This is a genomic window from Mycobacterium sp. IDR2000157661 (genome assembly GCF_022317005.1).
In the GTDB taxonomy this organism is placed as follows: domain Bacteria; phylum Actinomycetota; class Actinomycetes; order Mycobacteriales; family Mycobacteriaceae; genus Mycobacterium.
On the sequence record NZ_CP081006.1, the window covers coordinates 1772423 to 1827826 of the forward strand.

The window sequence follows — 55404 nt, forward strand, 5'->3', positions numbered from 1 at the left end:
CGGTCAGCCGCACCGAGCGGTACCGCCCGCTCGTCGAGGACGTCATCGACGCGATCGCCGTGCTCGACGAGTCCCCGGAGTTCGACCGCACGGCATTGAATCGCTTTGTGGCACTGACGATTCCGCTGGTAGCCGCCGCCGTCACGGTGATGGCGCTGCTGGCGTGGACGCGGGCCGGGCACAGTTGGTGGTGGGCGGTGGTGCTCGGTGTGCTGGGGCTGGGACTGCTCGGCGCCAGCGCGCTGGCCACCAATCGCTACCAGGACCTCGACATGGCGGAGAGCGTGCTGGTGGCGTCGGTCCCCGTGCTGGCCGGGGCCGTCGCGCTGGCGGTCCCGTTGCCCCGCGGCGTCGACTCGTTGGGGGCGCCGCAGATCGCGGGCGCCGCGGCGGTGGTGTTGCTGCTGACGTTGGCCACGCGGGGCGGCCCGCGGCGCAGGGCCGAGGTCGCGTCGTTCGTCGCGGTGGCGGCGATCGGCGCGGCGGCGGCGGCGATCGCGTACGGGTACGGCTGGCAATACTGGGTGCCAGCGGGGGCCATCGCGTTCGGCCTGATCGTCGTCACCAACGCGGCCAAGCTGACCGTCGCGGTCGCGCGCATCGCGCTGCCGCCGATTCCGGCACCGGGTGAGACGGTGGCCAACGATGAACTGCTCGACCCCGTCGCCACCCCGGGCGCCGACGAAGAGTCGCCGACCTGGCAGGCGATCATCGCATCCGTCCCGGAGTCCGCGGCGCGGTTGCATGAACGCAGCCAGTTGGCCAAGCGACTGCTCATCGGCTTCCTCGCCGCCGGCGCGCTGATCCTGGCCGCAGGCGCGATCGCCGTGGTAATGCAGGGCCACTTCTTCGTGCACACGATGATCGTCGCCGGGCTGGTCACTTCGATCTGCGGCTTCCGGTCGCGGCTCTACGCCGAACGTTGGTGCGCATGGGCGCTGTTGGCCGCCGCCGTGGCGATCCCGACCGGTGTGATGGTCAAGCTGTGCCTGTGGGATCCGGACCGCGCGTGGTTGGTGATCGCCGGCTATGTGGCCGCGGGCATCGTCGCGGTGATCATCGTCGGCGCCACCTCGCGCGTGCGGCGGGTGTCACCGGTGACCAAGCGGATTCTGGAGCTGCTCGACGGCGCGGCGATCGCCGCGGTCATCCCGCTGTTGCTGTGGATCGCCGGCGTCTACGACCTGCTGCGCAACCTGCGGTTCTAACTGAAGGGCGTGACCGGACGGTCCCGCGGCACCCCGTTGACGGTGACGTCGACCCGCTCGTCGAAGAAGCAGATGCGATCGCGCACCGGTTCGCCGTCATGCAGCGGTTCGTGGTACGTCCACGCCACGTCGCGCGGCCCGTCGGGAACCGAGAAGTACGACGCCCGCCCCTTGTACGCGCAGAAGCTGACAGTGTCGCTGTGCTGCAGTCGAACTTTGACGTCCTCGCGGGGAAGATAGAACCGCACCGGCAGCATCGTCTCGAACAACAGCATGGGCCGCGACGACTCGGCCAGCAGGGTGTCGTCGACTTCGATGCGGACGTGGCGGCTGCTGGCCAGGACGTCGATCCGCTTGAACGGATCCCGCGGGTGGCTGAGGATCGGCTCGTCCTCTTCGCGCCACTCGAAGCTGTCGAAGTCGAGGACGACGTAGTCGGCGAGGTCGGGGTCCTCGGGCCGAAACGCCGCCGCGGCCGCTGTGTATTCGCCTGCGATGACGTCGAATTCGGTGCCCGCCGCCGTGTGGGCGCCGAACGGCACCGTAGGGTCCAGCACGGCGCGGTCGGCGCCGGGACGGTCGACGTCGTCGTCACCGGACTCCGCGCCCGCGGGCACCAGGTGGTTCTGCATCGCCGCGATCGGTAACGCGTAGGCCGGCACGATGCGCCGCGGTTCCCAGACCAGCAGCGCCTCCTCGGTCTGGACGACCGCGTCTCCGGACAGGCACACGCGGATGCGTTTGGCGGTGGGTTCGAAGCGCAGCGCGTCGACGCTGCCGCTGAATAGGTCCCTCATTCGGACGGCCATCGCTGCTGGTCCTTACTTGCGAGGCGGGCGCAACACGTTCATCGCCAACCGCATTATCGGGGCAGGAACGCGATCTTTGGCCGAGAGCGCGGCATCGGCGGCGCGCCCCCGCAGCGGGGTGCCGCGGCCGAACGTTCGGTTGATCGGACCACCGGTCGGCTCGAGATCGAAGTGCAGCGGCGGCTTGCCGTCGGCCGCACCCAGTGCATTCGATATCACCACGCGCTGAATCTCGCTGGTGCCTTCGAAGATGGTGTAGAGCTTGGCGTCGCGATACCACTTCTCCACAGGATGGTCGGTGATGTAACCCCAGCCGCCCATCGTCTGGATCGCCCGCTCGGTTGCGCGTACGGCGATCTCACTGGCGGCCAGCTTCGACATCGATCCCTCGCCGCGTTCGAAAGGAACCCCGGTGGCGGCCATCCACGACGCCCGCCAGGTGAGCAGGCGCGCCCCGTCGAGCCCGGTGGCCAGGTCTGCGAGCGGAAACGCGATGCCCTGATTGTCGATGATCGGCGCGCCGAAGGCCTCGCGGCGGTTGGCGTACTCCGTGGCGTACTCCAGCGCGGCCCTCGCTATACCCAGGGCCTGCGCGGCGACCATCGGCCGGGTCTGCTCGAAGGTGCCCATGGTCGCCGAACCGGAGTGCTTGCCGCCCTCGATCGCCTCTCGGGCCTTGCCGAGCTTGTACTCGAGCTTCTCCTGGCCGCCCAGCAGGTTCGCACCCGGGATACGGACGTCGTTGAACTTCAGTTCGGCGGTGTGCGACGCGCGGCAGCCGAGCTTGTCGAGCTTGCGCACCATCTCGAGGCCGGGTGTGCCGCCGGGCACGATGAACAGCGCCTGACCCTTATGGCCGAGTTCCTGGTCGACGACGGCGTTGACCACATGCACGTTGGCGATGCCGCCGTTGCCGATCCACATCTTGTGCCCGTTGATGATCCAGTCGTCGCCGTCACGGCGGGCGGTGGTGCGCAGGTTGCGCACGTCGCTGCCGCCCTCGGGCTCGGAGATGGCGAGCGCGGCGAGCTTGAGATCGCCCGGTGTGCCGAAGCATTCGGGCGCCCATTCGAGCATCTGCTCCGGTGAGGCTGCCTGGCCGATCGCCGACAGCGCCAGGGCCGGCATCACGATCGCCAGACCGATGCCCGCGCAGCCCCAGAACAGCTCTTCCATGAACATCGGCAGCGACAGGCCGGTCGGGTCGCCGATGAGGTCGCGGTAGAACAGCGGACTGTAGAAACCCCGGACTGCCGCTTCCTCGAGGACCGGCCACGGGAACTCCTGCCGCTGGTCGTACTCGAGCGCCACGGGCCGGATGCACTGCTCGGCGAACTCGTGCGTGCGCTGGGCGAGGTCGTGTTGGGCTGCGGTGGGCGTGATGTCGAAGGACACGGTTATGCATTAGCCGCCAACGGGCGTATCGAAACACTTGTTCGCTGAATTGGACGAGCCCCCGGACGCCGGAGCATCCGGGGACTCGCCGCAACCGGGGCTACTTCACGTCGACGTAGACCGTCTTGTTGGTGACCCGGGTGGTGAGGTTGTCGCCGACGCCGAGGCTGTCGGTCTGGGTGTAGGTCTGACCGGAGCGGACCGCGACGACGGTCGCCTCGTTCAGCGGGGCGTTTCCGATTCGGTTGACGATCACGGTGTAGCCCTGCGACTGAAGCTCGCTGATCGTCTGCTGGGCGTTGCCCGGCCCGGACGGTGCGGCCTGAACCGGTGCGGCCAGCCCGACGACAGCGGCGGCCAAGGCACTAGCGGCGACAGTAGCGATCCCGAACTTCTTCATGATGCAGCCTTCTTCTTTCTTGCGTTTCCGGTTGTGAACCGTGGCGTTTGTCGCGGTTCGTAGCTGCAGCTGATCTTGTAAACCCGGGTGGCCGAGGCTTTAATTCCGGTGGCAGAAATTGATCGTCGGTTGGCAGTGATCGCGCTGTCGACGACACTGAGCGTCGATGAAACTCGCCGGCTTGCGGCAGCGCGACGGGGTTACGTGTGGCCCGACCGTCGCGGTGGTCGCCGGTGCACTTCTGGACCCGCGATGGCGCGCGGCGCTGAGCGACCCCCTGTCCGGACCGTCGTGGTTCGCTGCCGAGCAGGCCCGGGTGCACGCCGAAGTGAACCGGATCTGGCCGCGCCGGCTGGGCACGACACCGTGGGCCATGGCGCGAGCGCTCACCGCGCACAGCGAGCTGTTCGGCCGACGGTATCGGTGGCGGCTGTTCCGCGGACGCCGCGACCGGCTGGCGGATGTGGACGCGGTGGTCGCCGAGGCGTGGCCGGTGGCGATGCTGCTCGGCCGGTTCATCCCGCGGCACTGGGTGCTGATCGTCGGCGCCGAGGACGCCGGCTTCGAGTGCTATGAGCCGTCGTCCGGTGAGGTTCGGATCGTCGACGCGGGCAGCGTCCGCAACGCCCGCATCCGCGGGATGGGCTACCCGCGGCCGTTCGGATTCGTGCTACCTGGATCGAACGTATGATCGAACGATGGGCGAGCTGAAGGGGATCGGGTACAACGGTCAGCCGGTGCAGCAAGCCTTCCGCCGCGTCGATCCGCCGATCACCGTGCTCGTCGACCTGGCCGCCGTCTTTCCCCGGGAGCCGCACTGCGCAGGCGGCTACAACCCGGCCGGCCTGCAGATGCACGCGATCGTCGAGGGCCGGCTCAGCTGCTGGGGATTATGCGAGCAGGGCTACTGGTGGGGCCTGGTCACCTACGAGATCGCGTACGGCGCCCGCCGCAGGGCCGTGACGCACTGGATTCCGGCGTGGACGTTGAAGCGCAAGGCGAACTGACCGTCACGGGCCCTGGTCTTCTTCGGGGAGCAGGTACTTCTCGGGGCGGTGGTAGTTGTTGACCCGGTCCTGTCCGGTGTCCATCGCCGGCGGCGGCAGCCACTCGATGCGGCCGTCGGGACGGATGCGGGTGCGCCAGCCGCCCTTTTCGACCAGCCGGTTGTCCGGCCCGCACGCCAGCGTGAGCTCGTCGATGTTGGTTTGGCCGTCGTCGGCCCAGTCCTTGGCCGCGTGATGCACCTGAGCCCGGTAGGCCGACGCGGTGCAACCAGGTCTGGTGCAGCCGCGGTCGCGCGAATAGAGCACCAGGCGCTGTGCCGGCGTGGCCAGCCGCTTGGCGCGTCCGAGATACATCGGCACCTCGCGGTGGTTCTCATAGACCACCAGATAGTGGTGGCTGGTGGCAGCCATGGCGATCAGATCGGCCATCGGCAACAGGGTGCCGCCGCCGGTGACGGCGAAGCCCGCGGCCGACTCCAACTCCTTGAGCGTCGTCGTCACGACAATGGTGCTCGGCAGTCCGTTGTGCTGGCCCAGCTCTCCTGAGGCCAGCAGCGCCCGGCCCATCGCGGTCAACGCGTCGTGGTTGCGCTGGCCGGTGGTGCGGGTATCGCCGGCCTGGTGCGCCTGGCTGGGTTCGCCCTCGACGCAGGGGTTTTCGTCGGCCGGATTGCACATCCCGGGCGCGGCGAGCTTGGCCAGAACCGCATCCAGCGTCGCGCGCGCCTGCGGGTCGAGCAGCCCGTGAACCTTGCTCATCCCATCGCTGCCCTGCGCGCCGACGGTGAAGAACCGACGCCGCGCCCGCTCCTTGTCGTTGGGCATCGGACCGTCCTCATCGAGCAGCAGCATCAACCGGTCGGCGACCTTGGTGAGGTGCTCGGGGCGCAGCCCGGCGCCCACCGTGGCCAGGTCTGCCTCGGCCAAGTCGCGGGCCTGATAGTCGACGTGGCCCGGCAGTTTGGTGAAGAACTTCTCGATGATCGCCACGTGCTCGGCGCCCAACTCCCCGCGGGCCTGTGCGGCCGCGGTGCGCTCCAACACCGGCGCCAACGGCTCACCGGTCAATGCCCGCCGCGGCCCCAGCACCTGCGCCGAGGCGACCCGCCGGTTGGCCTCCTTCGTCGAGATCCGCAACGCGGAGGCCAATGCATCCGGCCACGAAGCGGCGCCCACCTCATGGGGCACCGCATCGGCGGCCAGCTGACCGATCAACACATGATCGACCGCAGGCAACGCACCGAAAAGCCGCTCACGACGGGCCAACACAGCCAACACCTCAGCCGGCGACAGCGAGTCGTAGGACAACTCGGCCACCTTCACCAACGCGGCCTCCAACTCGTCGTAGACGGCGTCGACGGTCCGATTCATGAGCGAACGGCCGCCATCCGTCGTTCGGCCTCGCCGGGAGAGATGCGCAGGCGCCGGGCCACGTCTCTGGCCGACGGACCGCCTTCGGCGAGCAGCCGCCCGACCAGCCTGCGGTCGAGCGCCGCGCGCTGCCGGTCCAGCTTCTGCAGTCCTTCCAGCAGCGCGTAGAGCTCCGTCCGCGACAATTTCTCCAGCCGCAGAGCCGCGACCTTCCTATAGGTGTCTTCCATCGCGGTGAGGACGTCGACCGCGTTATTCGAACGCATGTACGAAAGAGTACCGGCGACCGCCGACACGGGTGAAAGTCATCCACAGGCGCGACGGAACAAATCGGACCGGAGTCCGGTTGACTGGAGCATGCCAGCCATCACCGCCGACACCATGACCCTGCCCCGCATCCCGGCACCCGTCGCGACCGACACCGAGCGGCCCGTTCGGTCCATCACCACCGGTCCCCGCGGTTTCGAGGGCGAGGGCTTTCCGGTGGTGCGTGCCTTCGCCGGGGTGCCCGCCGCCGACCTCGACCCCTTCGTGCACATGGACCAGATGGGTGAGGTCGAATACGAACCAGGGGAGCCCAGAGGCACCGACTGGCACCCGCACCGTGGATTCGAGACCGTCACCTACATGATCGACGGTCGATTCGCGCACCAGGACTCCCACGGTGGCGGCGGCTTGATCACCGACGGCGCCACGCAATGGATGACAGCGGGCTCCGGCATCCTGCACATCGAGACCCCGCCTGCCGAACTGGTCGCCAGCGGTGGGCTGTTCCACGGTGTCCAGTTGTGGGTCAACCTGCCCCGGAAGGACAAGTTCGCCGCGCCGCGCTACCAGGCCATCGAAGGCGACCAGGTGAAGCTGGTGTCGTCCCGCGACGGCGGCGCGCTGCTTCGCGTCATCGCGGGCGACATCGACGGTCAGAGGGGCCCGGGTGCCACACACACGCCGATCACGTTGGCGCATACGACCGTTCAGCCCGGCGCCCGGCTCGACCTGCCGTGGAATCGTGACTTCAACGCGCTGGTCTACGTCCTGTCCGGGCGAGGAACGGTCGGTCAGCGCCCGATCCGGCAGGGCCAGCTGGCCGTGCTCGGGTCCGGCGACCGGATCGCCGTCACCGCCGAGCCGCGGCAGGACAGCCACCGGTCTGCTCTCGAGGTGCTGCTCCTCGGCGGGCGGCCGATCCGTGAGCCGGTGTTCCAGTACGGGCCGTTCGTGATGAACAGCAGGCCGGAGCTGGTCCAGGCGCTCGAGGACTACCAGGCGGGACGGTTCGGCACCATCCCGCCGAACGCGCTCATGCCGCACCGCCCCTGACGCCCTCGGCGGTGGCGGCCTTCGGGTACAGCAGTTCCAGCTCACCCAGGTGAGCGGCGACGGTCACCAGCGGGAGCGCCGCAGGCACCGCCAGGTCGTCATCGGCGGCCTCGCCCCTCAGGGCCAGGACCAGGTCGCTGTTGATCGGCCGCGGTGAGCCGGAGCCCTCGCCGGTGACTTGGTCGCACACGAAATTCGCGTGAGCTTCGAGAACGGCCCGCGTGCGCGGATAGGTGCCGAGCGGTGGCGGCACGACGTCGGCGATCAACTCCGCCGCGGCCCGCAACCGGATCGCCCGGTTGGCGGCGCGCACCACGGGCGCCCGGACGTCGGTCGGTCCACCGCTCTCCGAGAGGAACTGCCGCACCGCGTCGTCGGCCGTGCGCGAGGCCTGTAAAGCGTCGTGGCTCAGCGCGATCACCCGATTGGTCGCTTCCTCGGATGCGCCCCGGGTGACGCGCAGCACGGCCGCCCGCAGGAACGTCGCGCCGACGGCGAATGCGTCGTCGATGGTCTCCGACACCCGCGATGTCGCCCCCCTTGGCCACAACAGGACCGACACCATGACGCCGACCAGCGCGCCGACGGCGACGTCCTCCACGCGTATCAGCCCGACGCTCCACCCGGTCGGCACGATGAGGTTGAAGATGATCAGCACCATCATGGTGAACGCGGCCTGGCCGGCGATGAACGACCCGACCTCCGGTACGAAGGCGGAACCGAACGCGACCAGCGGCAACAGGATCCACATCACGATCGGGTCCACCCCGACCAGTTCGATCAGCACCACCCCGATGAGGAAGCCGAGCATCGTGCCTGCGACCGCACGTACCACCCGCGTGCCGGTGGTGAGCGCGCTACTGCGCAGCACCGACATCGCGCCCAGCACCACCCAGAAACCGTGCTGCAGGGGAAACAGGTGCGTGACCGCGACGGCCGAGGCCAGCCCGAGCCCGGTACGAATGCTGTTGCGCAACACGACGGCACGGGTCGCAACGAAGCCGCGGGTGATGGCCGCCACTGCTGTCGTCTCGGGCATCACCCACTCGGCGGTTCCGGTCTGCGGCAGCTGACGGCCCAGCACGCGGGCCCACACCGGCCGCGCGTCGGCGGCCGCGGCGTTGCGGATGATCCGGCCGGTGACGCCGACGGTCGCCGAGAAGGTGCGCCGGCCCAGTAGCTTGGCGCCGACCGCGACGGCGTCGGCGTCGTCGGGCGAGGCGAGGATCTCGAGGATGTCCTCGCGGTAGCGGCCCTGGGCGATGGCGCGCAACTCGGTCAGCGCGACGGTGAGGTCGGCACTGCGTACGCTGCGCGCCGAGCGGTCCGAGATCCGCAGCACCGCAGCGGAATCGCTCAGCACCCGGATCAGCGGATCGCGCATGTCGCCGAGCAGGCGGCCGGTGTCGTCGGTGATGCGGTCGGCCAACCATCCCAGATCGTCGACCACGCGGACGAGGGCTCGGCTTCCGGCCGTCAGCGCGACGGGCCGGAAGTCGGCGTTGAGAAATGTGGCCCACAGGCGGTTCATCGCACGGGTGGCGTCGCGGGCGGTCGCCGTGCCCGCCAGACAGTCCGCCAGCCGATTACACACGCGGGCAGCGTCATTGCGCAGTTCGTCGTGATGGCGGGGCGGCAGCACGAACAACGCCGCGGGCACGCAGACCGCCAACGCGATCGCCCAGCCCAGGAGCCGATCGGGAATGGATCCGACCGGCGTGCAGACCGGCAACACAAAGGTCAGCAGCGTGGCGCGCTGTCCGGCCGCGACGACCTCGCTCAGCACTCCGCAGAACGTCACCACGACTCCGAGGACCAACATCACCGCGACGCTGAGAACCGGATGCGGCGACACCAGCGTCCCGAGCGCGATGAGCACGAACCCGTTCACGGCCAGCCCGCAGTACGCCAGTGCGCGGGCAGGCCGGTTGCCGGGGAAGTCCACCAGGATGAGCAGCGCCACGGAGCCGAAGATGGTGAACAGCGGCGTCTGGGAGTCGCCCGCGACCGCGAAGCTCACTGCGGCGGCGACGGGAAGCACGACGGCCGCACGTACCGCGCGGCGCAGCGCGTCGAACTCAGGGTCGCGCTGCCGGAGCCGGTCGGCGGCGCGGCGCCACAGCCGGGCCATCTCAGTGCGCCAGCATCTTGACGACGAGCACAAGCGCGCCGATCCCCGCCAGGATGACGATCGCGAGAGTCTGCTGCCACCAGGGCAACTCGGTGCGCCGCACCGCGAGCAGCGTGATTCCGCCCAGCTCGGCGACGAGAATCCACATCGCGACCCAGGTAGCGGTGTAGGTGTTGAGGTCGGCGAATCCGGCCACCGCCAGCACCACGACGGGCACGAAGGCTGCCTGCAGGATCTGACCGGACGACTGCAGGAGCCGCCACAGGTCGCGCCCGCGGGGGGCGGCGCCGTGCACCGAAAGGTGCGCCAGCCAGTCCGCGAGCAGGCTGGCCGTCCAGAGGCCACCGGCGGCGATCGCGACATCCACCATGCGTGCCCATGCGCTGGTGTCCGCCGTCGTGTAGCGCGCCAACACCGCCAGGGTGGCCAGACAGGAGATGGCCCCGTAGAGACGTTCGCGCAGGAGCGCGACGACGTGCTCGACCGGTGGTGCGTCCTCGACCTCGCTGCCCGCGCTACTCACCGTCGGGAACCGAAGCGAACCGACCCGTTTCGAGGGCGTACCTCAGCTGCCCGGCGATCCAGCGCAGGCCGGCGACGTCGAGCGGCAGGGTCGCCTGCTCGTAGCCCACCAGCAGGTACAACCCCCACGCGGCGAACAACTGGGCCTGCCGTCGGTCTTTTAGAATCTCGAACGCGGACTCGTACATGATGTCGAAGCGCTGCTGGTCGACGGCGGTCTGCACGGCGTAGACGTGTGAGTCCACCGAACTCCACACGCGGATCGCCGCCTCGGCCCGGAACGGCAACTCCAGGCCGCTCGCGATCAGCGCGTCGATTCTGCGGTGCGGATCGGGCTCGGCCCGCAGGCCCTCGATCACCCGCACGGTGCGGTCGTGCATCCAGTGCGCGACGAGGTCCTGGGTGTAGGCGGGCCAGTTCGGAAAGTAGTGGTAGAACGACCCGGTCGTGACGCCGAGGCGGTTGCACACCTCGGCGAGTTTCAGGCCGCCGTAGCCGCGGTCGGAAAGGACGTCGAGGCCCGTCTCGAAGTAGGCCTCACGCGATACGACGCTCGCCATGGGACGGCACCTTAGTTCTTTTCAACTACTGTTCTCTACCGGGAAATCCCTAAGGAATCGCCTGATCATTCGCACCGAACGCAGCACGAGTCCGCCCGGCGAACTGGTGTAAAACAACTCCCGTGACGTGTGGCACAATTTGACCGTGCCGCATACGGCGAGTAGAGGTCCGGGTCGTCCCCCCGCAGCGAAGGCTGCCGAGACGCGGGAGCGCATCATAGGAGCGGCCCGCGAGGTCTTCAGCGAACTCGGCTACGACGCCGCCACGTTCCAGGCGATCGCCATCCGGGCCGACCTGACCCGTCCCGCGATCAACCACTACTTCGCCAGCAAGCAGGTGTTGTGGCGAGAGGTCGTCGAGCAGACCAACGCCGCGGTCGTCAGCGCCGGTAAGGCGCGGGCGCAGAGCGAGACCGGTCTGCTCAGCCGGTTGTCGGCCTACTTCACCGCTGCGATGCAGGCCGACTCCGAGGACCGTTCGGGTGCAGCGTTTCTCGTGACCTCGGTGCTCGAGTCGCAACGACACCCAGAGCTCGCCGGCGGCGAGCACGATTCGTTGAAGAACTCCCGCGAGTTCGTCACCTGGGCGGTCAACGACGCCGTCAAGCGCGGCGAGCTGAGCACCGACACCGACGTCACGTCGACGGTCGAGATGCTGGTGGCCGTCATGTGGGGCATGGGGTTCTACGCCGGCTTCGTCGGCACCCACGAAGAGCTGAAGGCCGTCGTGCACAACTTCGAGTTGCTGATGGCCAACAAGCTGTGGCAGTTGCGCGGCTAGCTCGCCTGCGGCGGTGGGTGCGACGCGAACGGCGCCCGGGTATCTGAAGAGCTCTTCTGGGCGTCGAACTAACTTGGATAGGATCGGGTATTCGCCGGGTCAGGAAGGACACCCACCATGACCACAGAAATCGCCGCCCCCGCAGAGGCAACCCCCGACATTCCGAGCGTCGTCCGCCGATTGCGCGACACCTTCGCAACCGGCCGGACCCGCGACCTCGAGTGGCGCAAACGGCAGCTCAAGGCAATGGAGCGGCTGGTACTGGACAACGAGCAAGCCATCGCCGCAGCGCTGGAGCAGGACCTCGGCCGCAAGCCGTTCGAGGCCTGGCTCGCCGACATCGCCAGCGTCGCCGGGGAGGCCAAGGACGCCGCCAAGAACGTCCGCAAGTGGACCAAGCGCAAGTACCGGATGCTGGAGATGTCGCAGCTTCCCGGCCGCGGCTGGGTCGAATACGAGCCGTTCGGCACCGTGCTGATCATCGGCGCGTGGAACTTCCCGTTCGCGTTGACGCTGGGTCCGGCCGTCGGCGCCATCGCCGCGGGCAACACGGTGGTGCTCAAGCCGTCGGAGATCGCGCCCGCGTCGTCGGCGGTGATGGCCGAGCTCGTGCCGAAGTACCTGGACAAGGATGCGATCGCGGTCATCGAGGGAGACGGCTCGGTCAGCCAGGAGCTCATCGCTCAGGGCTTCGACTACCTGCTCTACACGGGCGGTACCGAGATCGGCCGCAAGGTCTACGAGGGCGCAGCGCCGCATCTGACGCCGGTGACCCTCGAGCTCGGCGGCAAGAGCCCGGTGATCGTCTCGGCCGACGCCGATCTCGACGTCGCGGCCAAGCGGATCGCGTGGACCAAGCTGATCAACTCCGGTCAGATCTGCATCGCTCCGGATTACGTCCTGGCCGACGCCCGGATTCGCGACGAGCTCGTCGACAAGATCAAGGCCGCGGTGGAGAAGTTCGAGTCCGGGCATCCCGACGGTAAGCGCATCGTCAACGAGCGCCACTTCGACCGGCTGACCACCGCGCTGGCCGCCACCAAGGGCGACGTGGTCATCGGCGGCGGCTCCGACGCGTCGAAGGTCAGCATCCAACCGACGGTCGTGGTCGATCCGGACCCGGCTGAACCGCTGATGACCGACGAGATCTTCGGCCCGATCCTGCCGGTGATGACCGTTCAATCCCTCGACGACGCAATCACATTCGTCAACTCGCGGCCCAAGCCGCTGGCCGCCTATCTGTTCACCAAGACCAAGAGTGTGCGCGAGCGGGTGATCAAGGAGGTCCAGTCGGGCGGCATGGTGATCAACCACCTGCTGTTCCACTTCGCGACCAACAAGCTGCCGTTCGGCGGCGTCGGGCCCTCGGGGATGGGCGCCTATCACGGCAGGTTCGGATTCGAGACGTTCAGCCACAAGAAGGCCGTGATGACGAAGATGACCCGACCCGACGTCGGCGCCTTCATCTATCCCCCGTATACAGAAAAGGCTTGGAAGCTCGCCAGACGACTTTTCTAGGGAGCAGCGCGAAGCGCCCTGGGGAAGGCACAGCTAGGAAGGAACCCCATGCCAGGAGTGCAGGATCGCGTCATCGTCGTTACCGGGGCCGGAGGCGGACTCGGACGGGAGTACGCGATGACACTCGCCCGTGAAGGCGCCAGCGTCGTCGTCAACGATCTGGGTGGTTCGCGCGACGGCACCGGCGCCGGCCACAACATGGCCGACCAGGTGGTGCAGGAGATCAAGGACGCTGGCGGCCGAGCAGTCGCGAACTATGACAGTGTCGCCGACCCGGAGGGGGCCGCCAACATCATCAAGACCGCCGTCGACGAGTTCGGCAAGGTCGACGGGGTGGTCTCCAATGCGGGCATCCTGCGCGACGGCACCTTCCACAAGATGGAGTTCGCCAACTGGGACGCCGTGCTCAAGGTGCACCTGTACGGCGGTTACAACGTGATCCGCGCGGCGTGGCCGCACTTCCGCGAGAACAACTTCGGCCGCGTCGTGGTCGCCACCTCGACCAGTGGCCTGTTCGGCAACTTCGGCCAGGCCAACTACAGCGCGGCCAAGCTCGGTCTGGTCGGGTTGATCAACACGCTGGCCCAGGAGGGCGCGAAGTACAACATCAAGACCAACGCCGTCGCGCCTATCGCGGCCACCCGCATGACCGAGGACATCCTGCCCAAGGAGGTGCTCGAGAAGCTGACGCCGGAGTACGTGGCGCCGGTGGTGGCCCAGCTGTGCACCGAGGAGGTGCCCGAGACGGCGTCGATCTTCATCGTCGGCGGCGGCAAAGTGCAGCGCACCGCGCTGTTCCAGAACGAGGGCGTGACCTTCTCCGAGGTGCCGACGGTCGACGAGGTGGCCGCCAAGTGGGGTGAGATCACCGATCTGTCGGCGGCCAAGCAGGCGACCTTCAGCCTGGGCTAGTGCAGGCCCCTGTCGCGCTCGGGCTTTCGAGCGCTTGCGCGAAGAACATCGGATGGTGACGCCCAAAGCGCTGGCGTTCGACACGTTCGGCACCGTCGTCGACTGGCGGTCCAGCATCATCCGCGAGCTCGAGGAGTTCGGCAACGCCCATGGCCTGCAACGGGATTGGGCCGCCTTCGCCGACGGCTGGCGCGCCGGGTATCCACCTGCGATGGACCGGGTCCGCCGCGGCGAGCTGCCATGGACGAAGCTCGACGGCCTGCACCGGATGATCCTCGTCGACCTGCTCGATGCAGCAGGCATCAAGGTGAGCGAGGATGCCGTCGACCACCTGAACCGGGCCTGGCACCGGCTCGATCCGTGGCCCGACGCGGTTGCAGGACTCACCCGGCTGAAGGTGCGCTATGTCATCACGACCTTGTCCAACGGCAACGTCTCCCTGCTGACGAATATGGCCAAGCGGGCGGGGCTGCCGTGGGACTGTGTGATCTCGGCCGAGCTGTTCCGCCACTACAAACCCGACCCGCAGGCGTACCTCGGCTGTGCCGGCCTGCTCGACGTGGCGCCCGGCGAGCTGATGCTGATCGCCGCTCACGCCAGTGACCTGCGGGGGGCTAAGCGGGCGGGCCTGATGACGGCGTGGGTCGACCGACCGCTGGAGTACGGAGCGGGCAGGCGTCGCCCGTCCAAGATCGCTGACGGCGAATTCGACGTCATGGCATCGGACTTCGTCGACCTAGCGCGGCAACTCGGCAGCTGAGTCGGCGGCGTAGCGTGGAGTGGTGATCGAATCAGCGACGGCCGGCGCGCTCGGTAGGGCCCTCGAGCTGATGGCCGATCCGCCGGCCCGCCCCGACGTCAGCAAGGGCTATCTGGACCTGCTCACCGACGTCGCATCCGCGCCGCCGAAGAACACCGGCGTGATTCAGGCGGCCTGGGCCTCCGGTATCGGCTCGTTGCTCTACGACAACGCCCAGGCCCTCACCCGCAGGCTGGTGAGTGCGTGGCAGCTCCCGCTCGGCTGGCTCGACGTGCCCGCCGGCGGCGTGGCCCTCGACGTCGGGAGCGGGCCGGGCAACGTCACCGCGTCGCTCGCGCGGGCGGCCGGTCCCGGCGGTCTGGCGCTCGGTGTCGACATCTCCGAGCCGATGCTGGCTCGCGCGGTCCAGGCCGAGGCCGGACCGAACGTCGGATTCCTGCGCGCAGACGCACAGCGGCTCCCCCTGCGCGACCACACCGTCGACGTCGTGGTCTCGATCGCCATGCTGCAGTTGATCCCGGCGCCACCGGCGGCCGCAGCGGAGATGGTGCGGGTGCTCAAGCCCGGCGGCCGGATCGCCGTGATGGTGCCGACCGTCGGCCGCGCGGGCGAGTTGTTCCGGTGGCTGTCCAACGGCGGCGCCCACTTCTTCACCGAGGATGAACTCGGCGACACCTTCGAGGATCTCGGCCTGACAAGGATCCGGACAAAGACGCTCGGCAACGTCCAGTGGGTGCGCGGACAACGGCCCTGACACCGTAGATTCGATTCGTGAGCACCGGCGGCATCGTTCTCGTAGCGCTGGTGATCGCGGTCGGTCTGGTGGGCATCGTGGTGCCGCTGCTGCCCGGTGTGTTGTTGGTCTTCGCGGCGATCGCGGTGTGGGCCGTCGTCGAGAACAACCCGACGGCATGGGTGACGATGGGCGTGGTGGCCGCGCTGCTGGGCGCGGCCACCCTGATCAAGTACCTGTGGCCGATGCGGAGGATGCGCGCCGCCCGGGTACGCACGTGGGTGCTGGTGGTCGGCGGTCTGCTCGGCATCATCGGGTTCTTCGTGATACCGGTGGTGGGGCTGGTGCTGGGTTTCGTGGCCGGTGTGTATCTGGCCGAACTGGTGGACCGCCGCGACCAGGTGCTGGCGTGGACGTCGACCAAGCATGCGCTCAAGGGCGTCGCGCTGTCGGTCGGCGTCGAGCTGGTAGGAGCGCTGCTGGCGACCGTCGTTTGGGTCATCGGGGTCTACCTCACGCAGTAGCTTGCATTCATGGCCAAGCTGCGCTTCGGATACTTCATCGCACCGTTTCACCGCGCCGGTACCAACCCGACGCTCGCGCTGCAGCGCGATCTGGAGTTCATCGAGCACCTCGACGCCCTCGGCTACGACGAGGCGTGGATCGGTGAACACCACTCTGCGGGCAGCGAGATCATCAGCTCGCCCGAGGTGTTCATCGCCGCGGCGGCCCAGCGCGCCAAGCGAATCCGCTTCGGTACCGGGGTGATCTCGCTGGCGTATCACAACCCGTTGTGGACCGCCGACCGGCTGATGTTGCTGGATCATCTGACCCACGGCCGCATCATCGGCGGAATGGGCCCAGGGTCGCTGCCCACCGACTCGGCGATGATCGGCCTGACGCCGACGGACACCCGCGAACTGCTGGAAACCAACCTCGACATCGTCGTGCGATTGCTCGCCGGGGAAGTGGTCAGCGCCAAGACCCCGACGCACGAATTATTCGACGCACGACTGCAACTGGCGCCCTACTCCGACGGTGGCATCCCGTTGGCGGTGGCGGGCGTGGCCTCACCGACCGGCGCCCGGCTTGCGGGTAAGCACGGCATCGGCCTGCTGTCGATCGGCGCGACCCTCGTCGTCGAGGGCTTCGACGCGCTGGCCTACCACTGGGGCATCGCCGAGGAGCGCGCCGCCGCGTTCGGCACCACCGTCGACCGCGGCAACTGGACGCTGGTGGGGCCGATGCACATCGCCGAAACGGTCGAACAGGCCCGTGCCGATGTGCGTTTCGGCATCGAGTCCTGGTACCGGTACTTCCAGAAGGTGGCGGCGTTCCCGCAGATGACGATGCCGGGCGACAACATCGACGAGGTCATCGACGTGATCAACGGGGCGGGCGCCGGGGTGATCGGGACACCGGAACAGGCGCGCGCTCAGGTGCAGCGGCTGTGGGACCAGTCGGGCGGGTTCGGGTGCATGCTGCAGATGGGGCACGAGTGGGCCAACCCGGCTGCCACCAAGCGGTCGGCCGAACTGTTCGCCGCCGAGGTCGTTCCCCATTTCCAGGGACAGGCGCAGCCGACCCTGGACGCCGCGGCGCGCGCCAGCGAAGTGCGCGAGGACATGGCGGCCACCCAGCTGTCGGCCATCGAGCACATGACGAAGAAATACGAGGCGGAGAAGGGCTCCGCCAGGCGTTGACTCTGCGGTCAGGGCGCAGAAGTGTGAGTGGTCACCGCCCTGTGCGCATAGTCAACAGCGATCAGTCCAGAAGCGTCGCGCGTAGTCGCGTCACCGCGTCGTCGGTGACGCCGGACGCCGCGAGGTAGCCGCGCAGCGAGCCGTAGTTGTGCTCGATGGAGCGGCGCGCGGCGGCGAGGTACTCCTCTCGGACCCCCAGCACCGCGTCGGTGAGCCGAGCCTCGACGAAGGTGACCTCCTCGGCGGTCTCCGTCCGTTCACGGACCGATCGCAGGATCTGCTCGCGCAGGTGGGGCACCGCGTCGTTGCTGCGCAGGAAGTCGGCCAGCACGGCGTCGCGGTCCACTCCGACGGCTTCGAGCACGGTGGCGACCGTGAAGCCGGTGCGGTCCTTGCCTGCGAAGCAATGCGCGATCACCGGCCTGCCGTCGGCGAGCAGCGAAACCACCTGTCGCACCGCGCGTTGCGCACCCCCGAGAGTGGGGAAGCGCTGGTACTCGTCGGTCATGAACCGGCCGGCGGCGACCGAGACGTCCTCGTCGTCGGGCTTCTCGGTCATCATCTTCTGGAAGGCCGACTCGTGCGGCGCCTCGCCAGCCTGGCCGGACGAGACGGCCTCGACCTCGTGGAAGTGCAGCAGATGCACCTGCACGCCCGCGGGCACCGCTCCAGTGCCGTGGCGTTCCACCTCACGCGCCGAGCGCAGGTCGGCGACGTCGGTGATGCCCAGCCGCCGCAGCGCCTCGCGGCCGGCGTCGTCGAGGCCGGTGAGCTCGCTGGACCGGAAGAACCGGCCCGGCTTGATACCGGTCTCGCGGGCGACGTCGCGAAAGTTCCACGCCCCCGAGAGCTCGCCGATTCCGACGGTCACCCAGTCACCGCCGGGCTCGATTGGCGGCCCACCGCCGTCGCCGCCGTCGCGAAAGCGCTTTTCTCCCTACCTAGTTCGGCGCGGGCGATGGTTCGCATGTGCACTTCGTCGGGCCCGTCGAACAGGCGCATCGCGCGGTGCCAGGCATACAGCCGGGCCAGCGGCACATCGTCGCTGACTCCGGCGCCGCCGTGCACCTGGATCGCGCGGTCGATCACGTTGCACGCCACCTGCGGTGCGACGGCCTTGATCTGAGCCACCAGCACCTGTGCGTCCTTGCTCTTGTTGCCGTGCTGGTCGATGGTCCAGGCGGCCTTGTGGCACAGCAGCCGGGTCTGGTCGATCTCGTTGCGCGACAGTGCGATCTGATGCCGGACCACGCCCTGCTCGGCCAGCGGTTTGCCGAACGCCACCCGCTTCTGCACCCGGTCGATCATCAACGCCATCGCGCGCTCGGCGGCGCCGATGGCGCGCATGCAGTGGTGGATGCGGCCCGGGCCGAGGCGGGCCTGCGCGATCGCGAATCCGCTGCCCTCCTCGGCGAGCAGGTTCGCCGACGGCACCCGCACGTTGTCGAAGGTGATCTCGCAATGGCCGTGCTGGTCCTGCCAGCCGAACACCGGCAGCGACCGCTCGATCGACACCCCGGGGGTGTCGGTGGGCACCAGGATCATCGACTGCTGCCGATGGCTGGCCGCGTCGGGATTGGTGCGGCCCATGACGATCATGATCTTGCAGCGCGGATCGGCCGCGCCGGTGATCCACCACTTGCGGCCGTTGATGACGTAGTCGTCCCCGTCGCGCAGCATCGTGGTCTCGATGTTGCGGGCGTCGCTGGAGGCGACGGCGGGCTCGGTCATCGCGAAGGCGCTGCGGATCTCACCGTTGAGCAGAGGTTCTAGCCACTGCTTGCGCTGCTCTTCGGTGGCGAACAGGTGCAGCGTCTCCATGTTGCCGGTGTCGGGGGCCGCGCAGTTGGTGACCTCGGGGGCGATCTCCATGCTCCACCCGGTCAGCTCGGCCAGCTGCGCGTACTCCAGGTTCGTCAAGCCGGACTCGGGCGGCAGGAACAGGTTCCACAGCCCGCGTTCCTTCGCCAGCTTCTTGAGGTCCTCGACGATCGGCGGGACGGTGTGGTCGTGGGGTCCGGTCTGGGCGCGGTACTCCTCGTAGTCCTTCTCCGCCGGGAAGACGAACTCCGTCATGAACGCGGTCAACCGCTCGTGGTAATCCTGCGCCTTGGCCGACATCGCGAAGTCCATGTCAGCCACGATATGACACCCGTCGAAACCGGGCGCCGGGGGAGACGATCAGGCCGTCGGCGGCCGGTGCGGTGTGGGGCTCTGGTCCGACTCCCACTTCGTCTCCAGCGATCGGGTGACCCTGGTCCCCGCCGGATAACGCACGTCGAAGGTCTGCGCGTCGGGGGCTTCCAAGGTGACCAGGTAGCCGTCGTCGACCACCTCCTTGTGCACCACCTTGCACGGCTGCGCATCGGCGCCCTCCCGGTCACCGGAGATGGTGACGGTGATGAGGTCGCCCGGGGCGACGTCGTCGATCGGGTCGTTCGAGATGTTCGACATGGCTTCGACGTTAGCTGCACACGGCGAAGCCCTCCCCGCATGTGGTCGGGGAGGGCCTCTGGCTCGGCCGATCAGGGGTGGTAGCCCGGCACCAGGTTCTGCAGGTGCGCGATGCCGTGATGATGGGTGCCGTGGTGGTGGGTGCCGGGTGCGGAGTGGGCGGTGTGGGTGGGGGTGGCGACGATGCCGGGGCTGTAGGGCGTGGTGTCCTGCGAGTAGGTTCCCGCGCTCGCCGCGCCGGCGAATCCGAGGGCGCCTGCGATGATCCCGGCGGAGACGACCGGCAGGGCGAAGAAGCGGGCGGTGCGGCGGGTGGTGTTGGCGTTCATGATGAATCCTCCTGTGTACGTGGGTTTTTCGGTATGTCCGCCGGTGCGTTCCGGCGATGACTCAAGAATGCGGCATAGCGGGGGCCTTGTATGTCGGCCGACCGGTGGTCGTGGCGGATGAATCGCGTGTCCCCCAATCGGAGGAAGCCCGCGGTCGGCTGTGCCAAGCTGACGGCGTGACCGGCCAGAAAGTGCGGGTGGTGGTTGGCGACGACCACCCGATGTTCCGCGACGGCGTGGTCCGGGCGCTGGTGTCGAGCGGCCAGATCGAGGTGGTGGCCGAGGCCGACGACGGCGTCACCGCACTAGAGGCCATCCGTGTGCACACCCCGCAGGTGGCGCTGCTCGACTACCGGATGCCCGGGATGGATGGATCGGAGGTGGCGGCCGCCGTCGTGCGCGACGAACTGGCCACCCGCGTGCTGCTGATCTCTGCGCACGACGAGTCCGCGATCGTCTACCAGGCGCTGCGGAACGGTGCGGCGGGTTTCCTGCCGAAGGAGTCCACGCGGTCGGAACTCGTCACCGCGGTGCTCGACTGCGCCAAGGGTCGCGACGTCGTCGCGCCCAGCCTCGCCGCCGGCCTGGCCGGTGAGATCCGCAAACGCGCCGAGCCCGACGGGCCCACGTTGAGCCCGCGCGAGCGCGAGGTGCTCAGGCTAATCGCGGCCGGGAGCAGCATCCCCGCGATGGCCAGGGAGTTGTTCCTGGCGCCGTCGACGGTGAAGACCCACGTGCAACGGCTCTACGAGAAACTGGGCGTCAACGACCGCGGCGCCGCCGTCGCCGAGGCGATGCGCCGCAAACTGCTGGACTGACGTGCTGGACCGCCTCGCGGGCTTCTTCGCCGCGCAACCCGTGCGCGTGACGGCGTTCCTGCGCCTGCCGCTGATCGCGTTGATCGGTGTGCTGGTGTGGATCTGGGAGGTCGACCACTGGCTGCCCGGTGTCTATGCGGTGGTGCTCGGCGTGTGGGCGCTCGCGGCGCTGGTGTGGATCGTCTTCGTCTTCCGGGGGCCGGTGCCGCGCTGGGCGGACTGGGCGTCGACCGGCATCGACGTGCTGGTGATCGTCGCGCTGTGCCTGGTGTCCGGCGGCGCGACGGCGGCCCTGCTGCCGGTGTTCTTCCTGCTGCCGATCGCTGTGGCGTTCCAGGACCGGCCCATGCTGACCGCAATCCTCGGCGTCGGCACCGCGCTGGGGTACCTGGCGGTGTGGATCGCCTACTCCAGGCGCGACGACACCGTCGGGCTGCCGAACGTGGTGTACACACAGTTCGGCTTCCTGCTGTGGTCTGCCGCGGCGATCACGGCGCTGTGCGTGGTGCTGGTGCGGCGGCAGGCCCGCGTGCACAAGCTGCAGGACGTGCGACGGCAATTGGTGTCGGAGGCGATGCAGGCCGACGAGCGGCACAACCGTGAGGTCGCCGAACACCTCCACGACGGACCGCTGCAGACGCTGCTGGCGGCGCGCCTCGACCTCGACGAGGTGCTGGAGCGTTGCGACGATCCGGCACTGGCGGCGGTGCACGACGCGCTGCAGCAGACGGCGGCGGCCCTGCGCTCCACGGTGACCGAACTGCATCCGCAGGTGCTCGCCCAGTTGGGGTTGACGCCGGCGGTAGGGGAACTGGTGCGCCAGTTCGAGTCCCGCAGCGGGTGCTTGGTCGCGGCCGAGCTCGACGACGTCGGCAAGCCGGCGTCGCAGCAGCTGCTCTACCGGGCGGCGCGCGAGCTGCTGGCCAACGTCGGCAAGCACGCGCGTGCGACCACGGTGCGTGTCGGGCTGTCCCGCCGCGGCGACCGGATCGAGTTGACCGTCGCCGACGACGGGCTCGGATTCGATCCCGCGACGGTCGAGCAGTGCGTCGCCGCCGGCCACATCGGCCTGGGGTCGCTGCTCGCCCGGTTCGACGCGATGGGCGGGTCGATGCGCATCGACTCGGAGCCCGGCTCGGGCACCCGGGTGACGGTCACCTCACCTCGCGCCTAAGTGCTCAGCCCCCTGGCGATGACGAGGCGCTGAATCTGGTTAGTGCCCTCGAAGATCTGCGTGATCTTGGCCTCGCGCATGTAGCGCTCGACGCGGTAGTCGCGGGTGTAGCCCGCGCCGCCGAAGACCTGCACCGCGTCGGTGGTCACCCGCATGGCCGCGTCCGTGGCCACCAGCTTGGCGACACTGGCCTGTTGCGAGTACGGCCGGCCGGCGTCGCGCCGCCGCGCGGCGTCGAGATACGTCGCACGCGCGCTGGCCACCGCCGCGGCCATGTCCGCCAGCAGGAAGCCCAGCCCTTGGTGGTCGATGATCCTGCGGCCGAACGTCGTTCGGTCATTGGCATACGCCACGGCCTCTTCGAGCGCGGCCTGCGCCAATCCCGTCGCCACCGCCGCGATGCCCAGCCGCCCGGAGTCCAGCGCGGAGAACGCGATCTGGAGGCCCTGGCCCTCGGCGCCGATGAGCCGGTCGGATTCCAGCAGCGCGTCCTCGTAGTACGCCGAGGTCGTCGGGATCGCGTGCAGGCCCATCTTCTCCTCGGGCTTGCCAAAGCTCAGGCCCGCCAGATCGCCCGGCACCAGGAAGCACGAGATGCTCGCCCTGCCTCCCCGGTCGCTGCGCTCCTGCCCTCCGGAACCGCCCCCTTCACCGGTGCGGGCGAACAGCGTGTAGAAATCCGCCCGGCCGCCGTGGGTGATCCACGACTTCGAGCCGTTGACCACGTAGCCGGGCGTCGGCCCCGCGTCGGAAAACACCGCCTTGCACTGCAGCGCCGCCGCGTCCGATCCGGCCTGCGGTTCGGACAGGCTGTAGGCGCCGATCTGGGCACCCGACAGCATGCCCGGCAGCCAGCGACGCTTCTGCTCGTCGCTGCCGAAGGCCAGCAGGGGATGCGACGAGAGGCTGTGCACGCTGACCGCCACCGCGACCGCCGCCCAGCGGGCCGCAAGCTCCTCGAGCACCTGCAGGTAGACCTCGAACGGCTGGCCCCCGCCACCCCAGTCCTCGGGCTGCGGCAGGCTCAGCAGCCCCGCCGCGCCCAGCTGCGCGAACAGGCCCTCCGGGTACGTCTCCGCCTTCTCGTGGTCGTCGACGATTGGGTCGAGCAGCTTGTCGGCGATGTCGCGGGTGAGTGCGATCAGGTCCGCAGCGTCCTGTGACGGGAGTAACCGATCAACGGCCATGATCAGCCACTGTATCGGTGTGACAGCTGTCAATTTATTTGTGACCAGCGGTAGCGGTTAGGGTGTCACGTCATGACGGAGACGAATACCGATGTCGGCGCCGGCGCGGCGCCGACGGTTGGGGTGGTGCGCGAATCCGGGGCCGACGAGCGCCGCGTGGCGCTGGTGCCGAAGGCGGTCGCGTCGCTGGTGAACAGCGGGGTGGCGGTTGTGGTCGAGGCCGGCGCCGGCGAGCGGGCGCTGCTGCCCGATGCGCTGTACACGGAGGCGGGCGCCACGGTCGGCGACGCATGGGCGGCCGACGTCGTGGTCAAGGTGGCGCCGCCGAGCACCGACGAGGTGGCCAAGCTGAAGTCGGGTCAGACGCTGGTCGGCTTCCTGGCCCCGCGCAACGCCGACAACCAGATCGCGGCGCTGAAGACGGCAGGCGTACAAGCCTTTGCGGTGGAGGCGATCCCGCGGATCTCGCGCGCCCAGGTGATGGATGCGCTGTCCTCGCAGGCCAACGTCGCCGGCTACAAGTCGGTGGTGCTGGCGGCCTCGGAGTCGACGCGGTTCTTCCCGATGCTGACCACCGCGGCGGGCACGGTGAAACCGGCGACGTTGCTGGTCCTCGGCGTCGGCGTGGCCGGGCTGCAGGCGCTGGCCACGGCCAAGCGGCTCGGCGCGCGCACCACCGGCTACGACGTGCGGCCCGAGGTCGCCGATCAGGTCCGCTCGGTCGGCGCGCAGTGGCTCGACCTCGGCATCGAAGCGGCGGGCGAGGGCGGCTACGCCCGCGAGCTCTCCGACGAGGAGCGCGCCCAGCAGCAGAAGAAGCTCGAAGAGGCCATCACCGGTTTCGACGTCGTGATCACCACCGCGCTGGTGCCGGGCCGCCCCGCTCCGCGCCTGGTGACCGCCGCCGCCGTCGAGGGCATGAAGCCCGGCAGCGTGGTCGTCGACCTCGCCGGTGAGACGGGCGGTAACTGCGAGCTCACCGAACCCGGTCAGACCGTCGTCCGCCACGGCGTGACGATCGCCTCGCCGCTGAACCTGCCTGCGACGATGCCCGAGCACGCCAGCGAGCTGTACTCCAAGAACATCACCGCGCTGCTGGAGTTGCTGATCAACGACGGAGCCCTGGCGCCCGACTTCGACGACGAGGTCGTTGCCGCCTCCTGCGTGACCCGAGGAGAGAACTGATGTACGACCAGTTGTTGGCCAACCTCGCGATCCTGGTGCTCAGTGGGTTCGTCGGGTTCGCGGTGATCTCCAAGGTGCCCAACACCTTGCACACCCCGCTGATGTCGGGCACCAACGCCATTCACGGCATCGTGGTGCTCGGCGCGCTGATCGTGCTGGGCAACCTGCCCGCCGACGCACACTGGGGGGTGCGGGCGATCGCGTTCGTGGCCCTCGTGTTCGGCACCCTGAACGTGATCGGCGGCTTCCTGGTGACCGATCGCATGCTCGGCATGTTCAAGGGCAAGAAGCGTGAGCTAGTCGAAGCCGACAACGAGGTGTCCGCGAAGTGAACCACCTCGTCACCGTCCTATACATCATCGCGTTCGGGCTGTTCATCCTCGGCCTGTCGGGACTGACCGGTCCCAAGACCGCCGTGCGCGGCAACTGGATCGCCGCCGCCGGTATGGGACTGGCCGTCGTCGCCACGCTGATAGCGGTGCGCGACACCGCGCCGATCAACTGGATCCTGATCGCGGCCGGCCTGGCGCTGGGCGTCGTGCTCGGTGTGCCGCCGGCCAAGAAGACCAAGATGACGGCGATGCCGCAGTTGGTCGCGCTGTTCAACGGCGTCGGCGGCGGCACCGTCGCGCTGATCGCCTGGGCCGAGTTCATCGAGACCGACGGCTTCGGCACCTTCAAACCCGACCAGCATCCGACCGTCGCGCTCGTCGTCGGTTCGCTGTTCGCGGCGATCATCGGGTCCGTGTCGTTCTGGGGCTCGCTGGTGGCGTTCCTCAAGCTGCAGGAGTCGATCCCGAAGAACGTCGAGAAGCGACTCGTCGCCTCTGCCAAGCTGTTTCAGGGCGCCAACGTGCTGCTGCTGCTCGGTGCCGTCGCCATGGCGGTCTACATCGGCCTCAACGCCGGGACCAGCAGCCCCGGGTGGACCATCGTGGTGGTGCTCGTGCTCGCGGGTGTGATGGGCCTGTTCGTGGTGTTCCCGATCGGCGGCGCCGACATGCCGGTGGTCATCTCGCTGCTCAACGCGCTCACCGGGTTGTCCGCCGCGGCAGCGGGATTGGCGCTCAACAACACCGCGATGATCGTTGCGGGCATGATCGTCGGCGCGTCCGGCTCCATCCTGACCAACCTGATGGCCGTGGCGATGAACCGGTCCATCCCGGCGATCGTGTTCGGGTCCTTCGGGGGTGACTCCGCTGCGGTGGCCGGACCCGGCGGCGAGCAGGGCACCGTGAAGTCCACCAGCGCCGCCGACGCCGCCATCCAGATGGCCTACGCCAACCAGGTGATCGTGGTCCCGGGTTACGGCCTGGCCGTCGCACAGGCCCAGCACGCGGTCAAGGAGATGGGCGATCTGCTCGAATCCAAGGGCGTGGAGGTCAAGTACGCCATCCACCCGGTCGCGGGGCGCATGCCCGGGCACATGAACGTGCTGCTGGCCGAGGCCGACGTCGAGTACGACGCGATGAAGGAGATGGACGACGTCAACGGCGAGTTCACCCGCACCGACGTCACTTTGGTGATCGGCGCCAACGACGTCACCAACCCCGCCGCACGCAACGACCCGAGCTCGCCGATCCACGGCATGCCGATCCTCAACGTCGACCAGTCCCGCTCGGTGATCGTCCTCAAGCGGTCGATGAGCTCGGGCTATGCCGGCATCGAGAACCCGCTGTTCTTCGCCGACCAGACCTCGATGCTGTTCGGCGACGCCAAGAAGTCCGTGGGCGACGTCATCGAGGAACTCAAAGCGCTGTAAACCGGGCTGCCCGACCGTCGTTTGGCGTGTGCGCACGGCGGGAAGCCTTTAATCAACGGGCACGTCAATGGCGACGGCTCGGCAAACCCCAGTGCCGCGTTCGCGGGCCGGCGTATGCCCGTGCGCGCGGCACTGGCTCGCGCCTGAGATCGATCGGGTCGCTACCGCCCGCATGCGTCGCATCCGAACGGCAACCTGAAGGAGATCATGGACTGGGTGCTCACGATCGCGGGTTTCGTGTTGGTGCTCGTCGTCGTCCGCGACGTTTTCCAGACACTGTTCGAACCGCGGGGCGACGGCGCCGTAACGACCAGGGTGATGAAGCTGGTCTGGCGGGTGTTGCGGCCGTTACCGGCTCGACTGCGTGTCACTACGCTGACGGGTCCGCTGGGCATGGTGGCGGTGATCGGCCTATGGGCCGTCGGCGCCGTCGCAGGGTGGGCGCTGATCTACTACGCCCAGATGCCCGAGGGTTTCACCTACAGCTCCGACATCGACTCGACGCGAGCCGGGCTGCTGGACTCGGTGTACCTGTCGCTGGTCACCATCGCCACCCTCGGATTCGGCGACATCCTGCCGAGCGCACCGTGGCTGCGGGTACTTGTGCCGCTGCAGGCGTTGTTCGGCTTCATGCTCATCACCGCCGCCGTGTCCTGGGTGCTGCAGATCTACCCGGCCCTGCACCGGCGGCGGGTGTTGGCCCTGCAGTTGTCGAGTCTGCGCGAGGCGCGGCTCCGGCAGGCGGATCCGGACATCGACGACGTCCCGACCGACGTGCTGACCGACATCGCCGCCGGTCTGGTGGAGGCCCGCAACGACCTGACGCAATACGGGTCCACCTACTACTTCCGCGACCTGGACGCCGACACCGCGCTGGCCGCATGGCTCGGGTACGCCGCCACCCTGGGCGAAGAGGCGGAGGCCAGTGCGGAGCCCCGGATGCGAACGGCGGGTGCGATGCTGTGTGCCGTCGCGGCGAACCTCGCGCAGTTGCTCGACAGGGAGTTTCTGCACCTCGACGCCGACACCGCCGCCGTCATCGAGGCCTACGCGGACGCCCACGGATACGGCGGCCGATCGGCGGCGTGACAAGCCGGGCGGTTCGACGCCCGCCGGTCGGGTAACCCGAGCACATGGTCATGCATGCGCTCCTTCAGATCCCCGAATCGGCAGGCACCCTCGACGCGACCGCTGACCGCGCCGCCGAGACGGTGGACCGCGTCCTGGGCAACGGTGCTCTAGCGCGGGGGCTCCGCGGCTCCTGGCTGGGACACCCCACGCATCCGCTGCTGGTCACTGTGCCGATCGGGGCGTGGCTGTCATCCGGCGTGCTCGATGTCGTCTACCAGGACCGCGATGCCGCCCGCCGGCTCATCGCGATCGGTCTGGCCGCGACACCGGCCGCGGTGCTGGCCGGCTGGGCGGAGTTCCCGACGCTGGGGCCGCGGCAGCGACGGGTGGCGCTCGTCCACGCGGCGGGCAATGCCGTCGCGGCGGCGTCGTTCTGGATGGCGCACCGGCAGTACAAGCGCAGCCGAATCAAGGCGGCCCGAATGTTCAGTGTGCTGGGGCTGACCGCCGTGTCGGTGGGCGGCGCACTCGGCGGGCACCTGTCCTACGCGCAGGGCGCGGGGGTGCACCGCTGGCAGTTGACGGCTTAGACCGGGGGGTAGGCCGGTGGCGGGTAGACGCCACGCAGAATCCAGGCGAACCAGTTGATGCCGTACTCCAGCTCGTCGCTGGCGTCATAGTCCGGATTCGGATCCATGTCATCACCTCTCGGATACGGCTGGTTCTGGTCGGAGTGTAGTACCCCGGTGTCGCCCGGGCGACACCCTTGCCTCGTAAACTTCCCAACCAGTTGATTGATGCCCGTACCGCGTCCGGGCCTGCATATAGTGAGTCGCCATGCCCTCCGGAGAAGCCTCGCCCAACAACGGGATGTCCCGTCGCGACGAGTTGCTGGCCGTCGCCACCAAGCTGTTCGCGGCGCGTGGCTACCACGGCACCCGGATGGACGACGTCGCCGAGGCGGTGGGTCTGAACAAGGCCACGGTGTACCACTACTACGCCAGCAAATCGCTGATCCTCTACGACATCTACAAGGGCGCGGCCGACTTCACCGTCGACGCACTGCACGACGACCCGTCCGCGTCGGCCCGCGAGACGATCTACCACTTCACCCGGCGGCTGCTGGTCGGCATCGCCAGCGACATCGAGCGCGCGGCGGTCTATTTCCAGGAGGGGCCCTACATCGGCGAGTGGTTCACCGAGGACCAGGTCGCCTACATCCGCGAGAAGGAGACCCAGGTCTACGAGCACGTGCGTGACGTCATCGACCGCGGCATCGCCGACGGCGAGTTCTACGAGTGCGACTCGCATGTGCTGGCCCTGGGCTACATCGGGATGACGCTGGGCGCCTACCGCTGGTTGCGCCCACACGGTCGGCGCACCGCACAGGAGATCGCCGTCGAGTTCAGTACCGCGCTGCTGCGCGGGCTGATCCGCGACGAGGCCGTGCGCGCGGAGTCGCCACTGGGCATCGACGTCACCACCGAAGTGGCCGGCGCTACGCGTGACTGACTTGTTCCGCCTCGACGGCAAGGTCGCCGTCGTCACCGGCGGCGGGCGCGGCATCGGGGTGATGATGGCGCGGGGCCTGCTGCAGGCCGGGGCCCGGGTGTACCTGTCGGCGCGCAAGGAGGCCGAACTCGCCGCTGCCGTGGCCGAACTGTCACCGCTGGGTGAGGTCGCCGCGATCCCGGCCGACCTCGGCACCGCCGCGGGCGTCGAGGCGCTCACGGCCGCGCTGACGGAGCGCGAGCACGCGGTGCACGCGTTGTTCAACAACGCGGGCGCGAACTGGGGCGCACCGTTCGACGAGTTCCCGGAGTCCGGCTTCGACCGCGTGTTCAACGTCAACGTCAAGGGCGTCTTCCTGCTCACCCGGGCGCTGGTGCCGCTGCTTACCGCCGGCGCCACCGACGACGACCCCGCGCGCGTGATAAACACCGGCAGCGTCGACGGTTTCCACACCCCCGAGCGCGGACGCGACAACTTCTCCTACAGCGCCAGCAAGGCCGCCGTGCACATGCTGACCAAACACCTCGCCACCGAGCTGGCGCCGCGGATACTGGTCAACGCCGTCGCGCCCGGACTGTTCGAGTCGCGGATGACGAAGGTACTGCTGGCGCCGGGCGCGCAGGCCGTCGGAAAGGCCTTGCCGCTCGGGCGAATCGGGGCCGCCGACGATATGGCCGGCATCGCGGTGTTCCTCGCCTGCCGGGCAAGCACCTACATCACCGGCGCGGTCATCCCGGTCGACGGCGGGATCAGCACCATCCGCTGAGCGCGCCAAGCGTTGCCACGAGTTCCTCGGCCGGTTGCAGGGCTCGGACAAGGGGGCCCGGCGACCAGCTAGGACGTCGCGCGCGGGGCGGTGCAGGATGGACGTGTGAAGTCCCTTCTGCTGTCCCGGCGCGACCTCGACTTCCTGCTCTACGAGTGGTTGCGGGTCGACGAACTCACCGCCCGTGAGCGTTTCGCCGAGCATTCCCGTGAGACGTTCGACGCCGTGCTCGATCTGTGCGAGCAACTGGCCGCCCGCTACTTCGCCCCGCACAACAAGACCAGCGACGCCAACGAGCCCACGTTCGACGGCGAGAAGGTCACCTTGATTCCCGAGGTGAAGGACGCGTGGGACGCCTTCGCCCAGGCCGACCTGATCGCGATGTCGGCCGATCAGCGACTGGGCGGTGCGCAACTGCCCGTCGCCGTCGCCGAGGCGGCCATCGCGTGGTTCTACGCCGCCAACATCAGCACCTCGGGCTATCTCATGCTGACCATGGCCAACGCCAACCTGCTGTCGCGGTTCGGCTCCGAGGAGCAGATCGAAGCCTTCCTGCGACCGATGCTGGCCGGCCGGTTCTCCGGCACCATGGCGCTGTCGGAGACGCAGGCGGGCTCGTCGCTGGCCGACATCCTCACCCGCGCCGAACCGCAGCCCGACGGCAGCTACCGGCTGTTCGGTTCGAAGATGTGGATCTCCGGTGCCGAACACGAACTCACCGACAACATCGTCAACCTGGTGCTCGCGAAGATTCCAGGCGGGCCGGCGGGCACCAAGGGCATCTCGCTGTTCATCGTGCCCAAGTTCCTGGTCGACGAGGGATCGATCGGCGAACGCAACGACGTGGTGCTTGCCGGGCTCAACCACAAGATGGGTCAGCGGGGCATCACCAACACGGTGCTGAACCTCGGTGAGGGCGCGTTCACCCCGGCCGGGAAGCCCGGTGCCGTCGGCTATCTGGTCGGCGAGCCGCACCGCGGCATCACCTACATGTTCACGATGATGAACGAGGCGCGGCTCGGTGTCGGCATGGGCGCGGTGGCGCTGGGCTACACGGGCTACCTGAAGTCGGTGGTGTACGCCCGCGAGCGCCCGCAGGGCCGGCCCGTCACGGCGAAGGACCCCTCGACGCCGCAGGTCTCGATCATCGAGCACGCGGACGTCAAGCGAATGCTGTTGGCGCAGAAAGCGTATGTCGAAGGCGGGATGGCTCTGCTGCTGTACTGCGCCCGGCTGGTGGACCTGCAGCACAGCGCCGAGTCCGACGAGGAACGCGACACCACCACGCTGCTGCTCGACATGCTGACGCCGGTGGGCAAGAGCTGGCCGTCGCAGTGGTGCCTGGCGGCCAACGACCTGGCGATCCAGGTGCACGGCGGCTACGGCTACACCCGCGAGTACGACGTCGAACAGCACTACCGCGACAACCGGCTCAACCCGATCCACGAGGGCACCCACGGGATCCAGAGCTTGGACCTGCTGGGCCGCAAGGTGACCGTGCGCGGCGGCGTGGGCCTGGCCGCGGTCGGCGCCGCCATCGCCGAAACGGTGGCGCTGGGCCGCTCCATCGGCGGCGAAACAGCCGAGCAGGCAACCGGACTCGACGCGGCATGGCAGCGGCTGGCCGAGGTCACGGGGGCGATGTTCGCTGCCGGCGACATCGAGGCCGCGATGGCCAACAGCGCCGTCTATCTCGAGGCGTTCGGGCACATCGTCGTCGCCTGGATGTGGCTGCAACAGGCGATTGCCGCACACGGCCGCGGCGGCGACTTCTACGACGGCAAGCGCCAGGCCGCGCGCTACTTCTTCCGCTACGAACTGCCGCGCACCGGGCCGCAACTGGACCTGCTCGCCAGTCTGGACCGCACGACACTCCAGATGCGCGACAGCTGGTTCTGAACCGCCTCAGTCGAACCGGATGATCTGGCGGACGGCCCTGCCGTCGGCGAGTTCGTCCATCGCCGTGTTGATCTCGTCGAGCGAGATCGTCGACGACACCAGCGACTCGACCGGCAGGCGGCCTGCCCGCCACAGCTCCACGAAGTGGGGGATCTCGCGCGCCGGCACCGCCGAGCCGAGATAGCTGCCGATCAGCGACCGGCCCTCGGCGACAAATCCCAACGGCGACAACGACACCCGCGCGTCGGGCCGCGGCAGGCCGACGGTCACCGTCCGTCCGCCGGGCGCGGTCAGCGCCACCGCGGTCTCGAGCGCAGCGGGGTGTCCGGCGGCTTCGATGACGACGGCCGCCTTGAGGCCGAGCTCGCGGGCCGCGTCGGGGGTGTGGGCGTCGTGCACGCCCATGGCGCGGGCGCGCTCGAGCTTGTCGGGCACCTGATCGATACCGACGACACGGACGTCGTCCTGGGCAAGGGCGGTCAGCAGCGCGGCCATGCCGACACCACCGAGGCCGACGACGGCGACGGTGTCACCCGGATGCGGGCGGCCGGCGTTGATGACGGCTCCGCCGCCGGTCAGCACCGCGCAGCCGAGCAGCGACGCGACCGCAGCAGGCACGTCGGCGGGGACCGGCACCACGGACCGCCGGTCGACGACGGCGTAGGTGGCGAAGCCGGAGACGCCCAGGTGATGGTGGATCGGCTCGCCGTCGCGGGACAGGCGACGCTCACCCGTCATCAGGGTGCCCGCGTTGTTAGCCACGCTGCCGGGTTCGCACGGTGTCAGACCGCCGGTGGCACATGCCGCACAGTGGCCGCACCGGGGCAGGAACGTCATCACCACCCGCGAACCGACCGGCAGGTCGGAGACGCCTTGCCCAGATTGCGGACCCACCTGCTCGACGACCCCGGCCGCCTCGTGCCCGAGCAGCATGGGCACCGGCCGTACCCGATTGCCGTCGACCACCGAAAGGTCGGAGTGGCACAGCCCGGCCGCCTCGATGCGCACCAGCAGTTCGCCGTCGCCGGGCGGCGCGAGGTCCACCTCGCCGACCGTCAACGGCCGTGACTCGGCGTACGGCCGGGCCCGGCCGATCTCTTCCAGCACAGCACCGCGGATCCTCATGGCCACCAGCCTGCCTGCGAGACTGCTGTGATGACCAGACGCGAGGACCAGTTCGCCGCTGGCGACTTTCCGGTGCACTGGCCGGTGACGACCCGCTGGACTGACAACGACATGTTCGGCCACCTCAACAACGCCGTCTACTACGGACTGTTCGACACCGCGATCAACGGCTGGCTGAACACCGGTTGCGGCATCGACCCGTTGGCCGTGCCGTGGCTGGGGGTGGTCGCCGAGTCGGGGTGCCGGTACCTGGCCGAGTTGCGCTTCCCCGAGCCGCTGGTGGTGGGCCTGGCGGTGACCCGGCTGGGCACCTCCAGCGTCACCTACCGGCTGGGCATCTGGCAGGACGCCGGTCCGGTCGCGGCGGTCGGCCACTGGGTGCACGTCTACGTCGACCGGGCCTCCCGCCGGCCGGTGCCGATCCCCGAGGCGATCCGCTCCCAGCTGGAGACCATCGGCTGAGTCGATATGCTCGTGCGATGCCGCTCGTGAGCAAGACCGTCGAGGTCGCGGCCTCCGCAGAGGCGATCATGGGAATCGTCGCCGACTTCGAGGCCTATCCCCAGTGGAACGAAGAGATCAAGGGGTGCTGGGTGCTGGCCCGCTATCACGACGGGCGGCCCAGCCAGCTGCGGCTCGACGTGGTGGTGCAGGGACAGGCGGGCACCTTCATCACCGCCGTCTACTACCCGGGCGAGAACCAGATCTTCACGGTGCTGCAGCAGGGCGACCACTTCGACAAGCAGGAGCAGAAGTTCTCGGTGGTGCCGATGGGCGCGACGTCGCTGCTGACCGTCGACCTCGATGTCGAGACCAAGCTGCCGATCCCAAAGCCGATGGTCAAGAAGGCGATCGGCGACACGCTCGACTACCTGGCCGAGAACCTGAAGGCGCGTGCGGAGCACCTGGCCGCCAGGTAGTCATGGCCCGCCCGGTGGACCATGGAGGGCTCAGCTCCACAACCCCGTCTCGTCGAGGCGCGCGATGAGTCGGCGCGCGCCGTCGGTGAACTCCCCGGCGGTCAGCTTCACCACCGTCTCCACGTCCCGGCCGCGCAGTGCCGCGGTCAGCTCTCGGTGACCGGCGACGGTCCCGGCGCCCCAATGCGGGTCACCGGCGTAGATCTGGCCCGGCAGATAACGCGCCACATGTAAGAGGAACCAGGCCAGCTTGATGCGCCCGGTCGACAGGTTGAACGCGCGGTGGAAGGCGAACTCCGCTGAGGCGATCTCCTGGGCGTCCTGCCTGCCGACCGCGGCCGCCAGCTCCTCATTGAGCCGGTCCAGCTCGTCGATCTCGGCCTCGGTTATGCGCTCGGCGGCCGTGGCGGCCAGCTCCTTGGCGATCGTCGCCTGCAGCCAGAAGATGTCCTCGACGTCGCCGCGGGTCAGCGGCACCACCACGTGCCCGCGATGAGGTTCCAGTTGCACCATGCCCTCACCGCGCAGCGTGCGCAGCGCCTCGCGGACGGGGGTGATGCTCACGCCCAGCGCCGCCGCGGTCTCGTCGAGCCGGATGTAGGTACCGGGTCGGAGCGTGCCCGTCATGATGTCGGCCCGCAGCCGCGCGGCGACCTCGTCGGAGAGTTGCTCGCGGCGTAACGCGCGACGCGGCCTCGGGCGTGGTCGAGACGGTGCGTTCACTGTGCTCTCCGGTCTCCTGGCAGGGGTTGTACCAGAGCCCGCCGAGGTCCTAGTGTGACCGGGGCAACTCCATGTTTGATCAAATGTCAAACACGCGCAACCCGTACGGATGGAGCAGCACACCGTTGATCGAGCCGGACCTCACCGTTCAGGCGTATCTCGCCCGCAGGCAGAACTGGACCAACCAGCTGGCGCGGCATGCGTTGATGCAACCAGGCAACACCGCGCTGCGCTTCCTCGGTCAGACCACGACGTGGGCTGAACTCGACGACCGGGTCGGCAGGCTGGCAGGGGCGCTGGCCGGCCGCGGGGTGACGTTCGGCGACCGCGTGCTGATCCTGATGCTCAACCGGACCGAGTACATCGAGTCCGTCCTCGCGGTCAACAGGCTGGGTGCGATCGCGGTCCCGGTGAACTTCCGGATGACCCCGCCGGAGATCGCATTCCTGGTGGCCGACTGCCAGGCCCGGGTGGTGATCACGGAGGCGGTGCTCGCCGGTGTCGCCACCGCGGTGCGTGATCTCGACCCGACGCTGACCACCGTCGTCGTCGCGGGTGGCGGCACCGACGACGGTGTGCAGGGCTACGACGACCTCGTCGCCGAAGGGGCCGGCGCGCCTGCGGTGGACATCCCCAACGACGCACCCGCGCTGATCATGTACACGTCGGGCACCACCGGCAGACCCAAGGGCGCGATGCTCACCCACACCAACATCGCGGGCCAGGCGCTGACGTTCCTGTTCACCAACGGCGCCGACATCAACCACGACGTCGGGTTCATCGGTGTTCCCCTGTTCCACATCGCCGGCATCGGCAACATGATCCCCGGCCTGTTGCTCGGCAGGCCGACGGTGATCTATCCGCTGGGCGCCTTCGATCCCGACGAGCTGCTCGACGTGCTCGAGGCCGAGCAGGTGACCGGTATCTTCCTGGTGCCGGCGCAGTGGCAGGCGGTGTGTGCCGCGCAGTCGTCGCGACCGCGCCGGCTCCGGCTGCGGGTGCTCTCGTGGGGCGCCGCCCCGGCGTCGGACACGCTGCTGCGGCAGATGTCCGAAACGTTTCCCGGCACACAGATTCTCGCGGCGTTCGGCCAGACGGAGATGTCGCCGGTGACCTGCATGCTGCTGGGCGAGGACGCCGTCCGCAAGGTCGGTTCGGTCGGCAAGGTGATCCCGACGGTGGCCGCGCGGGTGGTCGACGACGACATGAACGACGTGCCGGTCGGCCAGGTCGGCGAGATCGTGTACCGCGCACCGACACTGATGGCCGGCTACTGGAACAACCCGCAAGCCACCGCCAAGGCGTTCGCCGGCGGTTGGTTCCACTCCGGTGACCTCGTGCGCCAGGACGAGGAGGGCTACGTCTGGGTGGTCGACCGCAAGAAGGACATGATCATCTCCGGTGGCGAGAATGTGTACTGCGCCGAGGTGGAGAATGCCCTGGCCGCCCACCCGGGCATCGCCGAGGTCGCGGTCATCGGCCGCCCCGACGAGAAGTGGGGTGAGGTGCCGGTCGCCATCGTGGCGATGAAGGTGCCGCAGGGGGCGGGCGCCCGAGCCGGGCTCGACTTGCGCGACCTGGACGGATTCCTGACCGAACGGCTGGCCCGGTACAAGCACCCGAAGGCCCTCGAGATCGTCGACGCGCTGCCCCGCAACCCTGCGGGCAAAGTGCTAAAAACGGAACTGCGCGCGCGTTTCGGCGCCGCCGAACCGATTGACGCCGGCGAAAGTTCCACTCCGCCAACGGTTCCTGCTGCGGCGCAAGGCAATTAAGGAGCGGGGAGGATTTTGCTAACGGTTACGGTCTCAATCCGCCGGTTGCCGTGCACGGCGACGAGGCGATCGGGTACATTCCTGTGGTCCGTGTTACTACTGACCGGTAGTAGGACGGAGGTCACATTCGCCGGGTTGGGGCAAGGAGGGCACGTGCGACGAGGGCTGCCGTTGCGCTGCGACAGTCGCCGCCGCGCCGTGGGAGCACACTGGTGACCGCGCAGTCCGGCATGACCGGATACGTGCGCGAGCAGGTCAGGCCGGGGCTCGAAGCGGTCGGTGGTTTCGTGCGCATGTGCGTGCTGACGGGGAAGGCGCTGCTCAAGCCTTTTCAGTGGCGGGAGTTCATCCTGCAGAGCTGGTTCCTGATGCGGGTGGCGTTCCTGCCGACGCTGGCGGTGTCGATCCCGCTGACCGTGCTGCTCATCTTCACGCTCAACATCTTGCTGGCCGAGTTCGGCGCCGCCGACGTCTCGGGTGCCGGCGCAGCCATCGGCGCGGTCACGCAGCTGGGACCTCTGGTCACGGTGCTGGTGGTCGCCGGCGCGGGATCGACCGCCATTTGCGCCGACCTCGGTGCGCGCACCATTCGCGAGGAGATCGACGCGCTCGAGGTCCTGGGCATCGACCCGATCCATCGCCTGGTGGTGCCCCGAGTCGTCGCGTCGACGTTCGTGGCGATCCTGCTCAACGGCGCGGTGATCACCGTCGGCCTGGTCGGCGGCTTCATCTTCGGCGTTTACCTGCAGAACGTGTCAGCGGGCGCCTACGTCTCCACCCTCACGCTCATCACCGGTCTGCCCGAGGTACTCATCTCGATCATAAAGGCGGGGACCTTCGGCCTCATCGCCGGACTCGTCGGCTGCTACCGCGGCCTGACGGTGTCCGGCGGCGCCAAGGGCGTCGGCACCGCGGTCAACGAAACGCTGGTGCTGGCCGTCATCGCCTTGTTCGCGGTCAATGTGGTGCTGACCACGATCGGCGTCCGGTTCGGAACAGGGAGCGGCTGACGTGTCCACTACTCAGGTCCTGCGGTCCCGGTTCCCGCGGGCTTATGACCGCACCAAGGATGTCGCTAGCGCGCCCGCCAAATTCCTGGACAGCCTGGGCCATGTCGCCTGGTTCGTCGTCACCTCGATCGGCTCGATCGGGCATGCCTTGCGCTACTACCGCAAAGAGACGCTGCGGCTGATCGCGGAAATCGGCATGGGCACCGGCGCGATGGCGGTCATCGGCGGCACGGTCGCGATCGTCGGCTTCGTGACGCTGTCCGGCTCGTCACTCGTGGCGATCCAGGGCTTCGCCTCACTGGGCAACATCGGCGTCGAGGCGTTCACCGGCTTCTTCGCCGCGCTGATCAACGTGCGCATCGCCTCACCCGTCGTCGCCGGCCAGGCCCTGGCCGCCACCGTCGGTGCCGGCGCCACCGCCGAACTCGGCGCCAAGCGCATCGCCGAGGAGATCGACGCACTCGAGGTGATGGGCATCAAGTCGATCTCCTATCTGGTGTCGACCCGCATCATGGCTGGCTTCGTCGTGATCATCCCGCTGTACGCGATGGCGATCATCATGAGCTTCCTGTCCGCACAGGTGACCACGACGTTCTTCTACGGCCAGTCGATCGGCACCTACGAGCACTATTTCCGGACGTTCCTGCGGCCGGAGGATGTGTTCTGGTCCTTCGTCCAGGCGGTCATCATCTCGGTCATCGTGATGCTCAACCACTGTTACTACGGCTACTTCGCCAGCGGCGGCCCGGTCGGCGTCGGCGAGGCCGTCGGACGGTCGATGCGGGCCTCGCTGGTGGCGATCGTGGTCGTGGTCCTGTTGGCCTCGTTGGCGCTCTACGGCGTCGACCCGAACTTCAACCTGACGGTGTGATGCCATGACCGCACCCTTGAACAAGCCACGCACGCCGCCGTACAAACTGGCCGGTATCGTCCTGGCGCTGATAGCCGTCGTCGTGTTGGTCCTCGTGTTCTTGCAGTTCCGCGGCGATCTGCTGCCGCGTACGCAACTGACCATGCTCGCCTCGCGCTCGGGCTTGTCGCTGAACGAAGGCTCCAAGGTCACCTTGAACGGCGTGCAGATCGGCCGCGTCACCGGCACGGAGGTCGTGTCGGTCGGCGGCGAGCCGCAGGCGAAGATTCTGCTGGAGGTCAACCCCAAGTACCTGGAGCTGATCCCGAAGAACGTGGACGCGAGCATCGACGCCACCACGGTGTTCGGCAACAAGTACGTGAACTTCAACTCCCCGGAGAACCCGTCGCCGGAGCACCTCACCAAGAACGACGTGATCGACGCGACGTCGGTGACCACGGAGTTCAACACGCTGTTCGAAACGATCGTGGACGTGGCCGAGCAGGTCGACCCCATCAAGCTCAACCAGACCCTGACTGCGACAGCCGAAGCCCTCGACGGGTTGGGGGACCGCTTCGGGGAGTCGATCATCGACGGCAACGAGATCCTGACCGACGTCAACGCCCGGATGCCGGAGTTGCGCCGGGACAACCGGTTGCTGGCCGACCTCACCGAGGTGTACGCCAACGCCGCCCCGGACCTGTTCGACGCCCTGGGGTACGCGGTGACGACCGCTCAGACCCTCAACGAGCAACGGGGCAACCTCGATCAGGCGCTGGTCGCGTCGGTCGGTTTCGGCAACACCGGCGCCGACGTGTTCGAGCGCAGCGGCCCGTATCTGGTGCGTGCACTGGAGGACCTCATCCCGACCTCCGAGACGCTCGACGAGTACAGCCCGGCGCTGTTCTGTACGATCCGCAACTTCCACGACTTGGAGCCAAAAGTCGCTGCGTCCCTTGGCGGCGACGGGTATTCGCTGCAGACTCTCTCGACCATTGAAGGCGCCGGTAACCCGTATGTGTATCCGGACAACCTACCGCGGGTGAACGCGCGCGGTGGCCCCGAGGGCCGGCCGGGCTGCTGGCAGCCGATCACGCGAGACCTGTATCCCGCACCGTATCTTGTCGCGGACACGGGTGCTTCGATCGCGCCGTACAACCACTTCGAGCTGGGGCAGCCGCTGCTTATCGAGTACGTCTGGGGCCGCCAAGTGGGGGAGAACACGATCAACCCATGAAAATTACCGGTACCGCCATCAAACTCGGCGCATTCTCACTGGTGCTGCTGCTGTTCACCGCGATCATCGTCGTGGTGTTCGGCCAGATGCGGTTCGACCGCACCACCGGCTACTCCGCGGTCTTCTCCAGCGCCAGCGGCTTGCGGAGCGGGCAGTTCGTCCGCGCTTCCGGTGTAGAGGTCGGCAAGGTCTCCAGCGTCGAGTTGATCGGCGACGGCTCGATGGCCAAGGTCAACTTCAGCGTCGACCGCTCGTTGCCGCTCTTCGACGGCACCACGGCGTCGATCCGCTACCTCAACCTCATCGGCGACCGCTACCTGGAGCTCAAGAGGGGCGACAGCGACAACCGGATTCCCGGTGGTGCCACCATCCCGATCGAGCGCACGCAGCCCGCGTTGGACCTCGACGCGTTGATCGGCGGATTCCGTCCGGTGTTCCGGGCGCTGGATCCCGAGAAGGTCAACACCATCGCGCAGTCGATCATCACGGTATTCCAGGGCCAGGGCGGCACGATCAACGACATTCTGACCCAGACCGCGGCGCTGACCTCGGCTCTGGCGGACCGCGACCAGGCGATCGGAGAGGTGATCCGCAATCTCAACACGGTGTTGGACACGACGGTCAAGCATCAACAGGAGTTCGACGAGACCGTGCAGAACTTCGAGGCGTTGATCACCGGGCTGAAGAACCGGGCCGATCCGATTGCGACCTCGGTCGCGGGCATCAGCGACGCGGCGGGCACCATCGCCGAGCTGCTCGCCGACAACCGTCCGCTGCTGCAGAGCACGGTCGGTCATCTGGAGGCGGTGCAACAGCCGCTGGTCGATCAACGCGACGGGCTGAACGACCTGTTGACCAGGCTGCCGGTCGCCTTCAAGATCATCGGCCGGTCGGGCGGTATCTACGGCGACTTCTTCAACTTCTACGCTTGCGACATCTCCCTGCGCATCAACGGGTTGCAGCCGGGTGGGCCGGTGCGAACCGTCAGGCTCATCGGTCAGCCGTCGGGTAGGTGCACGCCGCAATGAGGACGCTTGAAGGATCCGACCGGGTCCGCAACGGCTTGATGGGCATCATCATCCTGGTGCTCGTCCTCGGGGTGGGTCAGAGCTTCACCAATGTGCCGATGCTGTTCGCGACACCGACCTACTACGCAGAGTTCTCCGACACCGGCGGCATCGGCCAGGGCGACAAGGTGCGCATCGCCGGCGTCGACGTGGGCTCGGTGCGCAGTATGCGGATCGACGGTGACCGGGTGTTGATCGGGTACGGCCTCAGCGGTACCCAGATCGGCACCGACAGCCGGGCGGCCATCCGCACCGACACCATCCTCGGTCGGCGCAACATCGAGATCGACCCGCGCGGCACCGAGGTGCTGGAGCCCCGCGGTGTGCTGCCCCTGGGCCAGACCACCACGCCGTACCAGATCTACGACGCCTTCTTCGACGTGACCAAGGCCGCCTCGGAGTGGGACACCCAGACCGTCAAAGAGTCGCTGAACGTGCTGTCGGAGACCATCGACCAGACCTACCCGAACCTGAGCGCCGCGCTGGACGGCGTGGCCCGATTCTCCGACACCATCGGCAAGCGCGACGACGAGATCAAGAAGCTGCTGAACAACGCCAACAAGATCGCGGGCATCCTCGGGGACCGCGGCGGGCAGATCAACGCGCTGTTGGTGAACGCGCAGACGCTGCTGGGCGAGATCAACGAGCGCAGCTACGCGGTGAGCATGCTGCTGGAGCGGGTCGGCGCCTTCTCCGAACAGGTCAAGGGCTTCATCGACGACAACCCGAACCTCAACCGGGTGCTCGAGCAGCTGCGGGTGGTCAGCGACGTGCTTGTCGACCGCAAGTACGATTTGATGGACACCCTGACCACGGTAGCCAGCTTCGCGGCGTCGCTGGGTGAGGCGATCGCGTCAGGTCCGTACTTCAAGGTCATGCTCGCCAACCTGCTACCGGGCCAGATCCTGCAGCCCTTCGTCGACGCCGCGTTCAAGAAGCGCGGCATCGACCCACAGAAGTTCTGGCGCGACGCGGGCCTGCCTGCGTGGCGGTTCCCCGACCCCAACGGCGTGGGTTTCGAGAACGGCGCGCCGCCACCCGGCCCCGCCGTCCTCGAGGGCACCCCCGAGAACCCCGGCCCCGGTGTGCTCAAGGGCGACCCGTGTTCGTACACGCCGCCCGCCGACGGCCTGCCGACACCCGGCAACCCGCTGCCTTGTGCCGACCTGTCGGTGGGTCCGTTCGGTGACAACCCGTACGGCCCGAACTATTACGGCCGGCCGAACGTGGCGACGTCGGACCCGAATGTGCACGGCCCGCAGCCGTCGCCGGGCGTGCCCGCCGCGGCCATCCCGGGCCAGGTGTCCTCGCCCGTGCCCGGTGTCGACGTGCCGCTGCCGCCGGCACCGCCGGGTGCCCGCACGGTGCCGGTCGGACCGCAGCCGCCGCTGCCGCCCGACTTCACGCCGGGCATCGCGCCGCTGCCGCCGGCGTTGCCGGCGCCGCCGGTACCGGGCCCCGGCCAGCAACTGCCGCCGGTCGACATGGCTCCGCTGCCGGGCAATCCGCCGTTCCTCCCGCCAGGGTCACAACAGGGTTAGGGGGATCAGCAGATGTCGACGATCTTCAGCAACGTGAAGATGCCCGCTCTTACCCGCGCCACCGTCATCATCGGTGCGTTGATTCTGGTGGTGGCGATAGTGGCCGCGTTCGTCGGCTACCAGCTGTACAAGCGGATGACGACGAACACCGTCGTCGCCTACTTCACCGACACCCTGGCGCTGTATCCGGGCGACAAGGTGACCATCATGGGTGTGCAGGTCGGCACGATCGATTCGATCGACCCGGCCGGTGACAAGATGAAGGTCACCTTCAACTATGACGAGTCCCACAAGGTGCCCGCCAACGTCACCGCGTCGATCCTGAACCCGAGCCTGGTGTCGTCGCGCAACATCCAGCTGTCCCCGCCCTACACCGGCGGTCCGGCGCTGGAGGACGGCGCCGTCATTCCGCTGGAACGGACCCAGGTACCCGTCGAGTACGACGAACTGCGCAACGCGGTCGACCGCGTTCTCACCGATCTGGGGCCGACGCCCGAGCAGCCCCGGGGGCCGCTGGGTGACGTCATCGAGTCGGCCGCCGACGGGTTCGCGGGCAAGGGTGAACAGCTCAACCGGACGCTCACCAATCTGTCCGAGGCGCTGTTCACGCTCAACGAGGGCCGCGACGACTTCTTCAGCGTGATCAAGAGCCTCGCGCTGTTCGTCAACGCGCTGTACCAGAGCGACCAGCAGTTCGTCGCGCTGAACAACGACCTCGCCGAGTTCACCAGCGCGTTCACCAACACCGACCGCGAGGTCGCGAACGCGCTGCAGGATCTCAACCAGTTGCTGTCGACCACCCGCAGCTTCCTCGACGAGAACGCCGAGGTGCTGACCACTGACATCAACAACCTCGCCGAGGCCACCACCGCAATCCTGCAGCCGGAACCGCGCGACGGCCTGGAGACCGCTCTGCACATCTTCCCGAACCTCGGTGCGAATTTGGTGAATATCGCTTCGCCGGTCACCGGTGGCGTAAACAGCTACGCCGTCATCAACAACTTCGCCAACCCGTTGCAGTTCATCTGTAGCGCAATTCAGGCGGGCAGCCGGCTGGGTTACCAGGAGTCGGCCGAGATGTGCGCGCAATACCTGGCGCCGATTCTGGACGCGATCAAGTTCAACTTCCCGTTCTTCGGCGTCAACCAGTTCAGCTCCGCGATGACGCTGCCCAAGCAGATCGCCTACTCCGAGCCGAGGCTGCAGCCGCCGCCGGGCTATAAGGACACTACGGTGCCCGGCATCTGGTCGCGCGACACCCTGTTCAGCCACGGCAACCACGAGCCTGGCTGGGTCGCCGCGCCCGGTATGCAGGGCGTCGACGTGCAGCCGTTCACGGCGAACATGATGACCCCGGAGTGCCTCGCGGAGCTGATGGGTGGACCCAACTGCGTCGTGGGCGCCGCGCCGCCGGCCTTCGGCACCACCCGCGACGGCAACTTGCCGGGACCGCCGAACGCGTTCGATCAGAACAATCCGCTGCCGCCGCCGTGGTATCCGCAGCCCGGGCCGCCGCCGCCACCTGCGCCGGGCGTCATCCCCGGAGACCCGGGTGGCACCGTGATGTCGGCGCCGGTCGGACCGGGCCCGGCTCCCGCCCCCGCAGCACCGGCCGGGCCGCCGCTACCCGCCGAGGCAGGCCGGTGATGAGCGCGAACAGAGGTAACCAGATGACCGCGCGTAAATGGAGCAGGATGGCCAGGCGCATCGTCGCGTTCGGCGCCATCGCTCTGGTCCTGAGCTCGTGCTCGTCGTGGAAGGGCATCGCGAACGTGCCGCTGCCCGGGGGTCCGGGCACCGGCGAGGACGCGATGACGATCTACGTTCAGATGCCGGATACGTTGGCGCTCAACGTCAACAGCCGCGTCCGGGTCGCCGACGTGTACGTCGGCCGGGTGCGCGCGATCGAGCTGAAGAACTGGGTCGCGACATTGACCCTGGATCTGGAGCCCGGCCTCAAGCTGCCGGAGAACACGCTGGCGGCTATCGGGCAGACCAGCCTGCTGGGCTCGCAGCACATCGAACTCGAGGAACCGCCCAACCCGTCGACGCAACCCTTGACCGACGGTGACACGATCCCGCTGCGCAACGCGTCGGCCTTTCCCACCACCGAGCGGGTGCTGGCGAGCATCGCGTCCATCCTGCAGGGCGGCGGGGTGCAGAACCTCGAGGTCATCCAGACCGAGATCTACAACCTGCTCAACGGCCGGGCGGACCAGGTCCGGGAGTTCCTCAACAAGCTGGACACGTTCACCGACGAGTTGAACCAGCAGCGCCAGGACATTACCCGCGCCATCGACTCGACCGACCGGCTGCTGTCCATCGTCGCTTCGCGCAACGACACGCTGGACCGGGTGCTCACCGAGTTCCCGCCGCTGATCGAGCATTTCGCCGAGACGCGCGACCTGTTCGCCGACGCGGTGGTGGCGCTGGGACGCGTCAGCGTCGCGGCCGAGAACGCGCTGGCGCCGGCGAGCGACGACCTCAACACCAACCTGCAGAACCTGCAGCGGCCGCTCAAGCAGCTGGGCCGGGCGTCGCCATACCTGATCGGCGCGCTCAAGCTGATGCTCACGGCGCCGTTCTCTATTGAGAACGTGCCGAAGGTGATCCGCGGCGACTACCTCAACGCGTCGCTGACGGTGGACTTGACACTTTCGTCGATCGACAATGCAGTACTGTCGGGCACGGGCCTTTCCGGCATGCTGCGCGCACTGGAGCAGGCGTGGGGCCGCGACCCGGCGACGATGATCCCGGATGTGCGGTTCGTGCCGAACCCGCACAACGCACCGAACGGGCCGCTCGTGGAGAGGGGTGAGTGAGCAGTGCTGACCAGGTTCATCAAGATCCAGCTGGTGCTGTTCACCATCCTGACTATCGTCGCGCTCGTGGTATTGGGCTGGTACTATCTGCGCATCCCCAGCCTGGTCGGCATCGGGCAGTACGAGCTCAAGGCGCAGCTGCCCCGCTCGGGCGGCCTGTACGCAACGGCCAACGTGACCTATCGCGGCACCCAAATCGGCAAGGTGACGGCGGTGGAGCCCACCGAGCGGGGCGCGTTGGCGACGATGAGCATCGACGAACGGTACAGGATCCCGGCGGATGCAAGCGCCAACGTGCACTCGGTGTCGGCGATCGGCGAGCAGTATCTGGACCTGGTGTCGACCGGTGATCCCAACGAGTACCTGGAACCGGGTACGACGATCACCGACAGCACCGTGCCCAGCGAGGTGGGACCGGCCCTGGACGCGGCCAACAATGCCCTGGCAGAGCTGCCGCAGGAGAAGATCGACGTCCTGCTGACGGAGACGTCGCAGGCGGTCGGCGGGCTGGGCCCGGCGCTGCAGCGGCTCGTCGAGTCGACGACGACCCTCGCCCAGGGCTTCCAGGAGAACCTCCCGCAGGTCAACGACCTCATCGAGAACGCGGGACCGCTCCTGCAGAGCCAGGTCGACTCCGGCGACAACATCGCGCAGTGGTCGCGCAACCTGAACGTGATCGCCGCCCAGGCAGCCGAGCAGGACGCGGCGCTGCGCAGCGGCCTGCAGCAGGCGGCGCCGACGCTGGACCAGGTGAACTCCGTGTTCAGCGGGGTGCGCGAAGCGCTGCCGCAGACGCTGGCCAACGTGGCGATCGTGGCCGACATGCTCAAGCGCTACAACAAGGGCCTCGAGCAGTCGCTAGTTCTCTTGCCGCAGGGCGCGGCGGTGGCGCAGGCGGGCACGTTGTTCGAGGGCTACGGCCAGTTGCCGCTCGCGATAGGTGCGATCAACCAGCCGCCGCCGTGTCTGACAGGTTTCCTGCCCGCCTCGGAGTGGCGCTCACCGGCCGACACCAGCATGGCGGAGCTGCCCCGCGGGACCTACTGCAAGATCCCGAAGGATTATCAGGGCAACGTGGTGCGCGGCGCGCGCAACTATCCGTGCGCCGACGTGCCGGGCAAGCGGGCGGCGACCCCGCGGGAATGCCGCAGCCCCGAGCCGTACGTGCCGCTGGGCACCAACCCGTGGTACGGCGACCCCAACCAGGTGTTGTCGTGCCCGGCCCCGGCGGCGCGTTGCGACCAGGGGGTGAACCCCGGCCGGGGCGTGATGCAGGCCCCGTCGGTGAACAACGGCAATAACCCGGCACCCGCCGACGAGTTGCCGCCGCCCAACTCGTCGGCGCCGATCAGCGACCCGCTGAGCCCCCCCGGCGAGGGCTCGGTGCGCTGCAGCGGGCAGCAACCCAATCCGTGCATCTACACTCCGGCACCGGGGCCTCCCGGCTCCACGGCGGTGTACAGCCCACAGAGCGGCCAGGTGGTCGGACCCGACGGCGTCAGGTACAACGTCAGCAACTCGATCAACACAGGAGACGACGGATGGAAGGAGATGCTGGCACCAGCCGGCTGAACCCCACCCCCGATGCTGATGAGACGTCTGAAGAGTCGTTAGCAGTATCTTCACCCGAATACCCCGAGCCAGACGACGCAGGAACTGTGCGACGCCCCTCGCGGATCGGCCGCGGCCTGGCCGTGGTCGTGTGCGCAACGCTGGTGCTGTTGGCCCTCGGCGGTGGCCTCGGCGGCTACCTGCTGACCAAGGCCAACCGGCAGGCCGAGGCTTCGGCGCGCTCGGAGGCGGCGGCACTGCAGGCCGCCAAGGACTGTGTGGCGGCCACGCATGCTCCCGACGTCGCAGCGATGACCGAGGCGCAGTCCAAGATCTTCCAGTGCTCGACGGGTGAGTTCGCGGTGCAGGCCTCCCTCTACAGCGGGGTGCTGGTGGACGCCTACCAGGCCGCCGACGTCCGAGTCCAGGTGTCCGACATGCGGGCGGCGGTGGAGAAGCACAACGCCGACGGGTCGTTCGACGTGCTGGTCGCCGTGCGGGTGAAGGTCACCAACTCCGACACCGCGGACCAGGAGCAGGGTTACCGGTTGCGGGTGCAGATGGCGCCCGACGAGGGCAAGTACAAGGTCGCCAAGCTCGATCAGGTCACCTCGTGACCGCGGTACTGGACAGCACGACCGACACGACGGTGCCCGAGGCGGTCACCGCCGACCCGGTCGCACCCTGGGTGGCGCGCGTCGGCGCTTTCGCGATCGACGTCGGCACCGGCGTCGCCGTCGTCGCGACGATGGCGGTGGTGGCGCTCACCGCACCGCAGGGCAGTTCGCTGTGGTGGGTGTGCACGGTGACCGCCGCCCTGGCGGTGCTGGCGATGGCCGTCAACCGTTGGGTCCTGCCGGCGGTCAAGGGCTTCAGCCTGGGCCGGGCGGTGTTCGGGATCGCGGTCAGATCCGGCGACGGCGCCCCCGTCGGAATGTGGCGGCTGCTCGGGCGCGACGCGGCACACCTGCTGGACACCGCGGCGCTGTTCCTCGGCTGGCTGTGGCCGCTGTGGGACCGGCGCCGCCGCACCTTCGCCGACCTGCTGTTGCGTACGGAGGTTCGGCCGGTGCCACCGCCCGCCCGAGATGTGCGCCGCTGGACCGCCATCGCGCTGGTGGTGGCGACGCTGTTGTGCATGGTGGCGGTCGCACTGAGCTACGCGGTGGTGTACCGCCATGAGCGCGCCGTCGACGACACCCGCCGCCAGATCGCCGAGCAGGGCCCGCGCATCGTCGAACAGATGCTGAGCTATCAGGATCAGACACTGCAGCAGGACTTCTCGAATGCGCAGTCGCTGACCACCGAGGCATACCGTCCGCAGCTGATCGCCCAGCAACAGGCCGTGCAGCAGTCCGGAGTCGTGTCCAACGAGTACTTCGCGGTGAGCAGCGCGGTGCTGTCGGCGACCCCGGACACGGCCTCGATGCTGATGGCGATGCAAGGTCAGCGCGGTGCCGATGCCAAGGATCTGAAGTTCATCACCGCCACGGTGCGGGTGGACTTCGAGCAGGCGCCGGACGGCAAGTGGTTGGTGAGCAACCTCAACGTGCTGAAGAAGCCCATGATGAATGCGCAGGGACAGTGAGCCCCCGGCGCAGGGTCGCGGCCGACGAGCCGGACTTCTTCGAGAACCGGCCGAAGCCGCCTCGCCGCTGGGGGCTGCCGATCGTCGCCACGGTGGCATCGGTGTTGATGGCGGCTGCGATCACCGTCGGCAGCCTGATACTCGTCAGCCACCAGCGTGACCGCAGTGAACAGATCAGGGACGCCGCCGCGATCGGTTATGTCAGCGAGTTCATGATCACCTACACGACGTTGGACCCGTTCAACGCCAACGCCTATGTGGACCGGATCCAGGCCAAGGGCACCGGCGAGTTCGCCGAGATGTTCAAGCAGAAGGAGCCCGAGATCCTGATCCAGGTCGCCCGCGCGGAGCCGACGACCGGCGAGGTGGTGGCCGCCGGGGTGCAGCGATGGAACGACAACGGCAGCGCCGACATCCTCGTCGCGACCAAGGTGACCAGCAAGTCGCCCGACGGAAAGACCACCGTGGAAAGCGGAAACCGTTGGGTCGCAACGGCAACCATGGAAGGACAGCAGTGGAAGATCAGCCAGCTGATTCAGGTGATCTGACCACCGAGACATCCGATGCGGCCGCACCCACGGTCACGGATGTGCACCCGACGACGACCGAGGAGCCGGCTGCGGCCCCGCAGCAGCGTCGTCGGAGATTCTCGTTGCGTCGCAGGGCGAAGGCCGGCGAGCCCGCGGCCGAGGCGGCGACCGACTCGTCTTCCGAGGAAGCTGCCGGGGACACGGTGGCGGTCGAGGAGCCGAAGCCGGCGCCGAAGGTGCCCGTCGGCAAGGCTGCGCGAACCAAGGTCGATGCCACCGAAGAAGCCGAACCGCCGACCGAAGAACCCGAGCCGTCGGCCGGAGCGCCCGACGACCCGGCCGAGGCGCCCGAGCCCGAGGAACAGCCGCTACAGGAGGTGACTTTCGTCCCGCACCGGCCGGCCTCCAAGCGCTTGCTCGTCACGACCGCTGCGGCGGGTGTCCTGTTCGTCGGCGCCGCCGCATTCGCCGGGGCGACCCTGCAGCCGTACCTCGCCGAGCGTGCGGAGGTCGACATCAAACTCGACGTGGCACGCACGGCCGCAAGCGCCATCTCGACGCTGTGGACGTACACGCCCGACAACATGGAAAGCCTGCCGGAACGGTCGGCCGGCTTCCTCGGCGGTGACTTCGCCTACGAGTACAGCAAGTACATCGACGCGATCGTCGCGCCGAACAAGCAGGCTCAGGTCACCAACACGACGGACGTGCTCGGCGCGGCGGTGGAGACACTGACGCCATCGGAAGCCACCGCGATCGTGTACACCAACTCGGTGGCCACCAGCCCGATGACCAAGAACATCCCGTCGCTGCGGTACCTGTCCTACCGGTTGACCATGGAGCGCCAGGATGCGAAGTGGTTGATCACCAAGATGTCGACCGTCACCTCGTTGGACCTGACGCCGCAGCTGTAGGCGACCGCCGGCAGTGCAGTGCTGTTCTGGTTCGGCGGCGGGCGGGGCAGGACTAATCTGCCGGTATGCCGTCAGTTCTTGTCACCGGGGCGTCGCGAGGTATCGGTAGGGCGATCGTCGAACATCTCGCGTCGCGCGGATGGGACGTCGTCGCGGGCGTGCGCACCGAGCAGGATGCCCAGGCGGTCACCGCACTGGACCCCGACCGCATCTCGGCGGTGCTGCTCGACGTCACCGACGCCGACCACATCGCCGAACTGCCGTCGGCGTTGCCCGCCCGCCTGGACGCGGTGGTCAACAACGCCGGCGTGGTGGTCGGCGGACCGATGGAGACGGTGACTCCGGACCAGTGGCGAAAGCAGTTGGAGATCAACGTGGTCGGACAACTCGCGGTGACCCAGGCGGTGCTGCCGCGGCTACGCGAGTCGCGCGGCCGCGTGGTGTTCATCTCGAGTGTCAACGGGCGGCTGTCGATGCCGCTCATCGGCGCCTATGCGGCGAGCAAGTTCGCGCTGGAGGCGGCCGCCGACGCGCTGCGCATGGAGTTGCGGCCGTGGCGGATCCCGGTCGTCATCATCGAGCCCGCACAGACCGACACCGACATGTGGCGCACCGCAGACACCATGGTCGACGAGCTGGCGGGCGCGATGCGGACCGAACACCGCCAGCTCTACGCCAAACACATCGCGGGCTGGCGGAAGATGGTGCCGGTGTCGCAGCGCCTGGCGGTACCGACGGCGAAGGTCTGCGCGGTCGTCGAGCAGGCGCTGACCGCGCGCCGGCCCCGCGCCCGCTACGTCGTCGGCCTCGGTCCGCGACTGCAGGCCGCGCTGATGACCAACATGCCGACCGGGCTGCGCGACACGGTGCTGCGCAAGGTGTCCGGCCAGCCGTAGATGCCGCCGTTCGTCAAGCGTGACGCGGGCGCGCCCGCCGGGTTCTTCGCCTGCGAAGCCGCAGGGCTGCAATGGCTTTCGGCCGCGCCGGGCGGTGTGCCCTGTGCGACCGTGTTGGCGGTCGATGACACCGGGCTCACCCTCGAACGGCTGACGAGCGCCACCCCGACCCGGGCCGCTGCACAGGACTTCGGCCGTCGGTTGGCCCGGACCCACGATGCGGGCGCGGGCGCGTTCGGCGCCGCACCCGACGGCTGGAGCGGGCCGGGCTTCTTCGGCCCGCTGCACCAGCCGCTGCCGATGTCGCTCACCGGTCATGACCGGTGGGGTGCGTTCTACGCTCGCGAACGGTTGGCGCCGATGGCCGCACTGGCGGCCGGCAGGCTCGACGCACCCACCCGCGCGGCTGTCACAGCCGTGATCGACAGGTGTGAATCCGGTGACTTCGACGACGACGACCCGCCCGCACGCCTGCACGGCGACCTGTGGAGCGGCAACGTCATGTGGACACGCGCAGGGGCGGTGCTCATCGACCCCGCCGCACACGGCGGCCACCGGGAGACCGACCTGGCGATGCTCGCGCTGTTCGGCTGCCCGCACCTGGACACAGTGCTGGGCGGCTACCAGCAGCGACGCCCGCTACGCGACGGGTGGCAGGCGCGGGTCGGCCTGTACCAGCTGTATCCGCTGCTGGCGCACGTCGTGCTGTTCGGCGGTGGTTACGCTGGGCAAACGGCCGCCGCCGCGCGAGCCGCCGTCGCGGCGTGAACCCCCACAGGCAGGCGCGACGGCTCAGTTGAATGCCAGCCAGCTCGGCAACGCGCGCTCTCGCGAGTCGCACAACACCTGACGGGTGTCGCAGGATCCGCGCGGCACGCCCGCGCCCGTCCACATGCCACCGGTGTCGCGGCGCAGCACGATGGCCGACGACCCGCCGCCGTCGAGCAGCACCGCGGCGTCGCTGCCAAGGCCGCGGAACAGGTCCTGCACCTGGTCGGGCGTGTAGCTGCCGCCCTGGAACACGTACATCTCGTCCTTGTCCTTGGCGTACGCGAGGGCCGTGCGCGCGGCGCTGGGACCACCGTCGTTGAGCTGACCGGTGTCGCCGGGAGCCAGCAGGCCGATGCCTGCGACCGCGACGAACCGAGTGCCCTCGTCGACAAGACGTTCCACCACGGGGGATGCCGCGTCGTAGTCGTCGGGGCCGGCAGGCGGCACCACATAGGGCGCACCGCCGACCGGCAGGATCATCGTCGACAACGCCTTCCAGTGTTCGTTGCCCCCGGACAGACCCTGCTTACCGGCATACGCGACCCTGCCAGTGACTGCGGCGTTGGCCCGGCCCTGCCCGTGTGTGTTGTCGACATATGCGCCGAGCGGCGAACTGCAGCCCGTCGTCTTCCAGGATCCGCCCCGCTGGCCGCGCACGTCGAAGAAGTTGGCGTTGATCGCGATCGTCGGCTGACCGAGTGCCTGCCAGGCCTGCAGCGGGGTGAAGATCTCCGAGGCCTGCAACAGACCCTCGCCGGTGCGGGCCCGGGGGTCACGCTCGCAGCGCGCCTGAAAACCGTTGTGAGAGTCGACAAGCAGCCGCGGTGCGAGCCGGGTGGAGGCGGACTTGATGATCATCAGGTGTCCGCCGCTGGTCATCTCGTACCAGTTGCCGCCCGCGTTGAGCATCGGCGCGGGATGGCCGCCGCCGAAGTTGTACACGAGGTAGGACCCGCGGGTGGTGGCGATCGCGTTGGCGAGCAACTCGCGTGCGTTCGCGGCGTGCCCGGTCGGCGCGCCCGCGGTGAACGACATCGCCGCGCACATCAGCAGCACCGCGGCGGATGCCGCGATTCTGCGGGTGATTGCGGTGGTCGTCAACACGGTCGCCCCTTCGCGCAGCAGCGGGATCAACACAACACTAACCACAGCAAACGCACTGTCAACTTGCGTCACAGCCGTATCACAATCCGGCGTCGGGTCGGATGCTGAGTGGAATTCCCATCGATGGGTACTAGGCGTGCGACGGTCTACACACAGGGAGCAGAAATGATCGGAACCATCCTCAGTGCCCTCGTCGTCGGTTTGATCGTGGGCGCGCTCGCGCGGCTCATCATGCCCGGCAAGCAGAACATCGGCGTGATCATGACGATCGTGCTGGGTGCGCTCGGATCCTTTGTCGGCACCTGGCTGACCTACCAGCTCGGTTACTCCAACTCCAACGGCGGGTTCGAGATCATCCCGTTCCTGGTGGGCATCATCGTCGCGATCGTGCTCATCGCGGTCTACATCGGGATCACGGGTCGTCGCAGCAGCCGCGCACCGGGGAGTAACGTCCGCTAGCGCCCGGGAGGGGCCAGCCGGTACACGGCGTCGGCGTAGTCGTCGGTGATGTAGACAGCGCCGTCGGGACCGACGACCGCGGCGACCGGACGGCCCCACCGGGAGCCGTCGTCGGTCTGGAAACCGCCTACGAGAGTCTGTTGGTCACCGAGTCCACCGTCGCGCCAGGGAAAGAACGACACCTCCGGCGCGCGCGGTGGATCGGCGTTCCATGAGCCGTGCACGCCGACCAGGGCTCCGCGCGAATACGGCTCGGGCAGTGCGCCGTCGGTGAAGCTCAGACCCAGCGGCGCCGAGTGAGCGGGGAAGCTCTGTTCGATCGGCGCCAGGGCCGCGCAGTCCATCCGGTCCCCGCCGGCGTTGGTCTGGACGTCGCGGATCATCGGCAGGTCGGCCGGTCCTGCCGAACGGGGGCCGGGATTGCAGAAGGGCCAGCCCAATTCGCGACCCGGCGTGAGTCGCGCCAACTGCTCGGGCGGATTGTCGGTGACGTATTCGGGAATCACCTTGCCGTAGTCGGGGCCTGGCTCCGGGAACGCGACGTTGTCGCGGCCGTTGTTGGCCGTCCACACCGAGCCGTCGGGGGCGATGGCCAATCCGGTGCCGTTGCGCACGCCCGTCGCGAATGGTTGCGCAGGCCCGCCGCCGGGCGGCACCCGCATGATCGTCGCACGGGGCGGATCGGCGGTGCGGTCCGCGGCAGAGATGTTGCCCGTCGAGCCGATCGAGAAGTACACGCTGCCATCGGGCCCTACGGCGACGCTCTTCAGCGCATGCGCGTAACGGCCTTTGAGGTCGGGGCTCTTCGCGTCGGGCAGGCTGTCGGCGATCGTGCGCGGGTTGCCGACGCGACCATCGGCGTATTCATAGGCGTCGAGCTGGTCGCTCTGGGCGACGTAGAGGGTGTCGCCTGCGAACGCCAGCCCGTGCGGCTGGTTGAGTCCGTCGAGCAGAACCGACTGTCGCGGTTGCCTATCCGTGAGTTCGACCGCCACCACCTGGCCGGCGTCCGGCAGGGAGACCAGCAAGGCGCCATCGGGCGTCCACTCGGCGAGCCGGGCGGCGGGCAACCGCGCCCACACCGCCATCGTCCAACCCGGCGGCACCAGCGCCCGACGTGGTTCGTCGAAGGGTGCGGCGCCCAGGCCCTCCGGGACCGTTACAGCCACCGGTGTCAGCGCGGCCGCATCGGGGCTCGGTGCCGACGTGGTCGGCGACGGGCTTGGCACGGGGGTGGGCTGCGGGCTGGTGGAGCACGCCGCCAGCACCGCCACGCTCAGCAGGCAGCCGATTGCGTTATGCCGCGGCGAGACTCGCATGCATCTCCCAGACAAGGATCTCCGCGGGCGACGTTGCGGTGACTCGTTGGCCACCCGACCCGGTGAAGCGGACGGCGTCGCCCTCGCGCAACGGACCCGCGCCTTCTAGCGTGACCTCGCCACGGGGTACGAACAGGTGCAGGTAGGGCGCCGCGGGCAGTTCGATGTTGTCACCGGCCTGCATGCGCGCGCCGTGCAGGGCCGCGTACTTGTTGCGGATGGTGATCGCGGTGTCGTCACTGTGCTGCGGCATGCCGGACGCGATCGTCACCAGTTTCCCGCGCAGCAACTCGTCGTCGATCTCGAGCTGCTGATAACCCGGTGCGATTCCTGATTCGTCGGGCACTACCCACATCTGCACGAAATGGACGGGCTCGTCGTGTGTTTCGGATCCGGTCAAGGTCCACGAGTCGTTCTTCTCCGAGTGCAGGATCCCGCGCCCGGCCGACATTCGCTGCGCCAGGCCGGGATAGATGACGCCCGAGTGGCCCGTGGAGTCCTGGTGCACGAGCGATCCGCGCAGCACCCAGGTGACGATCTCCATGTCGCGGTGCGGATGGGTGTCGAATCCCTTGCCGGGCTTGACGATGTCGTCGTTGTTGACCAGGAGTAGCCCGTGATGGGTGTTCTCGGGTTCGTAGTGGCTGCCGAAGGAGAACGAGTGCTTGGAGTCCAACCAGGCGATCCGGGTCTTGGCGCGGTCGCCGGAGCGACGGACGTCGACGATGGGAGCGGTCATGATGTGCCTCTCGGGTCGAGCCCAAGCCTAGGTGTGGCTACTGGACGCGACAACATGGATGATGCCGCCCTGGCCGAGGGCGGGGCACCGGGCCCTGTCGACGGTGCTGCGGCTGCTGGCTACCAGTCCGCCTCGTCGTAGGTGATGACGCCGCGGATGTTCTTGCCGTCGAGCATGTCCGCGTAGCCGGAGTTGATGTCCTCGAGGCGGTAGGTCCGCGTAACCATGTCGTCGATGTTGAGGAGGCCGGACTTGTAGAGGCCGACGAGTTTCGGCGTCTCGATGTGCGAGCTGCCGCCGCCGAAGATGTTGCCCTTCAACGTCTTCTGCAGCATTGTGAATAGGAACAGGTTGAGCTTGACGTCGACGTCCATCATCGGGCCCATGCCCGTGACGACGCAGGTGCCCGTCTTGGCGGTCAGCGTCAGCGCCTCTTCGATGTACTCACCTTTCATGTCACCGACGGCGATGATGGTCTTGTCGGCCATGACGCCGTGGGTGAGGTCGATGATCGGTGCGATGGCCTCGGCCATCGACGGGTAGACGTGGGTGGCGCCGAACTTGATGGCCTGATCGCGCTTCCACTCGTTCGGGTCGATGGCGACGACGTTGCGAGCGCCGGCGATCACCGCACCCTGAAGCGCGCTCATGCCGATGCCGCCGACGCCGACGACGACGACCGTCTCGCCGGGCGCGACCTCGGCGACGTTGGTGGCCGAGCCGAAGCCCGTCGGCACCGCACAGCCCATGATGGCGGCGGTCTCGAACGGGATGTCCTTGTCGATCTTGACGACCGAGTGCTTGTGCACCGTCATGTACGGCGCGAAGGTGCCGAGCAGGTTCATCGGCGATACCTCGGTGTCACCGGCGTGCACGCGCGAGGTGCCGTCGGCGATGGCCTTGCCGCCCAGCAGCAGCGCGCCGCGGTCGCACAGCGACCGGTGGCCCTTGAGGCAGGGCGGGCACTCACCGCAGGCGGGAATGAACGCGAGGATGACGTGGTCGCCCTCCTCGAGGCCGGTGACGTTGCGGCCGACCTTGGTGATGACGCCGGCGCCCTCATGACCGCCGAGCGCGGGCAGCGTGATCGGCGTCGCGCCGGTGGTGAGGTGGTAGTCGGAGTGGCACAAGCCCGCGGCGTGCAGGCGGATCTGCACCTCGTCGTCGACGGGGTCG

At 68.4% G+C, this 55404-nt stretch carries 58 protein-coding genes and 1 pseudogene (2 of these 59 only partly in view); 39 read left to right on the forward strand and 20 right to left on the reverse strand.

The annotated features are described in order from the left end of the window. Positions 1-1208: the 3' portion of a type VII secretion integral membrane protein EccD gene (gene eccD / locus K3G64_RS09515; protein WP_238949363.1), read on the forward strand. It extends 319 nt beyond the left edge of the window; the window shows 1208 of its 1527 coding nt (coding positions 320-1527); its start codon lies off the left edge, out of view; the stop codon is at positions 1206-1208. Here the strand turns inward: eccD and K3G64_RS09520 are convergent. From K3G64_RS09520 to K3G64_RS09530, 3 genes are all read right to left on the reverse strand, one after another. Then, positions 1205-2017 (reverse strand): DUF427 domain-containing protein, encoded by an 813-nt coding sequence (locus K3G64_RS09520; RefSeq protein ID WP_238949364.1) that lies wholly within the window; start codon positions 2015-2017, stop codon positions 1205-1207. The two genes, eccD and K3G64_RS09520, sit on opposite strands and share 4 nt — an antisense overlap. A 12-nt stretch (positions 2018-2029) precedes the next feature. Further along, on the reverse strand, positions 2030-3412 hold the full coding sequence (locus tag K3G64_RS09525; protein WP_238949365.1) for an acyl-CoA dehydrogenase family protein: 1383 nt from the start codon (positions 3410-3412) through the stop codon (positions 2030-2032). A gap of 100 nt (positions 3413-3512) precedes the next feature. Next, entirely contained in the window at positions 3513-3812 is a 300-nt protein-coding gene (locus tag K3G64_RS09530; protein WP_238949366.1) for a hypothetical protein, read from the reverse strand. A 166-nt stretch (positions 3813-3978) separates the two neighbouring features. On the opposite strand from K3G64_RS09530, the gene K3G64_RS09535 reads away from it, so the two are divergent. Beyond that, entirely contained in the window at positions 3979-4503 is a 525-nt protein-coding gene (locus tag K3G64_RS09535; RefSeq protein ID WP_238949367.1) for a hypothetical protein, read from the forward strand. Between the two features lie 7 nt (positions 4504-4510). Continuing rightward, the gene (locus K3G64_RS09540) at positions 4511-4819 is read left to right on the forward strand and encodes a hypothetical protein (RefSeq protein ID WP_238949368.1); all 309 of its coding nucleotides are present in this window, start codon (positions 4511-4513) and stop codon (positions 4817-4819) included. A gap of 3 nt (positions 4820-4822) precedes the next feature. On the opposite strand, the gene K3G64_RS09545 is transcribed toward K3G64_RS09540, so the two are convergent. Together K3G64_RS09545 and K3G64_RS09550 are read right to left on the reverse strand one after the other, a co-directional pair. Next, complete coding sequence (locus K3G64_RS09545) at positions 4823-6190, reverse strand: HNH endonuclease signature motif containing protein (RefSeq protein ID WP_238949369.1); 1368 nt, start codon at positions 6188-6190, stop codon at positions 4823-4825. After that, on the reverse strand, positions 6187-6456 hold the full coding sequence (locus K3G64_RS09550) for a hypothetical protein (protein WP_238949370.1): 270 nt from the start codon (positions 6454-6456) through the stop codon (positions 6187-6189). Before K3G64_RS09550 ends, K3G64_RS09545 begins: the two co-directional genes overlap by 4 nt. 91 nt (positions 6457-6547) lie before the next feature. On the opposite strand from K3G64_RS09550, the gene K3G64_RS09555 reads away from it, so the two are divergent. Beyond that, positions 6548-7510 carry a pirin family protein gene (locus K3G64_RS09555; protein ID WP_238949371.1) on the forward strand — a complete coding sequence of 321 codons (963 nt, stop codon included), beginning with the start codon at positions 6548-6550 and terminating at the stop codon, positions 7508-7510. Here K3G64_RS09555 and K3G64_RS09560 read toward each other — a convergent pair. The 3 genes from K3G64_RS09560 to K3G64_RS09570 are packed head-to-tail and all read right to left on the reverse strand — an operon-like array spanning position 7491 to position 10723. Then, complete coding sequence (locus tag K3G64_RS09560) at positions 7491-9641, reverse strand: FUSC family protein (protein WP_238949372.1); 2151 nt, start codon at positions 9639-9641, stop codon at positions 7491-7493. The genes K3G64_RS09555 and K3G64_RS09560 overlap by 20 nt on opposite strands. A 1-nt stretch (position 9642) precedes the next feature. Then, the gene (locus K3G64_RS09565) at positions 9643-10164 is read right to left on the reverse strand and encodes a hypothetical protein (RefSeq protein ID WP_238949374.1); all 522 of its coding nucleotides are present in this window, start codon (positions 10162-10164) and stop codon (positions 9643-9645) included. Beyond that, a complete protein-coding gene (locus K3G64_RS09570; RefSeq protein WP_238949375.1) occupies positions 10157-10723 on the reverse strand; it encodes a TetR/AcrR family transcriptional regulator in 567 nt (188 codons plus the stop codon). The genes K3G64_RS09565 and K3G64_RS09570 overlap by 8 nt, the downstream gene beginning before the upstream one ends. Before the next feature lie 145 nt (positions 10724-10868). Here K3G64_RS09570 and K3G64_RS09575 point away from each other — a divergent pair, with 145 nt between their 5' ends. The 7 genes from K3G64_RS09575 (at position 10869) to K3G64_RS09605 (ending at position 17130) form a co-directional block, all read left to right on the forward strand. After that, a complete protein-coding gene (locus tag K3G64_RS09575; protein WP_238949377.1) occupies positions 10869-11504 on the forward strand; it encodes a TetR/AcrR family transcriptional regulator in 636 nt (211 codons plus the stop codon). 117 nt (positions 11505-11621) lie between these two features. Continuing rightward, on the forward strand, positions 11622-13022 hold the full coding sequence (locus K3G64_RS09580; RefSeq protein WP_238949378.1) for an aldehyde dehydrogenase family protein: 1401 nt from the start codon (positions 11622-11624) through the stop codon (positions 13020-13022). 48 nt (positions 13023-13070) lie between these two features. Then, the gene (locus K3G64_RS09585) at positions 13071-13934 is read left to right on the forward strand and encodes an SDR family oxidoreductase (RefSeq protein ID WP_238949379.1); all 864 of its coding nucleotides are present in this window, start codon (positions 13071-13073) and stop codon (positions 13932-13934) included. A gap of 52 nt (positions 13935-13986) precedes the next feature. Beyond that, positions 13987-14694: a haloacid dehalogenase type II gene (locus K3G64_RS09590; protein ID WP_238949380.1), complete on the forward strand. Its 708-nt coding sequence runs from the start codon at positions 13987-13989 to the stop codon at positions 14692-14694. A gap of 70 nt (positions 14695-14764) precedes the next feature. Further along, positions 14765-15448: a methyltransferase domain-containing protein gene (locus K3G64_RS09595; RefSeq protein ID WP_238950563.1), complete on the forward strand. Its 684-nt coding sequence runs from the start codon at positions 14765-14767 to the stop codon at positions 15446-15448. A 17-nt stretch (positions 15449-15465) separates the two neighbouring features. Then, entirely contained in the window at positions 15466-15951 is a 486-nt protein-coding gene (locus K3G64_RS09600) for a DUF456 domain-containing protein (RefSeq protein ID WP_238949381.1), read from the forward strand. A gap of 9 nt (positions 15952-15960) precedes the next feature. After that, a complete protein-coding gene (locus K3G64_RS09605) occupies positions 15961-17130 on the forward strand; it encodes an LLM class flavin-dependent oxidoreductase (protein ID WP_238949385.1) in 1170 nt (389 codons plus the stop codon). Between the two features lie 61 nt (positions 17131-17191). Here K3G64_RS09605 and K3G64_RS09610 read toward each other — a convergent pair whose 3' ends face one another. The 4 genes from K3G64_RS09610 to K3G64_RS09625 all read right to left on the reverse strand — a co-directional run bounded on the left by K3G64_RS09610 (position 17192) and on the right by K3G64_RS09625 (position 19913). After that, complete coding sequence (locus tag K3G64_RS09610) at positions 17192-18001, reverse strand: tyrosine-protein phosphatase (RefSeq protein ID WP_238949387.1); 810 nt, start codon at positions 17999-18001, stop codon at positions 17192-17194. Continuing rightward, the gene (locus K3G64_RS09615) at positions 17998-19251 is read right to left on the reverse strand and encodes an acyl-CoA dehydrogenase family protein (RefSeq protein WP_238950565.1); all 1254 of its coding nucleotides are present in this window, start codon (positions 19249-19251) and stop codon (positions 17998-18000) included. The genes K3G64_RS09610 and K3G64_RS09615 overlap by 4 nt, the downstream gene beginning before the upstream one ends. A 60-nt stretch (positions 19252-19311) precedes the next feature. Further along, positions 19312-19584 carry a hypothetical protein gene (locus tag K3G64_RS09620; protein ID WP_238949389.1) on the reverse strand — a complete coding sequence of 91 codons (273 nt, stop codon included), beginning with the start codon at positions 19582-19584 and terminating at the stop codon, positions 19312-19314. A gap of 71 nt (positions 19585-19655) precedes the next feature. Beyond that, positions 19656-19913, reverse strand: a complete 258-nt coding sequence (locus tag K3G64_RS09625) for a hypothetical protein (protein WP_238949390.1) — start codon at positions 19911-19913, stop codon at positions 19656-19658. A 221-nt stretch (positions 19914-20134) separates the two neighbouring features. Between K3G64_RS09625 and K3G64_RS09630 the strand changes: the two genes are divergently transcribed. Then, positions 20135-20731, forward strand: a complete 597-nt coding sequence (locus K3G64_RS09630) for a response regulator (RefSeq protein WP_238950567.1) — start codon at positions 20135-20137, stop codon at positions 20729-20731. Position 20732: 1 nt separating this feature from the next. Continuing rightward, positions 20733-21905 (forward strand): sensor histidine kinase, encoded by a 1173-nt coding sequence (locus tag K3G64_RS09635; protein WP_238949392.1) that lies wholly within the window; start codon positions 20733-20735, stop codon positions 21903-21905. Here the strand turns inward: K3G64_RS09635 and K3G64_RS09640 are convergent. Further along, on the reverse strand, positions 21902-23092 hold the full coding sequence (locus K3G64_RS09640; protein WP_238949394.1) for an acyl-CoA dehydrogenase family protein: 1191 nt from the start codon (positions 23090-23092) through the stop codon (positions 21902-21904). The genes K3G64_RS09635 and K3G64_RS09640 overlap by 4 nt on opposite strands. Before the next feature lie 72 nt (positions 23093-23164). Here K3G64_RS09640 and K3G64_RS09645 point away from each other — a divergent pair, with 72 nt between their 5' ends. From K3G64_RS09645 to K3G64_RS09665, 5 genes are all read left to right on the forward strand, one after another. Then, positions 23165-24277, forward strand: a complete 1113-nt coding sequence (locus tag K3G64_RS09645) for a Re/Si-specific NAD(P)(+) transhydrogenase subunit alpha (protein ID WP_238949407.1) — start codon at positions 23165-23167, stop codon at positions 24275-24277. Beyond that, complete coding sequence (locus tag K3G64_RS09650; RefSeq protein WP_238949410.1) at positions 24277-24609, forward strand: NAD(P) transhydrogenase subunit alpha; 333 nt, start codon at positions 24277-24279, stop codon at positions 24607-24609. The genes K3G64_RS09645 and K3G64_RS09650 overlap by 1 nt, the downstream gene beginning before the upstream one ends. Further along, positions 24606-26039: an NAD(P)(+) transhydrogenase (Re/Si-specific) subunit beta gene (locus K3G64_RS09655; protein ID WP_238949411.1), complete on the forward strand. Its 1434-nt coding sequence runs from the start codon at positions 24606-24608 to the stop codon at positions 26037-26039. The genes K3G64_RS09650 and K3G64_RS09655 overlap by 4 nt, the downstream gene beginning before the upstream one ends. A 207-nt stretch (positions 26040-26246) precedes the next feature. Continuing rightward, positions 26247-27128 carry a potassium channel family protein gene (locus K3G64_RS09660; RefSeq protein ID WP_238949413.1) on the forward strand — a complete coding sequence of 294 codons (882 nt, stop codon included), beginning with the start codon at positions 26247-26249 and terminating at the stop codon, positions 27126-27128. Between the two features lie 50 nt (positions 27129-27178). Beyond that, a complete protein-coding gene (locus K3G64_RS09665; protein ID WP_238949414.1) occupies positions 27179-27700 on the forward strand; it encodes a DUF2231 domain-containing protein in 522 nt (173 codons plus the stop codon). Here K3G64_RS09665 and K3G64_RS09670 read toward each other — a convergent pair. Next, positions 27697-27804: pseudogene (locus tag K3G64_RS09670) on the reverse strand (CAP domain-containing protein); the annotation flags it as partial. The gene K3G64_RS09665 and the pseudogene K3G64_RS09670 overlap by 4 nt on opposite strands. 143 nt (positions 27805-27947) lie before the next feature. On the opposite strand from K3G64_RS09670, the gene K3G64_RS09675 reads away from it, so the two are divergent. The 3 genes from K3G64_RS09675 to K3G64_RS09685 all read left to right on the forward strand — a co-directional run bounded on the left by K3G64_RS09675 (position 27948) and on the right by K3G64_RS09685 (position 31287). After that, complete coding sequence (locus K3G64_RS09675) at positions 27948-28622, forward strand: TetR/AcrR family transcriptional regulator (RefSeq protein WP_238949416.1); 675 nt, start codon at positions 27948-27950, stop codon at positions 28620-28622. After that, positions 28615-29388, forward strand: a complete 774-nt coding sequence (locus K3G64_RS09680) for an SDR family NAD(P)-dependent oxidoreductase (RefSeq protein WP_238949418.1) — start codon at positions 28615-28617, stop codon at positions 29386-29388. Before K3G64_RS09675 ends, K3G64_RS09680 begins: the two co-directional genes overlap by 8 nt. 105 nt (positions 29389-29493) lie before the next feature. Beyond that, positions 29494-31287 carry an acyl-CoA dehydrogenase gene (locus K3G64_RS09685; RefSeq protein ID WP_238949420.1) on the forward strand — a complete coding sequence of 598 codons (1794 nt, stop codon included), beginning with the start codon at positions 29494-29496 and terminating at the stop codon, positions 31285-31287. A gap of 6 nt (positions 31288-31293) precedes the next feature. On the opposite strand, the gene K3G64_RS09690 is transcribed toward K3G64_RS09685, so the two are convergent. Next, positions 31294-32412: an alcohol dehydrogenase catalytic domain-containing protein gene (locus tag K3G64_RS09690; protein WP_238949422.1), complete on the reverse strand. Its 1119-nt coding sequence runs from the start codon at positions 32410-32412 to the stop codon at positions 31294-31296. A 30-nt stretch (positions 32413-32442) separates the two neighbouring features. On the opposite strand from K3G64_RS09690, the gene K3G64_RS09695 reads away from it, so the two are divergent. Together K3G64_RS09695 and K3G64_RS09700 are read left to right on the forward strand one after the other, a co-directional pair. Beyond that, positions 32443-32874 (forward strand): acyl-CoA thioesterase, encoded by a 432-nt coding sequence (locus K3G64_RS09695; protein ID WP_238949424.1) that lies wholly within the window; start codon positions 32443-32445, stop codon positions 32872-32874. Positions 32875-32891: 17 nt separating this feature from the next. Continuing rightward, complete coding sequence (locus K3G64_RS09700; protein WP_238949431.1) at positions 32892-33332, forward strand: SRPBCC family protein; 441 nt, start codon at positions 32892-32894, stop codon at positions 33330-33332. A gap of 30 nt (positions 33333-33362) precedes the next feature. Here K3G64_RS09700 and K3G64_RS09705 read toward each other — a convergent pair whose 3' ends face one another. After that, positions 33363-34055: a GntR family transcriptional regulator gene (locus K3G64_RS09705; RefSeq protein WP_238949432.1), complete on the reverse strand. Its 693-nt coding sequence runs from the start codon at positions 34053-34055 to the stop codon at positions 33363-33365. A gap of 83 nt (positions 34056-34138) precedes the next feature. Here K3G64_RS09705 and fadD5 point away from each other — a divergent pair, with 83 nt between their 5' ends. From fadD5 to K3G64_RS09780, 15 genes are all read left to right on the forward strand, one after another. After that, complete coding sequence (fadD5, locus tag K3G64_RS09710; protein WP_238949433.1) at positions 34139-35830, forward strand: fatty-acid--CoA ligase FadD5; 1692 nt, start codon at positions 34139-34141, stop codon at positions 35828-35830. Positions 35831-36060: 230 nt separating this feature from the next. Beyond that, positions 36061-36840: an MlaE family ABC transporter permease gene (locus tag K3G64_RS09715; RefSeq protein ID WP_370647178.1), complete on the forward strand. Its 780-nt coding sequence runs from the start codon at positions 36061-36063 to the stop codon at positions 36838-36840. Position 36841: 1 nt separating this feature from the next. Beyond that, positions 36842-37711: an MlaE family ABC transporter permease gene (locus K3G64_RS09720; RefSeq protein WP_238949437.1), complete on the forward strand. Its 870-nt coding sequence runs from the start codon at positions 36842-36844 to the stop codon at positions 37709-37711. A gap of 4 nt (positions 37712-37715) precedes the next feature. Continuing rightward, positions 37716-38927, forward strand: a complete 1212-nt coding sequence (locus K3G64_RS09725) for an MCE family protein (RefSeq protein WP_238949439.1) — start codon at positions 37716-37718, stop codon at positions 38925-38927. Then, positions 38924-39955 carry a virulence factor Mce family protein gene (locus tag K3G64_RS09730; RefSeq protein ID WP_238949440.1) on the forward strand — a complete coding sequence of 344 codons (1032 nt, stop codon included), beginning with the start codon at positions 38924-38926 and terminating at the stop codon, positions 39953-39955. The genes K3G64_RS09725 and K3G64_RS09730 overlap by 4 nt, the downstream gene beginning before the upstream one ends. Further along, positions 39952-41535: a virulence factor Mce family protein gene (locus K3G64_RS09735; RefSeq protein WP_238949443.1), complete on the forward strand. Its 1584-nt coding sequence runs from the start codon at positions 39952-39954 to the stop codon at positions 41533-41535. The genes K3G64_RS09730 and K3G64_RS09735 overlap by 4 nt, the downstream gene beginning before the upstream one ends. Positions 41536-41547: 12 nt before the next feature. After that, positions 41548-43182: a virulence factor Mce family protein gene (locus K3G64_RS09740; RefSeq protein WP_238949445.1), complete on the forward strand. Its 1635-nt coding sequence runs from the start codon at positions 41548-41550 to the stop codon at positions 43180-43182. A gap of 23 nt (positions 43183-43205) precedes the next feature. Then, positions 43206-44357, forward strand: a complete 1152-nt coding sequence (locus K3G64_RS09745; RefSeq protein WP_238949447.1) for a virulence factor Mce family protein — start codon at positions 43206-43208, stop codon at positions 44355-44357. A gap of 3 nt (positions 44358-44360) precedes the next feature. Then, complete coding sequence (locus tag K3G64_RS09750; RefSeq protein WP_238949448.1) at positions 44361-45929, forward strand: MCE family protein; 1569 nt, start codon at positions 44361-44363, stop codon at positions 45927-45929. Next, positions 45899-46525 carry a hypothetical protein gene (locus tag K3G64_RS09755; RefSeq protein ID WP_238949450.1) on the forward strand — a complete coding sequence of 209 codons (627 nt, stop codon included), beginning with the start codon at positions 45899-45901 and terminating at the stop codon, positions 46523-46525. Before K3G64_RS09750 ends, K3G64_RS09755 begins: the two co-directional genes overlap by 31 nt. Further along, positions 46522-47496 (forward strand): RDD family protein, encoded by a 975-nt coding sequence (locus K3G64_RS09760; protein ID WP_238949452.1) that lies wholly within the window; start codon positions 46522-46524, stop codon positions 47494-47496. The genes K3G64_RS09755 and K3G64_RS09760 overlap by 4 nt, the downstream gene beginning before the upstream one ends. Next, complete coding sequence (locus K3G64_RS09765; RefSeq protein ID WP_238949454.1) at positions 47493-48044, forward strand: mammalian cell entry protein; 552 nt, start codon at positions 47493-47495, stop codon at positions 48042-48044. The genes K3G64_RS09760 and K3G64_RS09765 overlap by 4 nt, the downstream gene beginning before the upstream one ends. Beyond that, on the forward strand, positions 48011-48940 hold the full coding sequence (locus K3G64_RS09770) for a mammalian cell entry protein (RefSeq protein WP_238949456.1): 930 nt from the start codon (positions 48011-48013) through the stop codon (positions 48938-48940). Before K3G64_RS09765 ends, K3G64_RS09770 begins: the two co-directional genes overlap by 34 nt. 65 nt (positions 48941-49005) lie before the next feature. Then, positions 49006-49836 carry an SDR family NAD(P)-dependent oxidoreductase gene (locus K3G64_RS09775; RefSeq protein WP_238949457.1) on the forward strand — a complete coding sequence of 277 codons (831 nt, stop codon included), beginning with the start codon at positions 49006-49008 and terminating at the stop codon, positions 49834-49836. After that, positions 49837-50604 carry a fructosamine kinase family protein gene (locus K3G64_RS09780; protein WP_238949459.1) on the forward strand — a complete coding sequence of 256 codons (768 nt, stop codon included), beginning with the start codon at positions 49837-49839 and terminating at the stop codon, positions 50602-50604. Positions 50605-50628: 24 nt separating this feature from the next. Here the strand turns inward: K3G64_RS09780 and K3G64_RS09785 are convergent, their stop codons facing one another. Then, positions 50629-51711, reverse strand: coding sequence for a phosphodiester glycosidase family protein (locus tag K3G64_RS09785; RefSeq protein WP_370647179.1), 1083 nt, complete (start codon positions 51709-51711; stop codon positions 50629-50631). Positions 51712-51876: 165 nt separating this feature from the next. On the opposite strand from K3G64_RS09785, the gene K3G64_RS09790 reads away from it, so the two are divergent. After that, positions 51877-52170 (forward strand): GlsB/YeaQ/YmgE family stress response membrane protein, encoded by a 294-nt coding sequence (locus tag K3G64_RS09790; RefSeq protein WP_238949461.1) that lies wholly within the window; start codon positions 51877-51879, stop codon positions 52168-52170. On the opposite strand, the gene K3G64_RS09795 is transcribed toward K3G64_RS09790, so the two are convergent. The 3 genes from K3G64_RS09795 to K3G64_RS09805 form a co-directional block, all read right to left on the reverse strand. Beyond that, on the reverse strand, positions 52167-53489 hold the full coding sequence (locus K3G64_RS09795; protein ID WP_238949463.1) for a PQQ-dependent sugar dehydrogenase: 1323 nt from the start codon (positions 53487-53489) through the stop codon (positions 52167-52169). The two genes, K3G64_RS09790 and K3G64_RS09795, sit on opposite strands and share 4 nt — an antisense overlap. Then, positions 53467-54228: a pirin family protein gene (locus K3G64_RS09800; protein ID WP_238949465.1), complete on the reverse strand. Its 762-nt coding sequence runs from the start codon at positions 54226-54228 to the stop codon at positions 53467-53469. Before K3G64_RS09800 ends, K3G64_RS09795 begins: the two co-directional genes overlap by 23 nt. A 119-nt stretch (positions 54229-54347) precedes the next feature. Then, positions 54348-55404: the 3' portion of an NDMA-dependent alcohol dehydrogenase gene (locus K3G64_RS09805; RefSeq protein ID WP_238949467.1), read on the reverse strand. The gene runs 68 nt beyond the window's last position; only the last 1057 of its 1125 coding nucleotides appear in the window; the start codon falls outside the window, past its right edge — the gene reads right to left on this strand; the stop codon is at positions 54348-54350.

Excerpts from the sequence above, each read along its gene's own strand:
- K3G64_RS09520 (WP_238949364.1), bottom strand. The coding sequence starts at position 2,017 with ATGGCCGTCCGAATGAGGGACCTATTCAGCGGCAGCGTCGACGCGCTG.
- K3G64_RS09530 (WP_238949366.1), bottom strand. The coding sequence starts at position 3,812 with ATGAAGAAGTTCGGGATCGCTACTGTCGCCGCTAGTGCCTTGGCCGCC.
- K3G64_RS09535 (WP_238949367.1), top strand. The coding sequence starts at position 3,979 with ATGAAACTCGCCGGCTTGCGGCAGCGCGACGGGGTTACGTGTGGCCCG.
- K3G64_RS09540 (WP_238949368.1), top strand. The coding sequence starts at position 4,511 with ATGGGCGAGCTGAAGGGGATCGGGTACAACGGTCAGCCGGTGCAGCAA.
- K3G64_RS09545 (WP_238949369.1), bottom strand. The coding sequence starts at position 6,190 with ATGAATCGGACCGTCGACGCCGTCTACGACGAGTTGGAGGCCGCGTTG.
- K3G64_RS09550 (WP_238949370.1), bottom strand. The coding sequence starts at position 6,456 with ATGCGTTCGAATAACGCGGTCGACGTCCTCACCGCGATGGAAGACACC.
- K3G64_RS09555 (WP_238949371.1), top strand. The coding sequence starts at position 6,548 with ATGCCAGCCATCACCGCCGACACCATGACCCTGCCCCGCATCCCGGCA.
- K3G64_RS09560 (WP_238949372.1), bottom strand. The coding sequence starts at position 9,641 with ATGGCCCGGCTGTGGCGCCGCGCCGCCGACCGGCTCCGGCAGCGCGAC.
- K3G64_RS09570 (WP_238949375.1), bottom strand. The coding sequence starts at position 10,723 with ATGGCGAGCGTCGTATCGCGTGAGGCCTACTTCGAGACGGGCCTCGAC.
- K3G64_RS09580 (WP_238949378.1), top strand. The coding sequence starts at position 11,622 with ATGACCACAGAAATCGCCGCCCCCGCAGAGGCAACCCCCGACATTCCG.
- K3G64_RS09585 (WP_238949379.1), top strand. The coding sequence starts at position 13,071 with ATGCCAGGAGTGCAGGATCGCGTCATCGTCGTTACCGGGGCCGGAGGC.
- K3G64_RS09590 (WP_238949380.1), top strand. The coding sequence starts at position 13,987 with ATGGTGACGCCCAAAGCGCTGGCGTTCGACACGTTCGGCACCGTCGTC.
- K3G64_RS09595 (WP_238950563.1), top strand. The coding sequence starts at position 14,765 with ATGGCCGATCCGCCGGCCCGCCCCGACGTCAGCAAGGGCTATCTGGAC.
- K3G64_RS09605 (WP_238949385.1), top strand. The coding sequence starts at position 15,961 with ATGGCCAAGCTGCGCTTCGGATACTTCATCGCACCGTTTCACCGCGCC.
- K3G64_RS09615 (WP_238950565.1), bottom strand. The coding sequence starts at position 19,251 with ATGTCGGCCAAGGCGCAGGATTACCACGAGCGGTTGACCGCGTTCATG.
- K3G64_RS09620 (WP_238949389.1), bottom strand. The coding sequence starts at position 19,584 with ATGTCGAACATCTCGAACGACCCGATCGACGACGTCGCCCCGGGCGAC.
- K3G64_RS09625 (WP_238949390.1), bottom strand. The coding sequence starts at position 19,913 with ATGAACGCCAACACCACCCGCCGCACCGCCCGCTTCTTCGCCCTGCCG.
- K3G64_RS09630 (WP_238950567.1), top strand. The coding sequence starts at position 20,135 with ATGTTCCGCGACGGCGTGGTCCGGGCGCTGGTGTCGAGCGGCCAGATC.
- K3G64_RS09640 (WP_238949394.1), bottom strand. The coding sequence starts at position 23,092 with ATGGCCGTTGATCGGTTACTCCCGTCACAGGACGCTGCGGACCTGATC.
- K3G64_RS09645 (WP_238949407.1), top strand. The coding sequence starts at position 23,165 with ATGACGGAGACGAATACCGATGTCGGCGCCGGCGCGGCGCCGACGGTT.
- K3G64_RS09650 (WP_238949410.1), top strand. The coding sequence starts at position 24,277 with ATGTACGACCAGTTGTTGGCCAACCTCGCGATCCTGGTGCTCAGTGGG.
- K3G64_RS09660 (WP_238949413.1), top strand. The coding sequence starts at position 26,247 with ATGGACTGGGTGCTCACGATCGCGGGTTTCGTGTTGGTGCTCGTCGTC.
- K3G64_RS09665 (WP_238949414.1), top strand. The coding sequence starts at position 27,179 with ATGCATGCGCTCCTTCAGATCCCCGAATCGGCAGGCACCCTCGACGCG.
- K3G64_RS09675 (WP_238949416.1), top strand. The coding sequence starts at position 27,948 with ATGCCCTCCGGAGAAGCCTCGCCCAACAACGGGATGTCCCGTCGCGAC.
- K3G64_RS09690 (WP_238949422.1), bottom strand. The coding sequence starts at position 32,412 with ATGAGGATCCGCGGTGCTGTGCTGGAAGAGATCGGCCGGGCCCGGCCG.
- K3G64_RS09695 (WP_238949424.1), top strand. The coding sequence starts at position 32,443 with ATGACCAGACGCGAGGACCAGTTCGCCGCTGGCGACTTTCCGGTGCAC.
- K3G64_RS09700 (WP_238949431.1), top strand. The coding sequence starts at position 32,892 with ATGCCGCTCGTGAGCAAGACCGTCGAGGTCGCGGCCTCCGCAGAGGCG.
- fadD5 (WP_238949433.1), top strand. The coding sequence starts at position 34,139 with ATGTCAAACACGCGCAACCCGTACGGATGGAGCAGCACACCGTTGATC.
- K3G64_RS09715 (WP_370647178.1), top strand. The coding sequence starts at position 36,061 with ATGACCGGATACGTGCGCGAGCAGGTCAGGCCGGGGCTCGAAGCGGTC.
- K3G64_RS09725 (WP_238949439.1), top strand. The coding sequence starts at position 37,716 with ATGACCGCACCCTTGAACAAGCCACGCACGCCGCCGTACAAACTGGCC.
- K3G64_RS09730 (WP_238949440.1), top strand. The coding sequence starts at position 38,924 with ATGAAAATTACCGGTACCGCCATCAAACTCGGCGCATTCTCACTGGTG.
- K3G64_RS09735 (WP_238949443.1), top strand. The coding sequence starts at position 39,952 with ATGAGGACGCTTGAAGGATCCGACCGGGTCCGCAACGGCTTGATGGGC.
- K3G64_RS09740 (WP_238949445.1), top strand. The coding sequence starts at position 41,548 with ATGTCGACGATCTTCAGCAACGTGAAGATGCCCGCTCTTACCCGCGCC.
- K3G64_RS09745 (WP_238949447.1), top strand. The coding sequence starts at position 43,206 with ATGACCGCGCGTAAATGGAGCAGGATGGCCAGGCGCATCGTCGCGTTC.
- K3G64_RS09755 (WP_238949450.1), top strand. The coding sequence starts at position 45,899 with ATGGAAGGAGATGCTGGCACCAGCCGGCTGAACCCCACCCCCGATGCT.
- K3G64_RS09775 (WP_238949457.1), top strand. The coding sequence starts at position 49,006 with ATGCCGTCAGTTCTTGTCACCGGGGCGTCGCGAGGTATCGGTAGGGCG.
- K3G64_RS09780 (WP_238949459.1), top strand. The coding sequence starts at position 49,837 with ATGCCGCCGTTCGTCAAGCGTGACGCGGGCGCGCCCGCCGGGTTCTTC.
- K3G64_RS09790 (WP_238949461.1), top strand. The coding sequence starts at position 51,877 with ATGATCGGAACCATCCTCAGTGCCCTCGTCGTCGGTTTGATCGTGGGC.
- K3G64_RS09795 (WP_238949463.1), bottom strand. The coding sequence starts at position 53,489 with ATGCGAGTCTCGCCGCGGCATAACGCAATCGGCTGCCTGCTGAGCGTG.
- K3G64_RS09800 (WP_238949465.1), bottom strand. The coding sequence starts at position 54,228 with ATGACCGCTCCCATCGTCGACGTCCGTCGCTCCGGCGACCGCGCCAAG.